Source organism: Streptomyces rubradiris, from assembly GCF_016860525.1.
Lineage (GTDB): Bacteria > Actinomycetota > Actinomycetes > Streptomycetales > Streptomycetaceae > Streptomyces > Streptomyces rubradiris.
In genome coordinates this window covers 2,469,358-2,527,028 of the sequence record NZ_BNEA01000015.1, presented here as the reverse complement: position 1 = coordinate 2,527,028, position 57,671 = coordinate 2,469,358, and the positions used below count along the sequence as shown (strand labels likewise).

The following is a 57,671-nucleotide window of genomic DNA, read 5'->3' as shown; positions in this document are numbered from 1 at the left end:
TGACCAATCAGGAACTGACCACCTGCGCCCTGAACAACATCCCGATCAAGGTCGCCATCATCAACAACGGCGCCCTCGGGATGGTCCGCCAGTGGCAGACCCTCTTCTACAACCAGCGCTACTCCAACACCGTGCTGCACAGCGGCCCGGACGACGTCAACCCGGACGCCCGCGGCACCCGGGTGCCGGACTTCGTGAAGCTGTCCGAGGCGATGGGCTGCGTGGCCCTGCGCTGCGAGCGCCCCGAGGACCTGGACAAGGTCATCGAGGAGGCCAACTCCATCAACGACCGACCGGTGGTGGTCGACTTCATCGTCCACGAGGACGCCATGGTCTGGCCGATGGTCGCCGCCGGCACCTCCAATGACGAGATCATGGCCGCCCGGGACGTCCGCCCCGACTTCGGCGACAACGAAGACGACTGACCGTCAACAGGCAAGGAAGAGCAGAACACCATGTCCAAGCACACGCTCTCCGTCCTGGTGGAGAACACGCCGGGCATCCTCGCCCGGATCGCCGCCCTGTTCTCCCGGCGCGGCTTCAACATCGACTCCCTCGCGGTCGGCGTCACCGAGCACCCCGACATCTCCCGCATCACCATCGTGGTGAACGTCGAGGACCTGCCGCTGGAGCAGGTGACCAAGCAGCTCAACAAGCTCGTCAACGTGCTGAAGATCGTCGAGCTGGAGCCGGGCCAGGCCGTGCAGCGCGAACTCGTCCTGGTGAAGGTCCGCGCCGACAACGAGACCCGCTCCCAGATCGTGGAGATCGTCCAGCTGTTCCGCGCCAAGACCGTGGACGTCTCCCCGGAGGCCGTGACCATCGAGGCCACCGGTTCCGGCGACAAGCTGTCCGCCATGCTCAAGATGCTGGAGCCGTACGGCATCAAGGAGCTGGTCCAGTCCGGCACGATCGCGATCGGCCGCGGCGCCCGTTCGATCACGGACCGCTCACTGCGTGCCCTCGACCGGACGGCATAAGACCCGTCGCGGGCGGCCGGCGATCAACGGCCGCCCGTATCCCGAGACCCCCGAACTTCCTTCCCGCCCGCCGTCATACGGTGGGACGCACCACCCGTACACAAGGAGAGAACCCAAAGTGGCCGAGCTGTTCTACGACGCTGACGCCGACCTGTCCATCATCCAGGGCCGCAAGGTCGCGGTCATCGGCTACGGCAGCCAGGGCCACGCCCACGCGCTGTCGCTGCGCGACTCCGGTGTCGACGTGCGCGTCGGTCTGCACGAGGGCTCGAAGTCCAAGGCCAAGGCCGAGGAGCAGGGCCTGCGCGTGGTGACCCCGGCCGAGGCCGCCGCCGAGGCCGACGTCATCATGATCCTGGTCCCGGACCCGATCCAGGCCCGGGTCTACGAGGAGTCCATCAAGGACAACCTCAAGGACGGCGACGCGCTGTTCTTCGGCCACGGCTTCAACATCCGCTTCGGCTTCATCAAGCCCCCGGCCGGCGTGGACGTCTGCATGGTCGCCCCGAAGGGCCCGGGCCACCTGGTCCGCCGCCAGTACGAGGAGGGCCGCGGCGTTCCGTGCATCGCCGCCGTGGAGCAGGACGCCTCGGGCAACGCCTTCGCGCTCGCCCTGTCGTACGCCAAGGGCATCGGCGGCACCCGCGCCGGCGTCATCAAGACCACCTTCACCGAGGAGACCGAGACCGACCTGTTCGGCGAGCAGGCCGTGCTGTGCGGTGGCACCTCGGCGCTGGTCAAGGCGGGCTTCGAGACCCTGGTCGAGGCCGGCTACCAGCCGGAGATCGCCTACTTCGAGTGCCTGCACGAGCTGAAGCTGATCGTGGACCTCATGTACGAGGGCGGCCTGGAGAAGATGCGCTGGTCCGTCTCCGAGACGGCCGAGTGGGGCGACTACGTCACCGGCCCGCGCATCATCACCGACGCCACCAAGGCGGAGATGAAGAAGGTCCTCGCCGAGATCCAGGACGGCACCTTCGCCCAGAACTGGATGGACGAGTACCACGGCGGCCTGAAGAAGTACGACGAGTACAAGAAGCAGGACTCCGAGCACCTGCTGGAGACCACCGGCAAGCAGCTGCGCAAGCTGATGTCGTGGGTGGACGAGGAGGCCTGACCTCCGCTTCGCGTGGCGGTGTTCCCCGGCCGGGGAACACCGCCACGCGGCTTCCCGCCCGGGCTCCGTACAAAGTGGAGCTTCTCATCCGGGTGATCCTTCCGCGGAGGCGTAATACAGATCGCGCCGCGCCACTACACTTCTGCACAACACGCGTCAGGCCCACAGCGTCGTGCGTCTTCCGCGGCTAGCCCCCCTCCACCGCCTGCGGCCGTCGGGACGGCCGTCCGCATCGCACATGTGAGGACTCACGTGAGCTCGAAACCCGTCGTACTCATCGCTGAAGAGCTGTCGCCCGCCACCGTCGACGCACTCGGTCCGGACTTCGAGATCCGGCACTGCAACGGAGCGGACCGCTCCGAGCTGCTGCCGGCCATCGCCGAGGTGGACGCGATCCTGATCCGCTCGGCCACCAAGGTCGACGCCGAGGCCATCGCCGCCGCGAAGAATCTCAAGGTCGTCGCGCGAGCCGGCGTCGGCCTGGACAACGTCGACGTCTCCGCCGCCACCAAGGCCGGCGTGATGGTCGTCAACGCCCCCACCTCCAACATCGTGACCGCCGCCGAGCTGGCCTGCGGTCTCATCCTCTCCACCGCCCGCAACATCCCGCAGGCCAACGCCGCGCTGAAGAACGGCGAGTGGAAGCGCAGCAAGTACACGGGCGTGGAGCTGGCCGAGAAGACGCTGGGCGTCGTGGGCCTGGGCCGCATCGGTGCCCTCGTCGCGCAGCGCATGTCCGCGTTCGGCATGAAGGTCGTCGCCTACGACCCCTATGTGCAGCCCGCGCGGGCCGCGCAGATGGGTGTCAAGGTGCTGTCCCTGGACGAGCTGCTGGAGGTCTCCGACTTCATCACCGTCCACCTGCCCAAGACTCCCGAGACCCTCGGCCTGATCGGCGAGGAGGCGCTGCGCAAGGTCAAGCCGAGCGTGCGCATCGTCAACGCCGCGCGCGGCGGCATCGTGGACGAGGCGGCGCTGTACGCGGCCCTGAAGGAGGGCCGGGTCGCCGGCGCGGGCCTGGACGTGTACGCGAAGGAGCCGTGCACCGACTCCCCGCTGTTCGAGCTGGACCAGGTCGTCTGCACCCCGCACCTGGGCGCGTCGACCGACGAGGCGCAGGAGAAGGCCGGCATCGCCGTCGCGAAGTCCGTCCGCCTCGCGCTCGCCGGCGAGCTGGTGCCGGACGCGGTCAACGTCCAGGGCGGTGTCATCGCCGAGGACGTCAAGCCGGGCCTGCCGCTGGCCGAGCGCCTGGGCCGGATCTTCACCGCGCTCGCCGGCGAGGTCGCGGTCCGCCTCGACGTCGAGGTCTACGGCGAGATCACCCAGCACGACGTGAAGGTGCTGGAGCTGTCGGCGCTCAAGGGCGTCTTCGAGGACGTCGTGGACGAGACCGTGTCCTACGTCAACGCGCCGCTGTTCGCCCAGGAGCGCGGGGTCGAGGTGCGCCTGACCACCAGCTCGGAGTCGTCCGACCACCGCAATGTGGTGACCGTGCGTGGCACGCTGGGCACCGGCGAGGAGGTGTCGGTCTCCGGCACGCTGGCCGGCCCGAAGCACGTCCAGAAGATCGTCGCGGTCGGCGAGTACGACGTCGACCTCGCGCTCGCCGACCACATGCTGGTGCTGCGCTACGAGGACCGTCCGGGTGTCGTCGGCACCGTCGGCCGCATCCTCGGCGAGGCGGGCATCAACATCGCCGGTATGCAGGTCGCCCGCGCGGCGGTGGGCGGCGAGGCGGTGGCCGTGCTGACCGTCGACGACACGGTGGGCTCGACCGTACTGGCCGAGCTCTCCGCGGAGATCGGGGCCGCGTCGGCCCGGTCGGTCAACCTCGTCTGACCAACACGCGAAACGCCGGACGGACCGAGAACCCCTCGGCCCGCCCGGCGTTTTCCGTATCCGCTCGGTCGCCCCGCCGGCGCCCCCCACCGGGACCTCACCGCACTCACTGGTACGGCACCCGGCCGGGCCAGGCTCACAGCCGGGCCCGCTTCAGCGCCATGTGCAGCAGCAGCCGGTCCTCGCCGTCGTCCAGGTCCAGGCCGGTGAGCTGCTCGACCCGGGACAGCCGGTAGTACAGGGTCTGGCGGTGGATGCCCAGCTCGGTCGCCGTGCGCCCGGCCTGGCCCGCGCAGTCCAGGTAGATCTCCGCCGTGCGGGCGAGTTCCGTGTGGGCGGGGGAGAGCAGCGCGCCGACCACCCGGTCCCGCGCGGTCTCCGGCGGCAGCGCGGTCAGCAGCCGGTACGCCCCGATCCGCGCCCACTGGGCGACCGGCCCGAGCCGTGGCTCGGCCAGCGCGGCGCGCGCCGCGTCGAACGCCTGCTGCCACATCGTGCCCAGTTCCGCGAGGCCCGCGCCGGGCTCCCCGATGCCGGCGGCGTGCCCGGTGGCCCGGGCGGCGAGCCCGGCCGCCCCGCCGGGCCGCGCCGCCACGGCCGCCGCCGTCCGCGCCCCGGCGCCGCGCGCCCGCGCCCCCCGGGACTCCTCGGCCTCCTTCAGCAGCCGGGTGGCGGCGGCCACCGCGGGGGCCGTCGTGTCCGGGGCGCGCAGCCGCACCAGCACCGCGAGGCTCAGGCCGGCCGCCCCCCAGGGCAGGGTGCACAGGGCCGTGGCGTGCGGGACCGTGCGCGGCGCGGGGACGTCGTCCGGGTCGGTGGACGGCCAGGGCGCGACGCAGACCAGCGTGTGCGGGCCGTCGGCGCGGGGGCCGAGCGCGGTGCGCAGGTCGGCCACCGCCATGTCCCGCTGCCAGCCCCGGTCGGCGGTGAGCACCGCCCGCAGCTCCCGGCTCAGCCCCGCCCCGGCCTGCGCCTCGTCGGCGAGCAGCGCGCCGATCCGGTCCGCCACCCGCATGGCGGCGGTCAGCTGGGCCTCGGTCGGGCCCGGGTCGCCGTCCAGCAGCCAGACGTAGCCGAGGACGACGCCCCGGTGGCGTACGGGCAGGCAGATCCGGCCCCGGTAGACACCGGCCTGGGGGCTCGGCGGGATGCGCACCGGCGCGGTCGCCCGGGTGATGCCGAACCCCTCGAACCAGGCCCGGACGGTCGCCGTGGAGCGCCGGGTCAGGATCGAGCGGGTGCGCACCGGGTCCAGCGCGGAGGGGTCCAGCTCGTCCTCGCTGTCGTAGGCCCCGAAGGCGATCAGCTCGAAGTCGCGGTTCTCCAGGGTCGCGGGCACGCCCAGCAACTCGGAGATCTCGTCCACCAGCTCCTGGTAGTCCGCCTTGAACGCCTTGAAATCCGCCGCCACCCGGGCATTCTCCCCCATGTGCCGACCGCCTTCATACATCTGTCTGAGATCCCGGGCACGGATGCGTGACAGCTGTCGATGGCCCAGGATCGGAGAGATCCTTAGGTTTCACGGTGGTTCTCCGTGCCGTACCCGAATCGTCGGGTGTCGGCCTCTTTGGTGCTTGTCTGTGGAGGTGCCCCGTGCTGGGTCCCGTGATTCTCGCCGCGTCGCGCAGCGACCGGATGCGACGCCTGATCTCGGCGGCCCCGGTGACCAAGCAGGTCGTCGACCGCTTCATACCCGGCGAGACCGTCGCCGACATCGTCCCGATCATCGAGGACCTGACGGCCAAGGGCCTGGAGCTGACGATGGACGTCGTCGGCGAGGACATCACCACCCCGGAGCAGGCCACCGCCGCCCGGGACGCCTACCTGGCGCTGATCGACCACCTCAAGGGCCTGGAACTGGGCGAGAAGGTCGAGATGTCGGTCAAGCTCTCCATGTTCGGCCAAGCGCTGGACGGCGGTCACGAGCTGGCCCTCGCCAATGTCCGCCCGGTCGTCGAGGCCGCCGCCGCCATCGGCACGACGGTCACCCTGGACGCCGAGGACCACACCACCCTCGACTCGATGTTCGCCATCCACGAGGAGCTGCGGAAGGACTTCCCGCAGACCGGCTGCGTCATCCAGGCCTACCTGTTCCGCACCGAGGCCGACGCCCGCCGCCTCGCCGAGTCCGGCAGCCGGGTCCGCCTGGTCAAGGGCGCCTACAAGGAGCCCGCCGAGGTCGCCTACCAGCAGAAGCACGAGATCGACAAGGCCTACGTGCGCATCCTGCGCATCCTGATGGAGGGCGCGGGCTACCCGATGATCGGGTCCCACGACCCCCGCCTGATCGCCATCGCCCAGGAGCTGGCCCACAAGGCCGGCCGTAAGCTCGACGAGTACGAGTTCCAGATGCTGTACGGCATCCGGGGCGAGGAGCACCTGCGGCTGGCCGCCGAGGGCCACCGCATGCGCGTCTACACGGCCTACGGCACCGACTGGTACGGCTACTTCATGCGCCGTCTCGCGGAGAAGCCGGCGAACCTCCGGTTCTTCCTCCGTTCCATGGTCAGCAAGGGCTGAGCCCACCACCCGCTCACGTACAAGGAGTTACGGATCTCATGGACGCTGTGACCCAGGTCCCCACCCCCGTCAACGAGCCGGTGCACGGCTACGCCCCCGGCTCGCCCGAGCGCCTCCGGCTGGAGGCCAAGCTCAAGGAGCTGGCCGAGAACCCGATCGAGCTGCCGATGACCATCGGCGGCGAGAAGCGGCTGGGCGGCGGCGAGCCGTTCCAGGTGGTCCAGCCGCACAACCACAAGGCCGTCATCGGCACCGGCCGGCACGCCACCCAGCAGGACGCCCGCGACGCCATCGACGCGGCCCTGGCCGCCGCCCCCGCCTGGCGCGCGATGTCCTTCGACGACCGCGCCGCGATCATCCTGCGCGCCGCCGAGCTGCTGGCCGGCCCGTGGCGCGAGACGATCGCCGCGTCCACCATGCTGGGCCAGTCCAAGACCGCCCAGCAGGCCGAGATCGACTCGCCCTGTGAGCTGGTGGACTTCTGGCGCTTCAACGTCCACTACGCCCGCCAGATCATCGCCGAGCAGCCCCCGGCGAACTCCCCGGGCGTGTGGAACCGTCTGGACCACCGCCCGCTGGAGGGCTTCGTCTACGCGATCACGCCGTTCAACTTCTCGGCGATCGCGGCCAACCTGCCCACCGCCCCCGCCCTGATGGGCAACGTGGTGGTGTGGAAGCCGTCCCCGACGCAGACCCACGCCGCCGTGCTGCTCATGCGGCTGCTGGAGGAGGCGGGCCTGCCCAAGGGCGTCATCAACCTCGTCACCGGCGACGGCATCGCGGTCTCCGAGGTCGCCCTGGAACACCGGGACCTCGCGGGCATCCACTTCACCGGCTCGACCAAGACCTTCCAGTACCTGTGGAAGACGGTCGGCAACAACATCGAGAAGTACCGCTCCTACCCGCGTCTGGTCGGCGAGACCGGCGGCAAGGACTTCCTGGTCGCCCACCCCTCGGCCGACCGCGCGGTGCTGAAGACCGCACTGACCCGCGGTGCCTTCGAGTACCAGGGCCAGAAGTGCAGCGCCACCTCCCGCGCCTACATCCCGGCCTCCATCTGGAACTCGGGCTTCAAGGAGGAGTTCGCGGCCGAGGTCGACTACCTGACCATGGGTGACGTCACCGACCTGTCGAACTTCATGGGCGCCGTCATCGACGACCGCGCGTTCGCCAAGAACAAGGCCGCCATCGACCGCGCCAAGGCCGACCCCGCCTGCACGATCGTCGCGGGCGGCTCCTACGACGACTCGGTGGGCTACTTCGTCCGGCCGACCGTCATCGAGTGCACCGACCCGGAGAACGAGGTCTTCACCACCGAGTACTTCGGCCCGATCCTCGCGGTGTACGTCTACGAGGACGACAAGTACGACGAGATGCTGACCCAGATGGAGTCGGTGTCGGACTACGCCCTCACCGGCTCGGTCATCGCGAACGACCGCGCGGCGGCGGCGTACACGATGGAGAAGCTCCGCTTCGCCGCGGGCAACTTCTACATCAACGACAAGTCGACCGGCGCCGTCGTCGGCCAGCAGCCCTTCGGCGGCGGCCGCGCCTCCGGCACCAACGACAAGGCCGGCGCCCCCCAGAACCTCCTGCGCTGGACCCTGACCCGCGCCATCAAGGAGACCCTGGTCCCGCCGACCGACTACGGCTACCCGCACATGGGCTGACCGCCCCCGCGATCCCGGCCCGGGACGCCCGCTCCCGCAGCGGGCCTCCCGGGCCGTCGCCATGTCCGGCGGGGCATACTGCCGTCATGACTCCTCGGCCCCGACTCGTCCACACCGCCGACCTCGAACCTGCCGAACTCAGGGAGATACGCGCCCTGTTGGACCACGCCTTCGACGGGGACTGCTCCGACGACGACGAGGACCACTGGCTGGGCGGGACGCACGCGCTGATCGAGGACGGCGCGGGGCTCGCCGCGCACGGGGCCCTCGTGATGCGCCGGGTGCGGCACGGGGGGCGGTGGCTGCGCACCGGCTACGTCGAGGGCGTCGCCGTACGGGCCGACGTGCGGCGCACCGGGCTCGGCGGGCGGGTGATGGCCGAGCTGGAGCGGATGATCGACCGCGCCTACGACCTCGGCGCGCTGTCGGCGAGTGACGAGGGCGCCCTGCTGTACGCCGCCCGCGGCTGGCAGTGCTGGCCCGGACCGGTGCACGCCCTGTCCCCGGAGGGCATCGTCCGGCTGCCGGACGAGGAGGGCGGGGTGTACGTGCGGCCCGCTCCCGCCGTTGCGCTGGAGCCGTCCGGCGAACTCGTCTTCGACTGGCGGGACGGCGACGTCGTCTGACGGCGCGTCGCGCGGCTGGATGAAAGCCCAGCTCAGCGGCGTCTTCGTCTCAGATAGTAGGAAGTCCGAGTAATTGTGCAGACAGGCGCGGGCCGCTCCCTTACCGTGAGAGAAGCCGAACGTCTCGCTCCATCCAGCGAATGGCGGTCGTGAGCCGGCCCGCGCAGGCAACCCCTGCGGCCAAGCGCTCCCCGCCCCTTCCGGCGTCTTGCATCCCCCCACTGCCGTGCTCCACGCATGCCGAAGGAGTCGATTGCCATGGCCGAGACCACCGTCCGCCGCCGAGTCCGTCACGTGTCCCGTACGAGCGAGTCCGACCGCAAGAACGCCGCCGCCGCCCTCCAGCGCGCCCTCGACCGCCGGGACAACGGCGGCCGGACCGGCCACTGAGCCGGACCGGCGCGTGCGGAACGAAGCCCCGCTGTCCGCATCGCGGACAGGTCGTGTCATCACCTGGGACGAGGAGTAGGGTGCCGACATGTCTCGCAGCATCAATCTCGCAGTGATCCCCGGTGACGGCATCGGCCAGGAGGTCGTGGCCGAGGGTCTGAAGGTCCTCTCCGCCGTCCTTCCGCAGGATGTGAAGCTGGAGACCAAGGAGTACGACTTCGGCGCCAAGCGCTACCACGCCACCGGTGAGACCCTCACCGACGCCGACCTGGAGCAGCTCAAGGGCCACGACGCCATCCTGCTCGGCGCGATCGGCGACCCGTCCGTGCCGTCCGGCGTCCTGGAGCGCGGCTTCCTGCTGAAGCTCCGCTTCGCCTTCGACCACCACGTCAACCTGCGTCCGTCCAAGCTGCTCCCCGGTGTCGCCACCCCGCTGGCCGGCCAGCCGGAGATCGACTTCGTCGTGGTCCGCGAGGGTACCGAGGGCCCGTACACGGGCAACGGCGGCACCATCCGCAAGGGCACCGCCCACGAGGTCGCCACCGAGGTGTCCGTCAACACGGCCTACGGCGTCGAGCGCGTCGTCCGCGACGCCTTCGAGCGCGCCCAGGCCCGCCCGCGCAAGAAGCTCACGCTGGTCCACAAGAACAACGTGCTGACCTTCGCCGGGCACCTGTGGACGAACATCTTCACCAAGGTGGCCGAGGAGTACCCCGAGGTCACCACCGACTACATCCACGTCGACGCGGCGACGATCTACCTCGTCACCGACCCCGGCCGCTTCGACGTCATCGTCACCGACAACCTCTTCGGCGACATCATCACCGACCTCGCCGCGGCCGTCTCCGGCGGCATCGGCGTGGCCGCCTCCGGCAACATCAACCCCAGCCGCGCGTTCCCGTCCATGTTCGAGCCGGTCCACGGCTCGGCCCCGGACATCGCCGGCCAGGGCAAGGCCGACCCCACTGCCACCGTCCTGTCCGTCGCCCTGCTGCTGCGCCACCTGGGCTACGAGGCGGAGGCCGACCGCATCGACACGGCGGTGGCCGCCGACCTGACCGAGCGCGCCGGGAAGCCGGCCCGCTCCACCTCCGAGATCGGCGACGCGCTCGCCGTACGCGTAGCCGGCTGACCCGCCGAGCTACACCTCAAGCCGCCGGGTCGCGAATCGCACCCGGCGGCTTCTGCCATGCCCCGCCGGGTGTCACCATCAACCCCTGGGCCGTCTCACCCCGATTCCGTCCGCCGTCGCCCGCGCGCGATAATCGAACGCGGAGCCGCGATATGAGGGAATGCTCGGACGTCCGACCATCGACGACCGGCAGTGCAGGCGTGAGCGCGGCCCGTCACTACAACCGGTGAAGGACAACCACTGATGACGACGCCCACGATCGAGCTCAAGCCGTCCGCCAGCCCGCTCGCCGCCGCAGAGCGCGAGGCGATCCTGGCCGACCCCGGCTTCGGCCGCCACTTCACCGACCACATGGTGACGATCAAGTGGACCGAGGGCCGCGGCTGGCACGACGCCCAGCTCGTCCCGTACGGCCCGATCTCCCTGGACCCCTCCACGGCCGTCCTGCACTACGGTCAGGAGATCTTCGAGGGCCTGAAGGCGTACCGCCAGCCGGACGGCTCGGTCGCGCTGTTCCGTCCCGAGGCCAACGCCCGCCGGTTCCGCAGCTCCGCCCGCCGCATGGCCATGGCCGAGCTGCCCGAGGAGCTGTTCATCGCCGCGCTGGACGCGCTGCTCGCCCAGGACGCCGACTGGGTCCCGCCGCACGGCGGCGAGGCCTCCCTCTACCTGCGGCCGTTCATGTTCGCCACGGAGGCCGCGCTCGGCGTCCACCCGGCCAACGAGTACCTGTTCATGCTGATCGCCTCCCCGTCCGGCGCCTACTTCTCCGGTGGCGTGAAGCCGGTCACCATCTGGGTCGCCGAGGACCACGTCCGCGCGGTCCCGGGCGGCACCGGCGACGCCAAGACCGGCGGCAACTACGCCGCGTCCCTGCTGCCGCAGGCCGAGGCCGCCGCGCACGGCTGTGACCAGGTCGTCTACCTCGACGCGGTGACCCGCACCAAGGTCGAGGAGTCCGGCAGCATGAACGTCGCCTTCGTCTACGGCGACCGGATCGTCACCCCCGCGCTCAGCGGCTCCATCCTGGAGGGCATCACCCGCGACTCCCTCCTCCAGGTCGCCCGCGACCTCGGCTACACCGCCGAGGAGGGCACGATCACCCTCCAGCAGTGGCGCGAGGACGCGGCGTCCGGCGCGCTGACCGAGGTCTTCGCGTGCGGCACCGCGGCGGTGGTCACGCCCATCGGCCACGTCAAGACCAAGAGCGACCAGTGGTCCCACGGCGACGGTACGCCCGGACCGGTGACCATGCGGCTGCGGGAGGCGCTGCTCTCCATCCAGCGCGGGCTCTCCGAGGACAAGCACGGGTGGATGCACAAGATCGGTTAGACGACCGTTCCGACGTGCCGCTCAAGGGGCGTCGGGCGACCGCGGGATCGTAGGGATCGCGCGGTCGCCCGGCGCCCCTTTCGCATGTCCTCCGGAACCAGCCGTCGCAGCATTAGAGCGACGTTCAATGAGATGTGACACGGATCGTCGGGTTGGTCTTCGGTTTCACGACTGCTCTGTTTAGAGTGGTGCTCTAATCTGTGGACGTGGTGAAGGACAAGGAGGTGCCGCGTCGTGAGACTGACCCCCACGGAACGTGACCGGCTGCTGCTCTTCGGGGCCGCGGAGCTGGCCCGGGCCCGCCGGGCGCGCGGCCTCAGGCTGAACGTGCCGGAGGCCACCGCGCTGATCGCGGACACCGTCTGCGAGGCGGCCCGGGACGGCAAGCGGCTCGCCGAGGCCATCGAGGCCGCCCGGTCGGTGCTCGGCCCCGAGGACGTGCTGCCGGGTGTCGCCGACGTCGTCACCGAGGTGATGGTCGAGGCCGTCTTCGACGACGGCTCCCGGCTCGCGGTCGTCTCCGACCCGATCGGCGGGGGCCTCGGCGCGGGCGCCCCGGGCGCGCTGCTGCCCGGCCCCGAGCACGCCGACTCCGAACCCGCCGTCCGGCTGCGCGTCACCAACACCGCCGGCGTACCGGTCTCCGTCACCTCCCACTTCCACTTCTTCGAGGCCAACCCGCGCCTCGACTTCGACCGCCGCGCCGCCTACGGCATGCGGCTGGCCGTACCCGCGGGCTCCTCGGTCCGCTTCGGGCCCGGCGAGAGCGCCGAGGTCCCGCTCGTGCCGATCGGCGGCGAGCGGATCGCGATCGGCTTCGCCGGCCTGGTGGACGGGCCGCTGGACGCGCCCGGCGCGAAGGAAGAGGCCCTGCGCAGGGCCGCCGCCTGTGGCTACCTGGGAGTGACCCCGGAAGGAGACGAGGAGCGATGAGCCGCTCGAAGGGACGAGAGGTGAGCCGGTCGATCCACGTCGACCCGCACGCCTACGCGGCCACCCACGGCCCGCGCGCCGGCGACCGGATCCGCCTCGGCGACTCCGGGCTGACGATCCGTGTCGAGTCCGACGCCCAGAAGTACGGCGACGAGTTCCTGGCCGGGTTCGGCAAGACCGCCCGCGACGGACTGCACCTGAAGGCCGCCGCCGTCCGCGACACCTGCGACGTGGTGATCAGCAACGTCGTCGTGATCGACGCCGTGCAGGGCATCCGCAAGGTGTCCATCGGCATCCGCGAGGGACGCATCGCCGCCATCGGGCGGGCCGGCAACCCGGACACCCTGGACGGCGTGGACGTCGTCGTCGGCACCGGCACCTCCATCGTCTCCGGCGAGGGCCTGATCGCCACCGCCGGCGCCGTCGACACCCATGTGCACCTGCTGTCGCCGCGCATCATGGAGGCGTCCCTCGCCTCCGGCGTGACCACGATCATCGGGCAGGAGTTCGGCCCCGTCTGGGGCGTCGGCGTCAACTCGCCCTGGGCGCTGCGCCACGCCTTCAACGCCTTCGACGCCTGGCCGGTCAACATCGGCTTCCTGGGCCGGGGTTCGTCCTCCCACCCGGCGCCGTTGATCGAAGCCCTGGCCGAGGGCGGGGCGAGCGGCTTCAAGGTGCACGAGGACATGGGCGCCCACACCCGCGCGCTCGACACCGCGCTCCGGGTCGCCGAGGAACACGACGTCCAAGTGGCCCTGCACAGCGACGGGTTGAACGAGTGCCTGTCGGTCGAGGACACCCTGAGGGTGCTGGAGGGCCGCACGATCCACGCCTTCCACATCGAGGGCTGCGGCGGCGGACACGTGCCCAACGTGCTGAAGATGGCCGGTGTCCCGAACGTCATCGGCTCCTCCACCAACCCCACCCTGCCCTTCGGCCGGGACGCGGTCGCCGAGCACTACGGCATGATCGTCTCCGTCCACGACCTCAAGCCCGACCTGCCCGGCGACGCCGCCATGGCCCGCGACCGCATCCGGGCCGGCACCATGGGCGCCGAGGACGTGCTGCACGACCTGGGCGCGATCGGCATCACCTCCTCCGACGCCCAGGGCATGGGCCGGGCCGGGGAGACGGTCCGCCGCACCTTCGCCATGGCCGGCAAGATGAAGGCCGAGCTGGGCCCGCTGGAGGGCGACGGCGAGGGCGACGACAACGCCCGCGTACTGCGCTACATGGCCAAGCTGACCATCAACCCGGCCATCGCGCACGGACTTTCGCACGAGGTCGGCTCGATCGAGGCCGGCAAGCTCGCCGACATCGTGCTGTGGCGCCCGGAGTACTTCGGCGCCAAGCCGCAGCTCGTGCTGAAGGCAGGCTTCCCGGCGTACGGCGTGGTCGGCGACCCCAACGCGGCCACCGACACCTGCGAACCCCTCGTCCTCGGGCCGCAGTTCGGCGCGTACGGCGCCACGGCCGCGGACATCTCCGTGGCGTTCGTCGCCCAGGCCGCCGTCGACCAGGGCAACGACACGATGCCCACCCGGCGCCGCCGGGTCGCCGTGCGCGGCACCCGCGGCATCGGCCCCGCCGACCTGAGGCTGAACGCCCGTACCGGCGCGGTGGACGTCGACCAGCGCACCGGCCTGGTCACCCTCGACGGCGAGCCGCTGCGCTCGCAGCCGGCCGACTCCGTCTCCCTCAACCGCCTCTACTTCCTCTAAGGACCTCCTCGCATGAGCACCCCCGCCGCCGACGGCTTCCGCATGCCCGCCGAGTGGGCCCCGCACGAGCGCACCTGGATGGCGTGGCCGGGCCCCAACCCCACCTTCGACGACCCGGCCGACCTGGCCGCCGCCCGCACCGCCTGGGCGTCCGTCGCCCGCGCGATCCGCCGTTTCGAACCGGTGACGGTCGTGTGCGGCCCCGGCCAGTCCGCCGAGGCCCGGCAGCTCCTCGGCCCCGGCATCGACACCGTAGAGCGGGAGCTGGACGACGCCTGGATGCGGGACATCGGCCCCACCTTCCTCACCGACGGCAAGGGCAACCTGGCCGCCGTCGACTGGACCTTCAACGGCTGGGGCGCTCAGCACTGGGCCCGCTGGGAACACGACTCCAAGATCGGCGCGCAGGTCGCCGGCCTCGCGGACGCCAGGACGTACGCCTCGAAGCTGGTCAACGAGGGCGGCGCGATCCACGTCGACGGCGAGGGCACCGTCCTGCTCACCGAGACCGTGCAACTCGGCCCCGAGCGCAACCCGCACTGGTCCAAGGCGGAGGTCGAGGCGGAGATCCACGCCCACCTCGGCACCGAGAAGGCGATCTGGCTGCCGCGCGGCCTGACCGGCGACTACCCCCCGCACGGCTTCGGCACCCTCGGCCACGTCGACATCGTCGCCGCCTTCGCCCGCCCCGGCGTCGTCGTCGCCCACCACCAGCCCGACCCCGCCCACCCCGACCACGAGGTCACCAAGGAGGTCATCGGCCTGCTGAGGTCGGCGACCGACGCCCGGGGCCGCGCCCTGGAGGTGGTCGAGGTGCCCGCCCCGACCGTCCTGGAGGCCGACGGCCACTGGGCCGACTACTCCTACATCAACCACTACATCTGCAACGGTGGCCTGGTCCTGTGCGGCTTCGAAGACCCGCGCGACGAGATCGCCGCCGGGATCTTCCGCCGCCTGTTCCCGGAGCGGACGGTGACCCTGGTGGACGCCCGTACGATCTTCTCCGGTGGCGGTGGCATCCACTGCATCACCCAGCAGCAGCCGAAGGTCTGACACACAGCACACAGGAGCGGGAGCAGCAGATGGCCGGTGCGGGCCGGGCGCGCCGTAACGCGCCGCCGCGCGAGGAGGTCCTCGCCGCCGCCATGGGCATGATCGCCGAGCGCGGTCTGGAGAAGCTCACCATGGCGGGGCTCGGCCGCGAGGTCGGGATGAGCAGCGGCCACCTGCTGTACTACTTCCGCTCCAAGGACGAGCTGCTGCTCCAGACCCTGGAGTGGAGCGAGGGCCGGCTCGGCGCGGAACGCGGCCGGCTGCTCGCCGGGCCGGGGACCGCGCGCGAGCGGCTGGAGGCGTACGTCGACCTGTACGTCCCCGAGGGCCACCGGGACCCGCACTGGACGCTGTGGCTGGAGGTCTGGAACCGCTCGCAGAACGCCGACGACGACGCGCGCGCCCGGCAGGCCGCGATCGAGGGGGCCTGGCACCGGGACCTCGTCGCGCTGATCGCGGAGGGGGTGTCGCGGGGGGAGTTCCGGGGGGTGGACGCGGACCGCTTCGCCACGAGGACGCGTGCGCTGCTCGACGGGTTCTCGATCCATGTGGCCATCGGGTTGCGCGGGACCGATCGTGAGGAAGTCCTTCGGCATGTGCGGGAGTTCTTCGAGGACGCGTTGGTAGTCGTTTAGCTGCGGCGCCGTCGTGGCTGGTCGCGCCCGCGCGGCGGAGCCGCATATCGATACAGCCCCGCGCCCCTTCGGGGCGCTGCACAGGAATCGTTCACTCCCGCTCCGGGCATGTACCGGCCCATGGGACGTCAACACTGGAAGAAGATCTGGGTCGGCTCGGCGGGGAACATGGTCGAGTGGTTCGACTGGTTCGTGTACGCGAGCTTCGCCACCTATTTCGCCGGCGCGTTCTTCCCGAGCGGCAACCCCACCGCGCAACTGATGAACACCGCCGGTATCTTCGCCGTCGGCTTCTTCATGCGCCCCGTGGGCGGCTGGCTGCTGGGCAGGGTCGGCGACCGCAAGGGCCGCAAGGCGGCACTCACCCTGACCGTCACCCTCATGTCGGCCTCGGCGGTCCTCATCGCCGTGGCCCCCACCTACTCCGTCGCCGGCTACGGCGGCGCGCTCGTGCTGCTCGTCGCCCGCCTGCTCCAGGGCCTGTCCGTGGGCGGCGAGTACGCGGCCAGCGCCACCTATCTCACCGAGGCGTCCGACCCGTCCCGGCGCGGCTTCGCCTCCAGTTTCCAGTACGTGTCCATGACGGCCGGACAGATCGCGGGCCTCGGCCTCCAGATCATCCTCCAGCGGACCATGTCCGATGACGCCCTGCACAGCTACGGCTGGCGCATCCCGTTCATCGTGGGCGCGCTCGGCGCGGCCGTCGTCTTCTACCTGCGGCGCACCATGCTGGAGACCGAGGTGTACGCGGAGGACACCTCGCACAGCGCCGAGCGCGGCACCCTGCGCGCCCTGTGGCGGCACAAGCGGGAGGCGTTCCTGGTCATCGCCCTCACCATGGGCGGCACGGTGGCCTACTACACGTACACCACCTACCTGACCAAGTACCTGTCCAACTCGGCGGGCCTGTCCAAGCAGACGGCGACCCTGGTCTCCTTCACCGCGCTGATCGTCTTCGCCTGCCTCCAGCCGCTGGCCGGCGCCCTGTCCGACCGCGTCGGCCGCCGCCCGCTGCTGATCACGTTCGCCATCGGCTCGACCTTCCTCACCGTGCCGATCATGACGCTGCTCAAGCACGTGGACGGCTACTGGCCCGCCCTCGGCCTCGCCCTGCTCGCGCTGGTCGTGGTCACCGGCTACACCTCGATCAACGCCTGTGTGAAGGCCGAGCTGTTCCCGACCGGCATCCGCGCGCTCGGCGTGGCCCTGCCGTACGCCATCGCCAACGCCCTCTTCGGCGGCACCGCCGAGTACGTCGCCCTGTGGTTCAAGAAGGGCGGCATCGAGTCCGGCTTCTACTGGTACGTGGCCGCCTGCGCCGCCGTCTCCCTCGTGGTGTACGTCACCATGCGCGAGACGAAGGACCTGGACCTGGCCCGGGTGAAGGCGGGTGAGGGAACCGGGGCGGGCGACGGGGAGTCCACGCTGACGACCGCATCCTGAGACGGTCGACGAGCCGGGGGCGGGGCTGTGCCAGACTGCCCCCGTGCTCTCGTTCGCCATGATTATTGGCAGCAGGCGCGCCGGTCCGCAGTGACCACCTCGTACGACCAGGTGCGGGTGGCCATCGTCGTCCTCGACCCGCGCGCAGACCTCTCGCACCCGCGAGGGGTTTTTTCGTTTTCCGGCCCACCTTCAGCCGGGGACGGAGCGCGCGGGAGGATTGGGGGGATGGTGGAGCCGGTCATTCCGGTAAGACCGAAGATCCATAACAGGAGCCTTGAGACCATGACCGAGACGGCAACCAGCGAGCTCGACGACTCGTTCCACGTCTTCGACACCACGCTGCGCGACGGAGCGCAGCGCGAGGGCATCAACCTCACCGTCGCGGACAAGCTCGCGATCGCCCGGCACCTGGACGACTTCGGCGTGGGCTTCATCGAGGGCGGCTGGCCCGGCGCCAACCCCCGGGACACCGAGTTCTTCGCCCGCGCCCGTCAGGAGGTCGACTTCCGCCACGCCCAGCTGGTCGCCTTCGGCGCCACCCGCCGCGCCGGCACCACGGCCGCCGAGGACCCGCAGGTCAGGGCGCTGCTGGAGTCCGGTGCCCCGGTGATCACCCTGGTCGCCAAGTCGCACGACCGGCACGTGGAGCTGGCGCTGCGCACCACCCTGGACGAGAACCTGGAGATGGTCCGCGACACCGTGTCGTACCTGAAGGGCCAGGGCCGCCGGGTCTTCGTGGACTGCGAGCACTTCTTCGACGGCTACCGCGCCAACCCCGACTACGCCAAGGCCGTCGTCCGCGCCGCCGCCGAGGCCGGAGCCGATGTCGTCGTCCTGTGCGACACCAACGGCGGCATGCTGCCCGCCCAGGTCCACGCGGTCGTCTCCACCGTCCTCGCCGACACCGGCGCCCGGCTCGGCATCCACGCCCAGGACGACACCGGCTGCGCGGTAGCCAACACCCTGGCCGCCGTGGACGCGGGCGCCACCCACGTGCAGTGCACGGCCAACGGCTACGGCGAGCGCGTCGGCAACGCCAACCTGTTCCCGGTGGTCGCCGCCCTGGAGCTGAAGTACGGCAAGAAGGTGCTGCCCGACGGCAAGCTGCGCGAGACCACCCGCATCTCCCACGCCATCGCCGAGGTCGTCAACCTCACCCCGTCCACCCACCAGCCGTACGTGGGCGTCTCCGCGTTCGCGCACAAGGCCGGGCTGCACGCCTCCGCCATCAAGGTCGACCCGGACCTGTACCAGCACATCGACCCCGAGCTGGTCGGCAACACCATGCGCATGCTGGTCTCCGACATGGCGGGCCGCGCCTCGATCGAGCTGAAGGGCAAGGAGCTCGGTATCGACCTGGGCGGCGACCGGGAGCTGGTCGGGCGCGTGGTCGAGCGCGTGAAGGAACGCGAACTCAAGGGCTACACCTACGAGGCCGCCGACGCCTCCTTCGAACTCCTGCTGCGCGCCGAGGTCGAGGGCAAGCCGCTGAAGTACTTCGACGTGGAGTCCTGGCGGGCCATCGTGGAGGACCGCCCCGACGGCACCCACGCCAACGAGGCCACGGTCAAGCTGTGGGCCAAGGCCGAGCGGATCGTCGCCACCGCCGAGGGCAACGGCCCGGTCAACGCCCTGGACCGGGCGCTGCGGGTGGCGCTGGAGCGGATCTACCCGCAGCTCGCCAAGCTGGAGCTGGTCGACTACAAGGTCCGCATCCTGGAGGGCAAGCACGGCACCTCCTCCACCACCCGCGTCCTGATCTCCACCTCCGACGGCTCCGGCGAGTGGGCCACCGTCGGCGTGGCCGAGAACGTCATCGCCGCGTCCTGGCAGGCCCTGGAGGACGCCTACACCTACGGCCTCCTCCGCGCGGGCGTGGCACCGGCGGAGTAGCCCCGCCGGGCGCTCAGGGCGCCCGCCAGATGTTGTCGAACGCCACGTTCTCGATGCGGCGGCGTTCGCGTACGGCGTCCAGTTCGGTGACCGCGTCGCCGACCGCGATCAGCACGGTGACGACCGCCTCGTCCTCGGGGGCCTCCCGGGCCGGGCGGTCGGCGCCGATGCCGAGGGCGGCCGCGAGCCCGGTGAGGACCGGGTCGCGGGACTCCCAGCGGTCGGTGGCGTGGCGTCGGGCGGCGGTGTCGGCCGGCGCCGTGGCCTTGCCGCGCCGCCGGGGCAGCCAGTGGTGGCGCCGCTCCCCGGCGAGCTGTCCGGCCGCCTCCAGCACGTCGTAGTAGGCCACGGCCAGCCCCTCGCCGCGCCGCCACAGCCAGTCCGCGACCGTCTCGTACGGCTCCTCGCGGCGGAGCCGGGCCCCCGCCTCGTCCAGCATCCGGTCACCGGTGGTCAGCACCGGCCCCGGCACGACGAGCTCGCCGTCCAGGGTGAGCGCCCGCGCGCCGAGCAGGTCGATCAGCTCGGCCCCGGCCAGCGCCAGCGACAGGTCGCCCTGCTCGACGGGGTGCTCACCGGGGACGTCCAGGCTGACGAGGAAAAGATCCTGCGGTGTGGTCATGCCCTCCACCTTGGTCCGCCCCCGCCCGATCCGCAGCCCGGCACACCGGTACGGCGTCAGCACGAGTCTTCGGCGAGCCGCTCGAACTCCCGTCCGCTCATCACCCGGCCGTCCGCCCACACCTGCCCCGGCCTCAGCCGCCCGACCTGCTCGGCGGTGAACTCGACCGTTCCGTTCTGGGAGTCGCCGCCGGTGTACTGCCCGAACCTCAGGAGGTAGTGGTGCCGGGGCAGCAGCCGCTGCGGGCCCCGGTGCCGGGCGTCCCAGCCGGCGGGCGGGGCGAAGAGGGGGAAGCCGGCGTCGCCGTGCAGCCCCTCCTTGTCCACGTCCCAGCCGGTGGTGACGGGCCCGTCCTCGCCACCGCGCGGCCGCCCGTCCAGGGACGGGTTCTGGTAGCCGTGGTCGCCGCACGGACGGAACACCGCGTACGGCGTCCCGTCCGGCGCGGCCCGCACCCCGGCGAGCGGCAGATCGAGGGCCGAGCAGCCGCTCAGCACCAGCATCCCGCCGACGATCCCCGCCGCCACGGCCCCTGTGTGTCGCAATGTCCCGCCCAACGCAGTGTCCACTTCTGGTTGGCGGCCCCGGTGCACGACCAGATCTGGGCCTGGGCGCCATTCGCCGACGATGTGTCGGTGACGTCCGGGCACTTGTCGGCCGCCGTGTTCACCACATCACCGGTGGCCGTGTCGTACGACCACCGTTGGGCACCGATTCCGTTGCGGTCGTACAACTGGACCTTGGCCCCGTCCGCCGTCGAACCCAGGCCCTAGCTGACGGGTCGTCTTGACGGCTGTGTGAGGCCCTAGTTAACTCACGGCGTGAGCTAAGCCCTGAGTGAACCACGAGAGTCCATGAGTGAACCGTGAGAGTCAAGGGAAGGTCCATGCGAAGAACCGCCCTGCTCGCCTCCGCCGCGCTCCTCGCCGGTCTGCTGCCCTGGGCGGCCACCGCCCGCGCCGCCGACGAGCCGCCCCCCACCGCCGTCGACCGCTTCGAGGGCGAGGTGCCCTTCGCGAAGCAGCCCGCCGAGGGCATCTTCACCTGGGGCGGCGACACCGACGACCCGCCGACGCTCCACCTGGCCGACCGCGCCGACGCCCCCGAGGGCGCCAAGGTCCTGGCCGGCACCTACGAGATCAGCGGCTACGGCGGCTTCACCCACGACTACGCCGCCACCGCCCCCGCCCACGACTGGTCCGCCCACCGCGGCATCCGCTTCTGGTGGGACGGCCGGAACGACGGCCGGAAGATCACCGTCGAGATCAAGGACGGAGGCGCCCACGGCGAGGCATCCGAACTCTGGACGGCCTCCTTCACCGACGACTTCACCGGCTGGAAGCAGGTCGAACTCCCCTTCACCGACTTCGCCTACCGCACCGACTACCAGCCCGTCGGCGGCATCGACCACGTCCTCGGCCTGAAGGAGATGTGGGGCTACTCCGTCACCCTCCCGACCGGCGCCAAGGGCGACTTCGCCATGGACGGCGTGGAGCTGTACGGCACGGCGGACCCGGCCCTGCGCGCCTCCGTCACCACCGACGCGCCCGTCCACCCGGTCGAGGAGGGCGGAACGGCGAAGGTGAAGGTGTCGGTCGCCACCACCGGCGCGGCCCCCCTCACCGACCCCGTGACGGTCACCTACACCACGGCCGGCGGCACGGCCGCCTCCGGCACGGACTACACCCCCGTCTCCGGCACCCTCACCTTCCCGGCCGGCACCGCCTCCGGTGCCACCCGGACCATCGAGGTGCCCACCCGCCGCGACCGGAAGGCCGAACCCGCCGAGACCATCCCGCTGAAGCTCACCGTCACCGGCGCCAAGGCCCCCGCGGAGACCCCGCAGGTCGTGATCGACGCGCACGGACTGCCGTACCTGAACGCCAAGCTGCCCATCCGCGAGCGGGTCGCCGACCTGCTCGGCCGGATGTCCCTGGCGGAGAAGGCCGGCCAGATGACCCAGGCCGAGCGCGGCGCCGTCGGCCAGGGCGCCGACATCACCGCCTACGCCCTCGGCTCACTGCTGTCCGGCGGCGGCTCCACACCCACGCCCAACACCCCCGAGGCGTGGGCGAAGATGATCGACGCCTTCCAACTGCGCGCCCAGGCCACCCGTTTCCAGATCCCGCTGATCTACGGCGTCGACGCGGTCCACGGCCACAACAACCTCACCGGCGCCACGATCCTGCCGCACAACATCGGCATCGGCGCCGCCCGTGATCCCCAACTCGCCTACCAGACCGGCGTGGTGACAGCGGCCGAGGTCCGCGCGACCGGCGTCCCCTGGGACTTCGCGCCCTGCCTGTGCGTGAGCCGCGACGAACGCTGGGGCCGTGCCTACGAGTCCTACGGCGAGGACCCGGCCCTCGTGGAGTCCATGGAGACGGTGATCCAGGGCCTCCAGGGCCGCGCGAACGGCAAGGACCTGAGCCGGAACGACAAGGTGCTGGCCACGGCCAAGCACTTCGTCGCCGACGGCGGCACCGCGTACGGCTCCTCCACCACCGGCACGTACACCATCGACCAGGGCGTCACCACGGTCACCCGCAAGCAGCTGGAGGACATCCACCTCGCGCCGTACCAGGAGGCCGTGGACCGGGGCGTCGGCACGGTCATGCCGTCGTACTCCTCCCTGGACCTCGGCGACGGCAAGGGCGCGGTGAAGATGCACGCCCGCGGCGACATGATCAACGGCGTGCTCAAGGGCCGGATGGGCTTCGACGGCTTCGTGATCAGCGACTACAACGCCACCGACCAGCTCCCCGGCGACCGGGCCGCCCAGGTCCGCGCGGCGGTGAACGCGGGCGTGGACATGATGATGGTGCCGTACTCGTACAAGGAGTTCAGCACCACGCTCGCCGACGAGGCGAGGGCGGGCCGGGTCACCCAGAAGCGGATCGACGACGCGGTCACCCGCATCCTCACCGAGAAGATGAAGCTGGGCCTGTTCGAGCACCCCTACGCCGACACCACCCACGCGTCCGCCATCGGCTCCCCGGAGCACCGCAAGGTCGCCCGCCGGGCCGCCGCCGAGTCGCAGGTGCTCCTGAAGAACAAGGGCGGTCTGCTGCCGCTGAAGAAGACCCAGAAGGTGTACGTCGCCGGGTCCAACGCCGACGACATCGGCAACCAGACCGGCGGCTGGACCGTCACCTGGCAGGGCTCCTCCGGGAACATCGTCCCCGGCACCACCATCCTCCAGGGCCTGCGCAAGGCGGGCGGCCAGGTCACCTACTCCAAGGACGCCTCCGCCCCGACCGCCGGCCACGACGTGGGCGTGGTCGTCGTCGGCGAGACCCCGTACGCCGAGGGCGCAGGCGACGTGGGCAACGGCCACGACCTCACCCTGTCCGCCGCCGACCAGGCCGCCGTGGACAAGGTCTGCGCGGCCATGGAGTGCGCGGTGCTGATCGTCTCCGGCCGCCCCCAGCTCATCGGGGACCGCCTGGACAAGATCGACGCCCTGGTGGCCTCCTGGCTGCCCGGCACCGAGGGCGACGGCGTGGCGGACGTGCTGTACGGCAAGCGCCCCTTCACCGGACAGCTCCCGGTGAGCTGGCCGAAGTCCGAGGCGCAGCTCCCGATCAACGTGGGCGACACGGCGTACGACCCGCAGTTCCCGTACGGCTGGGGCCTGACCACCCTCGCCGAGCCGCCACAGGGCGGCGCGTCCACCCTGCGTGCCCTGGCGGACCGGGCCACGGCGGCCGAACGCCACGGGGACGCACGGACCGGCCGCGCCCTGGTCACCCGGGCCCGCCTCCTGGTCCAGCAGAAGGCGGCCGGCCACCTCACCCAGGCGGTGTCCAAGCCCTTCGCCGACGCGGATCACCTGCTGCTGACCGGCCGGTACGGAAAGGCGGTGCAGAAGCTGGCGGAGGCGTACCGAGCCGCCTGATCGGGGAGCAGACGAACGCCCCCTTTGGGGAGGTTTCGGGTAATTTTTAGGTATGAAGGCCGTTCCGCGGACCCGAAGCCTCCCCGCACTGCTGCTGGCCGCCCTGGCCCTGGTGCTGGCGACCCTGTACGCGCCCCCGGCGAGCGCGGAGACCAGCGTCTCCACGATCGCCCAGGCCCTGCGCAAGAGCCCCGTCTACGTCGATCCGGCGGCCCGGGACGAGCTGCCCGCCAACACCGCCGAGGCGCTCGAAGCCCGGATCAAACGCGCGGACAAACCCCTGTTCATCGCGGTCCTCCCGGCCGGCTACCCCACCGCCGACCTCTTCGCCGACCTGCGCGCGGCGACCGGCGTCACCGGCCTGTACGGCATCCGCCTCGGCGACCGCTTCGACGCCCGCGCCGACGCCTCCGTCATGTCGCCCACGGCCCGGCAGAACCTCGTTCGCAGCGTCCAGGGCGAGGACGCCAAGAGCCAGCTGGCCGACTTCACCGACCGCGCCCTGCTCAACATGCGCGGCCACGCCCCCGAGAGCTGGGGCGGCACGGGCGACGGCGTGTCCGGCACGGCCCTGATCACGACGGCGGCGGTCCTGGTGATCGCCGGCGCGGGCGCGTACACCCTCGTCCGGCGCAACCGGCGCCGCCGCGAGGAGGAGCAGCGGCTCGCGCTGGACCGGCTGCGGGTGGTGGTGGACGAGGACATCACCGCGTTCGGCGAGGAACTGGACCGTCTCGACTTCCAGCCCACGGCGCCCGGCGCGGACGACGCCATGCGCGCCGACTACGAGCACGCGCTGGACGCCTACGACACGGCGAAACAGCGCATGGCCATGGCGGAACGCCCGGAGGACGTGCGCGGTGTCACCGAGGCACTGGAGGACGGACGCTTCTCCCTGGCCCGGCTGGCCGCCCGCCGCGAGGGCCGCCCGCTGCCCGAGCGCCGCCCGCCCTGCTTCTTCGACCCCCGCCACGGCCCCTCGGTCTCGGACGCCACCTGGGTGCCGCCCGGCGGGGCCCCGCGCCAGGTCCCGGTCTGCGCGGCGGACGCCACCCGTCTGGCCGACGGCCGGGACCCGGTGATCCGCGAGGTCGACACCGACTACGGCCGCCGCCCCTACTGGGACGCGGGCCCCGCCTACGGCCCCTGGGCAGGCGGCTACTTCGGCGGCGGCCTGCTGCCGGGCCTCCTCGTCGGCACCATGCTGGGCGGCCTCATGGCGACACCCACGTATGCCGCCGACTACGGAGCCGGGTACGGCGACTTCGGTGACCAGGCGGGTTACGGCGGCGGCTACGAGGGCGGAGACGTCTCCGGCACCGACTTCGACCCCGGGGACTTCGGGGGCGGATTCGGTGACGGGGGCGGCTTCGGCGGGGGCGGAGACTTCGGTGGCGGTGGCGGCGGTGGCGGTGGGGACTTCGGCGGGGGCTACTGACCCCGCCGGGTGGCGTAGCGCTCCGTGCCAGTGCCCGTCGTCGCCTCGCCCGCACATCAGGTCGATCCGGATCTCCTCCGGCGCGAACGGCATCCAGTCGATGCCGCGCTCACGCAGTCAACCGAGCAGCACGTGCACGGCGTGCGGCCGGCCGGGCACGTTCGGGTACGAGGCTATGTGGACCCATTCCGCGTCAGCGTGTTCAGCGCGCGATGCCGTCAAGGAACTCGCTCCAGGTGGTGGGGGAGAGGTTAAGGATGGGGCCGGTGGGGATCTTGGAGTCGCGGATGTGGATGGCGGAGGGGTGAGCGGCTACCTCTACGCAGTCGCCGCCCTGGCTGCCGCTGTAGCTGGACTTGTGCCAGGCGTAGGCGAGTTCGACACAGTTGCCGCCTTCGCTGCCGCTGTAGCTGGACTTGAACCATGCCAGTGCTGCGGTGTTCATGACTCTCCTAGCAGTCCTTTCAGCAGGCGCACACTCTTGTCCGGTGAGAGGGCCTGGGACCGCAGCATTCCATACTTGAGGTGGTAATCGCTGACCTCGTCGGGATCATCAACGAGGAAGCTGGCGCGCTGTACCTCCAGGTAGACAAGTCGCTCGTGCTCGGGGGTCTCCAGCAGCACCATGGGGCCGTCCAGACAAGGGTGCGGTGTCTTGTTCATGGGCATGACCTGGAAGCTCATGTGGGCGGGCTCGGTGTACTCCAGGATCTGCCGAAGCTGCGCCCGCATGACCTCGCGACCGCCGACTTCCCGCCGCAGGAGGCTCTCCTCAAGGATGAAGTGGCCGACGGTCGGACGTTCCCGTTGCCAGATCGCCTGCCGTTCCATGCGGGCGTTCACCCATTGCTCGGCCTTCTCGTTTCCGATTGCCGGATAGCGGTAGTCGAACACAGCACGGCAGTAGTCCCTGGTCTGGAGGAGTCCTGGAACGAGCAGACTCTCGTACGAGAGGACGCTCAGCGCCTCCTGCTCGTGATCGACCAGCCCTTGCGCGAATTGAACGATCCGGTCTCGTACCGGCAGCCGTGCGACGACCACCGTCAGCGCGCCCCCCGTGTTCAGCAGCTCATCGAACTGTTCAGCTCGGTCTGGCTGTAGGGCGAGTCGGCCTTGCTCGATGGACCTCACTGTGTCGACGGAGATGTTGGCCATCTCGGCCAACTGTTCTTGGGTCAGGCGGGCTTTCTTGCGGTAGTGGGCGACGAGCGCGCCGACCGCGTACCACGAACCGACCTTCTTGGGCCTTGGTGCCTCGTGCATGGCCGTTCCTTTCCCCCATATGCACGCCGATCTGTCGTAGTGGACTCGTAGTAATGAGAACTACGACTTCACTCACTGCCCAACTGTAGTGACGGACAGTGACAGTGGCCTCGTGAACGCACAAACCCAACACCCCCACACACGCCAGGCGTTCTACCGTCGCGACCGCAGATCGGTACGGCTCGCACGGAAGTTCGCATGGCAGACGTTGACCGACTGGGCGGCGGCCGAGCGTGGAGACGATGTTTTGCTCTGCGTAAGTGAGTTGGCGACCAATGCCCTTCTCCATGGCGTCCCCGCAGGCCGTGGTTTTCTCCTCCGGCTGGTGCTGCATGCGGAGGGCGCGCTACGGGTGGAGGTGCACGACAGTGGTCCGGGTGAGGTCGGCTGCCCGGACCCGGCGCCGGACGCTGACGCGGAACACGGGAGGGGACTGCTTCTCGTTGCTGCCCTTGCTGACAAGTGGGGCGTCGGGGAGCGGAACCCAGGAAAGATCGTGTGGTGTGAGTTCCTTGTGAAGTGACCGTGGGGCCGCCCGCTTCTTGGCTAGTGTCGTGCTTCCACGAGGCGAGTCAAGGGCGCTGCGCGTCGCCTTCGGCGATGGGCCTGCGGCCCACCCTTGACACACCTCGCTCCAGCACGGGGAAGAAGCGAGCGGGCAGCCCGGGGAAAGTGGCCGGCTGAACCTGGTCGGGCCCTGCCGTCGGCTGCGTACGCATCGTGGGTCGGGGATACGCGTCCGCGCCTCGCCAGCACGCCGGGCGGGCTAAGCGGCTTGCGGCCCGGTGGTTGGTGCGCGGCGGCGCCTCGCATGGACGCCGGGCCGGTTCGGCGTCCGGCAGCAGGAATGGTTGGCCGGTCCCCAGGGTGGGTTGTTTTGGAATACCTGTCCATAATTAACCCCCTGACCACCAGGCCCGAGCCCCGCCATGACATCGCCATGCCTCTTGGGAGTGCCCCGTCGCGGTCACGGGGCCGGGGGCCGGTACGCCTGGTGGGTTGTTTTGGACTATGTGTCCATAACTAACCCCCGCCCCCTGGCCCCCGTCCTCCGCCTCCCAACCCCTTGGCCGCTTGAACCCCTGATGTCCTGTCCTGGTCCCTGACTGCCAGCGGCCGCCACGCCATCAGCGCTCACCGCCCACTCGCCCGCAGGCCGCCGACCCACCCGGCGTGCAGGCGAGACGCGACCGCGCACCACCCCACCGGGCCGGTAGCCGCTAAGCCCGCCCGGCGTGCTGGCGAGGCGCGAGCGCGTGACCCAGCCGACAGGGGCTCGTAGGTCACCCATGGGTCCGGTACCGGGCTGGGCCACTGTTCCTTCGGGCCGCTCGCTCGCTTCTTCCCCGGGCTGGAGCGAGGTGTGTCAAGGGTGGCCCGGAGGGCCATCGGCGCAGCCGACGCGGAACGCGCCCTTGACTCGCCTCGTGGAAGCCCGACACTGACCAAGAAGCGAGCGGCCCAACGGCCACTGACGAACACCGGAGCCCACACCCACGGCGGCGCCTTCAACCCCACCCGATAATGGCGACCGTGATCAACAGACACCTGCGCGTGGTACTCGCCGAGGACTCCGTCATCCTGCGCGACGGCATGGTCGAACTGCTCGGCACCCGCGGCTGCGAGGTCGTAGCCACCGCAGGAACGGCACCAGAGCTGCTCGCCGAGGTGGCCGAACACCGGCCCGACGTGGCAGTGGTGGACATCCGCATGCCGCCCACCCACACCGACGAGGGCATCCGCGCCGCGGTCGAGATCCGCGCGACGACGGCCGAGGTAGGCATCCTCGTCTTCTCCCAGCACGTGGAGACGGCCTGGGCCGCCCGGCTGCTGGCGGACGGCGCGGCGGGCATCGGCTACCTGCTGAAGGAACGCGTCGCCCGCACCAGCGAGTTCGTCGACGCCCTGCACCGTGTCGCCGACGGCGGCACCGTGCTCGACCCGGAAGTGGTCACCCATCTGATGCGCGGCGGACAGCGCAGGCGGATGGTGGACACCCTGACGCCACGCGAGCGTGACGTGCTGGAGCTGATGGCACAAGGCCACTCCAACCGCTCCATCGCCGCGCTGCTGGTGGTGTCGGAGCGGGCAGTGGAGAAGCACGTCGCATCCGTCTTCGCCAAGTTCGGCCTGCGGGCGACCGACACCGACAACCGCCGGGTGAAAGCCGTTCTCAACTACCTGTCGGAAACAGGCGGTTGACGATCACCGCAGGCGCGTCGGCAGCTCGGCCACGACCACGGTGGGGCCACCGGGCGGACTGTCCACCCGCAGTACTCCGTCCACCGCCGCGAGCCGCTCGGCCAGCCCCGTCAGACCGGTACCGGTACCGAGCGCCGCACCGCCACGGCCGTCGTCGCGCACACGCAGGCGCACACGGCCGTCAGCCGTGCTCACGGCGAGTTCGGCCGAGCGCGCACCGCTGTGCTTGGCGATGTTGGTGAGAAGCTCGGCCGCGCAGAAGTAGACGACCCGCTCGACCACCGGATGCGGGCGTTCTCCCAGGTCCAGGCGGATGGTGACCGGCACCGGCGACGTGGCGGTGAGGCCCGGCAACGCTTCGCCGAGGCCGCCGTCCAGCGCCACCGGGTGAATCCCCCGGGTCAGCCGCCGCAATTCGGCGATGGCGTCGTCGGTCTGGCCATGGGCCCGGTTCATCAGGGTGCGCAGCCGCCCGAGGTCCGGACCGGCGGGATGCGCGAGCGCGTCCTCGGCCAGCGAGAGGGTGATGGCCAGGGCGACCAGCCGGGCCTGCGTGCCGTCGTGCAGGTCGCGCTCCAGGCGCCGGAGCTGGTCGGTGTTGTCCGCCAGCAGGGTGGCCCGGGCGCTCTCCAGCTCCCGGACCCGCTGCTGGGCACGGGCCGGGCCGAGCAGCAGCCGGGCGAGCCGGCGGTTCACTCCGCTCAGCGCCCGGACCGCGCCGGGCACCGCGCTCAGCACCGCCAGGCCCGTCACGACGGACGCCGCGTCCAGCCAGCCGGCCGGCCGAGTGCCGTCCCCTACACGGATCCACAGTGGGAAGCCGACCAGCCAACCGCAGCCGAGGGGAAGCGCCACGGCCGTGGCGAAGCCGAGCACCCCGAGCGGCAGGCGCAGCACCAGATAGAGCAGCGCCCGCCAGGCGACCGCATCGGTCAGCACGACCCGGCCACGGGCGAACACGCCCACCGGGCGGCGCAGCCCGGCCGGCGCCTCGACGTACTCGCCGAGCAGCCGGCCGGCCAGCCACCGGTGCAGCGCGCCGAGACGACGCGCACCCAGCAGCGCGGCGGCCACGAACGGCAGGCCGACCACGGTGAGCGAGAGCAGCGCTCCCGCGTACAGGACGGCCAGTGCGTAGCCGCCGCCGAGCAGCGCGAACGGCAGCCCGACGACCGCGAACGCCCATTCGCCGCCCCGGACGGACAGGTATCGCCGCCGCTGGACCGCCTCCGCGGCGGGGGCAGTCGGGTGGTCCGTCCCAGTCGGGTGACCACGGCCGGATACGCCCTCGGCAGTCGGCTCGCCCCCGCGTTCAGTCACGGTCACCGCTCACCAGTTCCACCGCCGGACCGCGCACCACCCGCAGACCGGTGCCCAGGACGGTGAGGACGGTCAGTGCCGCGGCGCCCGCGACGATGTACCAGGAGGCGGCCATGGGGACGGACGGTGCCACCGAGCCGGTCGACGCCGTGCTGAACGCCGCCGACGCGGCCCCCGCCACCACCGCGCCGAGCAGCACACCCACCGCCGTGGCCAGCGCCGCCTCCACGGCCAGCATGCGCATCAGCTGCCACGGGTGCGCGCCGGCCAGTCGCAGCAGCGCGAACTCGCGACGCCGTTCGGCGGTCACGGCGACCAGGGTGTTGACGGTGGACACGGCGGCGAAGCAGGTCAGCAGCGCCACCTCGGCCTGACGCAGCCAGACGTCCGTGGCGGAGGTGACACTGGTGGCCGTCGCCCGCGCTGCGTGCTCGGCGGTTTCCGTCATGATCAGCATGGTGCCCGACAGTCCCACGAGCAGCGCGACCGGCACCACCGCGGACGACAGCCGCCGCGCGTACCCGCGCAGGTTGGCGTGGGCCAGCCACCCCGCACCGGGCGCCAGGGCCCGTACCGGCATCCCCAGTACGGCCACCAGGAACCGTACGGCGAGCGGTCCGAGCAGGGCGACCGCGACCAGCAGGACCACCGCGGCGAGCAGTGCCGCCTGCCCCGCCTTGTCCATCTCCTCGGCCGGCCGCGTCGCGGCCAGTCGCAGCAGCAGACCGCCCCCCACCAGGGCGCCGATCCCGGCGAGCAGGCGTGGCGCGCCCGTCCGCCCGTGCTCGGTCGAGCTGGCGGTGAGAGCGGCCGACGGCGCGATCCGCGAGATCCGCCGGGCCGCGACGGCCGAGGCCGCCAGGCCGACGGCGAGCGTGACGGCCAGCGCGACCAGCATCGGCACCGGTGTCCCGGGCACCCGCACGCCCGGCGCCGCCAGCCCCAGTCGCCGCAGCTCGGCGAGGAAGCGACGGGCCGCCGCCCCGCCCACGACCCAGCCGGGCAAGGCCACCAGCAACGCGGTCACGACCACCTGGGCACGTACCAGCCGCCGTGTCTGACGGGGCGTCGCCGCGATGGTGCGCAGCAGGGCCAGCTCGCGGTGCTGCTGGCGGAGCGCGAAACCCAACGCGTTGACCACGACGAAGAACGCCACCAGGACGGCGATCTCACCGAAGGCGCCGGCGATCACCGCCACTCCCGGCCCGGTGGCCGCCCTCCGGGCGGACGCGGGCGCGGTGACATCGGCGGCGAGCAGCGAGCCGAACAGCGTCACGGTGGCGATCGCGAGGAACAGCGCGCACGCCAGTCCGGCGAAGGCGGCCGGACGCCGGCGCATCTGCCCGAGGGCGACCGGGATCATCGCCGTCACCCGCCCAGCCGGCTCAGCCGTTCGCCGACCCGGGCGGCGGTGGGCCGGTCGAGCTCGTCCACCACCAGGCCGTCGGCGAGCAGCAGCACCCGGTCCGCGTACCCGGCGGCGACCGGATCGTGGGTCACCATCACGCAGGTCTGGCCCTCCCGGTCCACACCGGCGCGCAGCAGGGCGAGGATCTCGTGGCCGGTGGCCCGGTCGAGCGCGCCGGTCGGCTCGTCGGCGAAGAGTACCCGAGGGCGGGAGGCCAGCGCCCGCGCGATCGCCACCCGCTGCTGCTGCCCACCGGACAACTGCCCGGGCCGGTGCCGCTCGCGCCCGGCCAGTCCGACCCGGTCGAGCGCGTCCAGAACCCGGCCCCGCTCAGGCCGTTCGCCGGCCAGCCGGCCGGGAAGCTCGACGTTCTGCGCGACCGTCATCCCCGGCATGAGATTGAACGCCTGGAAGACGAACCCGACCTGGCTGCGGCGAAGCTCCGCCAGCCGCCGCTCGGGCACCCGGGAAACCTCCACGCCACCCCACCACACGGCACCCCGAGTGGGCCGGTCCATCCCCGCGAGGCAGTGCAGCAAGGTGGTCTTGCCGGAGCCCGACGGCCCCATCACCGCCGTGAACGTGCCGGACGCGAGGGCCACCGACACCCCGCGCAACGCCCGTACGGCGGCAGCGCCACGTCCGTACTCCCGGTGCAGGCCCTCCGCCCGAACGGCGGTTCCCCCCGCGTCATCCATCGCCTTCTCAGCCATGCCCTCATCCTCGACGGACGAGGCACACCGATCGATCGTGCCCACCCCCGAACCGGAGGTTCGGAAAACCGAACCCCTGGCCGATCCGCCCCGTTGGGATCTCGTCCGTCAACAGTCACCCGTTCGTGCCTCTGGTGCACCCCCCTCTCCCTCGGGCACCATCTGGCCTGCACCACCTGCACAGCCGCCCCGAAACGTCCGGCCCATCGCAGGAAGGCCCCCCCATGAAGATCCGCTCCCTGGTGACCACCCTCGCCCTCGTCGCCGCCCCCGGCCTCGCCCTCGTGGGCGCCGCCCCCGACGCCTCCGCCACCACCGCAGTCACCAAGATCAGCCACGCCACCGCCACCTCGATGTTCCGCCAGTCCGGCATCACCTGGTCGTCCTCCGGCAACTGCTCCGACCGGAACAACCCCACCTGCACGTCCTTCGAGCAGCTCAACCTCGCCACCGCCCAGGGCGCCCAGACCCTCAAGAGCGCCAGCGGCTGCGCGCTGAACATCACCGGCGGCACCGAGACCGGCCACGCCTCCGGCACCTACTCCCACTGGAACGGCTACAAGCTCGACTACGGCAAGAACACGTGCGTGACCTCGTACATCAAGAACACCTTCACGTACATCGGCCTGCGCGGCGACGGCGCCCCGCAGTACAAGTCCGGCTCCGGCAACATCTACGCCGACGAGGGCAACCACTGGGACGTCCTCTACTACAACTGCGGCGGCTGCTGACCGGGCGGCGACGGCGGTGACCGGGCCCCTCCGCATGACCCGACGCGCACTGCTGCTGGCCGCCGCCCTCGCCGCCACCCCCGGGTGGCGCGCAGGGGCGGCCGGCGCCGACCCGTACGAGACGCTGCGCCAGCGCTGGCTCGGCATCGCGCTCGGCTCCGGCTACGACCCGGCCGCCGAACCGTACGCCTCCCGTCTCGCCCAACTCGGACAAAGAGCCAGGGAGTTCCGGGCCGCCATGCTCCCCGGCCCCGCCTCCCTCTGGCCCGGCCACCCCTTCGACCCGCCGTCCGGCATCACCTTCAGCTACAACCGCCTGTGGACCATGACCCAGGCATACGTGCAGACCGGCACCGGCGTCACCGGCGACCCCGGCCTGCTCACGGACGTGTTACGCGGCCTCGACCACCTCGCCGCCACCGTCTACAACCCCGCCACCACCCGCTACGGCAACTGGTGGGAGTGGCAGATCGGCAGCCCCCGCCTGCTGATGGACATCACCGCCGCGCTGTACGCGCACGCGGGCCCGGACCGGATCGCGGCGGCCTGCGCGGCCGTCGACCACTTCATACCGGACACGGCACTCACCGACTACTCCGGTACCAGCACCGGCGCCAACCGCGTCGACCTGTGCCGCTCGGTCGCCCTGCGCGGCATCCTCGGCCGCGACGCTCAGAAGATCGCCCTCGCCCGCGACGCCCTCTCGCCCGTCTTCCCGTACGTCACCAAGGGCGACGGCCTCTACGCCGACGGCTCCTTCGTCCAGCACACCTGGGTCGCCTACTCGGGCACCTACGGCCAGGTCCTCCTCGACGGCCTCGGGCGGCTGTTCGCGCTGCTCGCCGGGTCGCAGTGGGAGATCACCGATCCCGGCCGGCAGCACATCCTGGACAGCGTCGAGCACGCCTACGCCCCGCTGATCCACGACGGACTGGTCATGGACTGCGTCAACGGCCGTGCCATCAGCCGGGGTTATCTGCGCTCCGACGATCAGGGCGTGATGCGCGGCGACCACTACCACGGCCAGGCCCTGATCGCCGCCATCGCCCTCCTCTCCGGCGGCGCGAGCCCGGAGGAGCGGGAGCGGTGGTACGGGCGTATCAAGGGGTGGATCGAACGGGACACCACCGAGCCGATCCTGACGTCCCGTCAGTTCGGTGTCGCTGATCTCGCCCGGCTGCACGCCGTCGCCGCCTCGCCCGTTCCCGCCGCCCCCGAACCCCTCGGGCACCGGCTCTTCCCGGCCATGGACCGGGCGGTCCACCGCACCCCCCGGTTCACCGCCGCCCTCGCCATGGCCAGCGACCGCATCGCCCACTACGAATGCGGCAACGGCGAGAACCCGCGCGGCTGGCACACCGGCTCCGGCCTGCTCTCCTGGTGGCCGCGGGGGAGCGGCGACCAGTACACCGACTGGTACTGGCCCACCGTCGACTGGTACCGGCTGCCCGGCACCACCGTCTCCACCCGGCGGCTCGCCGACCGGGCCGGCGGCGAGTGGGGCGCCCCCAAACCGGCAGTGCGCTGGGTCGGCGGCACCACCGACGGCACCTACGCGGCCGTCGGCCAGCACCTCAAGGGCCTCGGCTCCACCCTCCAGGCCCGCAAGTCCTGGTTCTTCCTCGACGACGCCGTGGTCTGCCTCGGCGCCGGGATCACCTGCACGGACGGCGTGCCCGTCGAGACGGTCCTGGACAACCGCAACCTGGGCGAGAACGGCACCCAGCCCCTCGTACGCGGCCGGAACTGGGCCCACCTGGAGGGACACGGCGGCTGGGTCCTGCCCCACGGCGGCGAGCTGCGCACCCTGCGCGAGGACCGCACCGGCGCCTGGGCCGACATCAACACCACCAGCAGCCCCGAGCGGCGCACCCGGCGCTGGCAGACCCTCTGGCTCGACCACGGCACCGACCCGGCCGACGCTGGCTACGCCTACGTCCTGCTGCCCGGCGCCACCCGCGCCGAGACCGCCGCCCGGGCCGGCGACCGGCACTGGCTGACCGTCCTCGCCAACGACACCACCGCCCAGGCCGTCGCCGTACCCCGGCCGGGGGTGACGGCGTGCACCTTCTGGGGGGCGGGTACGGTGGGGGAGCTGACCGTCTCGGCCGGCGCGAGCGTGCTCGTCGTGCGCCGGGGCCGTACGGCCTCCCTCCGGGTCAGCGAGCCACCGCGCACCGGAGCCCCCCTGGAACTGGTCTGGGACCACCCCGTGCGCGCGGTCACCCGGGCCGGCGACGGGGTCGAGGTGCTGGAGGCAGGCCGCCGTCTGAGGGTCCTTGTCACTCCGGGGATGGCATGTGCCACCCACGAATGTGAGGTGGCTCTCGACTGATCGGTTTGTGCCCTCCCTACAACGAGATGCGGCGCTGAGCAGTCGGAACGGCTGCATCGCGTGGTGGTTCTGTTCACACGTACCAGGAAAACGGGCCGGAGACTGTACAGAGTCGACGGCTCGCTTTTCTTGGTGTCCTTCGTAAGGTCACTACATGACCGTTTTGGAAGAGACGACGGGTGAGCCGACCGGCGAGCCGACGGATGCCCGCGGACGGGTCGCCGAGCTGCACGAGATCCGTGCGCGGGCCGTGGCGGGTCCGAGTGAGAAGGCGACCGAGGCGCAGCACGCCAAGGGCAAGCTGACGGCGCGGGAGCGGATCGATCTGCTCCTCGACCCCGGGTCCTTCCAGGAGGTCGAGCAGCTGCGCCGGCACCGGGCGACCGGTTTCGGCCTGGAGACGAAGAAGCCGTACACCGACGGTGTCATCACCGGCTGGGGCACGGTGGAGGGCCGTACGGTCTTCGTCTACGCCCACGACTTCCGGATCTTCGGCGGCGCGTTGGGCGAGGCCCACGCCACCAAGATCCACAAGATCATGGACATGGCCATCGCGGCCGGAGCGCCGCTGGTCTCCCTGAACGACGGCGCCGGCGCCCGTATCCAGGAGGGCGTCTCCGCCCTCGCCGGCTACGGCGGCATCTTCCAGCGCAACACCAAGGCCAGCGGTGTCATCCCGCAGATCTCGGTGATGCTCGGCCCGTGCGCGGGCGGCGCCGCGTACTCCCCGGCCCTGACGGACTTCGTCTTCATGGTCCGCGAGACCTCGCAGATGTTCATCACCGGCCCGGACGTGGTCAAGGCCGTCACCGGCGAGGAGATCACCCAGAACGGCCTGGGCGGCGCCGACGTGCACGCCGAGACCTCCGGCGTGTGCCACTTCGCCTACGACGACGAGGAGACGTGCATCGCCGAGGTGCGCTACCTCCTGTCGCTGCTCCCGCAGAACAACCGCGAGAACCCCCCGCGCGTCGAGTCCACCGACCCGGTCGACCGCCGCTCGGACGTCCTCCTCGACCTGGTCCCGGCCGACGGCAACCGGCCCTACGACATGGCCAAGGTCATCGAGGAGATCGTCGACGACGGCGAGTACCTGGAAGTCCACGAGCGCTGGGCGCGCAACATCATCTGCGCCCTCGGCCGCCTGGACGGCCAGGTCGTCGGCATCATCGCCAACCAGCCCCAGGTCCTCGCGGGCGTCCTGGACATCGAGGCCAGTGAAAAGGCCGCGCGCTTCGTCCAGATGTGTGACGCCTTCAACATCCCCATCGTCACCCTCCTCGACGTCCCCGGCTTCCTCCCCGGCGTCGACCAGGAACACGGCGGCATCATCCGCCACGGCGCGAAGCTGCTGTACGCCTACTGCAACGCGACCGTGCCGCGGATCTCGCTCATCCTGCGCAAGGCGTACGGAGGTGCCTACATCGTCATGGACTCCCAGTCGATCGGCGCCGACCTCACCTACGCCTGGCCGACCAACGAGATCGCCGTGATGGGCGCGGAGGGCGCGGCCAACGTCATCTTCCGCCGGCAGATCGCCTCCGCGCAGGACCCCGAGGCCATGCGGCAGAAGATGGTCAAGGAGTACAAGGCCGAGCTGATGCACCCGTACTACGCGGCCGAGCGCGGCCTCGTGGACGACGTCATCGACCCCGCCGAGACCCGCGAGGTGCTGATCAAGTCGCTCGCGATGCTGCACACCAAGCACGCCGACCTGCCCTCCCGCAAGCACGGCAACCCGCCGCAGTAACCCTCACGGAGACCGACACCCATGAGTACTCCTGACATCCGCGTCGAAAAGGGTCACGCCGAGCCCGAGGAGGTCGCCGCGCTCACCGCCCTCCTCCTCGCCCGAGCCGCCGCCCAGCCACTCCCGGCCTCGACCCACCGAGTCCGCGCGCGTGCGGGCTGGCGCCGCCTGGAGCGCGAGCCCGGCTTCCGGGCACCGCACAGCTGGCACTGAACGCCGCGCATCGCTTGACCACGGCCCCGCTGCTCCTTTTGGGAGGGCGGGGTTGTGGTGGTTCAGCGGACGGTGACTTCGACGCCTGGGAGCAGGTCGGCGAAGTGCTGCGGGGGCAGGTCCCGGATGTCGAAGTTGTACAGCGCCAGGTGGTGTAGGCGGGGCAGCATGGACAGAGGGGCGAGTTCGGGGATTCGGCCGCCCGGATCACCGACCAGGTACAGATACTCGATGCCGTTGTACGGGGCCAGAAAGTCCAGTCGTGTTTCCGCCGTGACCCCCGAGAAGCCCAGCTGGTGGAGGTTCGGGAGGCCGGGGAGGTCGTCCGGGACCGAGAGCGGCAAGTGCAGGACACGCAGTTCGGGCAGGTCCGCCAGTGCCTCCAGATGCCGAAACGACCCGGAACCAATCAATTGCAGGAGTGTGAGCTTGGGGAAGCGTGTCACCGCAGACAGATCGGCTGTGTTGATCTCGGAGCACGTGAGCCACTCGAGTGATGGAAACTCGGGGATGACAGACAGGTCCTGGAGCGCGTACCTGACCCACAACCTGGTCAGCGACGGGAGCCGCACCGCTGCCCGCAACTGAGCCGAGTGCGTCAGCATCACCGAGTGCTGGTCCAGCACCAGCCCGTTCATCACCCGATCTGCGTAAGTATCCGCATCGAAGTACGCCCACGCCTCGATGAGCGCGGAGACCACCTCCCGCCGCCGGTCCTCCGTGTACCCCTCCAGCAACCCCAACGCCGCCTCGCCGCCGATCATCGCCACGGTCCGCACCGTCTGGGCCGCCGCCTTCGGGGTCAGCTCCTCCAGTGAGCGGGGCATTTTCCGCAACAGACTCGGTCCCACCGCGGCCAGTGCCGGCGGGTCCGTAGGCCGGCGCGGCGGCAGCAACGCCGACACCGCCTCCTCCAACCGGTTCGCCAGCTCCTCGGAGACCTCCGGTACCGTCTCCTGACAGGCCGCCGCCAGCAGCCGTAGCTTCCGGGCGTACCGGGGTTCCGCCTCCGCCCGGTCCAGGATGCCGCCCAGCAACTCCTCCCGCTGCGGCCGGTTCGCGTGGCCCGCTGTCATGATGATCGTCTCGCGCCACAGGTCCAAGTGGGCCCGCTCCACCAGGTTGCCGACGCGGTCCTCCTCCGCCGCCTCCTCCGCGGCCAGGTACTCCTGGAAGGTCCGGTGGACGAAGTCGACGCGGCCCTCGGTGGGGGAGCGGAGGATGCCCGCGCGGTCGCGGAGCTGCTGAAGGACCCGCGCGCCGTCCTGCTCGTCCAGGTGCCGCATGCCCCGCAGTTTCCGGCCGACGTGCACGGCCGCCTGCTCGAGACCGATCTCGCTGCGGTTGTTGTCGGACAGCCGCCACGCCAGGTCCCGCAACAGCACCAGCTTGTCGTTCAGGCTCAGCCGGCCGTCCACCGCGCTCGGCACGTTCCGGTCCGCGTCCCGCTCGTGGACCAGCGTGTGCAGCGCGTCGCGGTACAGTTCCATCCGGTCCCGGGGCAGTCGGCTGCCCCGGTCGAGATGCATCGCGCACAGCATCGCCGCCAGCAGCGGCGTACCGGCGAGCGACTGCAGGTGCGGCCGGTCCTTCAGGCTGGTCAGCAAGGACTGTTCGTAGTGGGGGAGTTCGTCCGCCGCGCAGGGCAGGTCGTCGTCCAGTTCGCGTACCGCCTGGTGCCACTGCCGGACGAAGGCCGCGAGGTCGGGCGGGGTCATGCGGTCCAGGTGGAGCGCGGTGAACCGCTCGCGGCGCAGCCAGTCCGCGCGGGCGGCGGCGGGGCGGGAGGTGACGACGACCCGCACCGACTTGTACGCGGTCAGCAGGCCCCGCAGCCAGTCCCGTACCGCGCGCCGCTCGCCGTCCAGCAGCTCGTCCACGCCGTCGATCAGCAACAGGGCCTTGCCCTCCGCCAACTGCCGTTCCACCCACGCCTTCGGCATGACTCCGGTGATCTGCCCGGCCACCGAGTCCAGCATCGCCTCCGGCTTCGGCAGCTCCCGCCCGCTGTACTCGCGCAGCTTCACGAACACCGGTGTCAGGCCGTTCCAGTCCGCGAGTTCCCCGGTGAACGCGCCCCGCGCGGCCGTGATCGCCAGCCAGCGCAACAGCGTCGTCTTGCCCGAGCCCGCCTCGCCCCGCACCAGCACCCGGGTGGCCCCGCCGAGCGCGGCCTCCACCCGCATGCCGGCGCTCTCGGTGCCGGGCTCCTCCCAGTCGCTCATGTCGGGCCGCAGCATCGGCAGGGAGCGGGCCGGGCGGCGCCGGTTGCCGTCGTCACCCGTGGCCCGCAGGCTCACGTACGCCACCGACAGCCGTACCCGCGCGCCCGCCCGGTCGGACGTGCGCCGGTACAGCTCCATCTCGTCCAGGGTGGTGCTGACCAGCTCCAGGTACCGGCGCCGGAAGTCGCCGTCCCGGTCCGTGCCCTCCGGCGCGAACAGGGAGCGGTCGGGCAGCCGTTCCAGGACCCGGGCGATCTCCGCGCCCAACGACGTCGTACGGCCCAGGAGTTCGGTCAGCGCGCGTTCCTCGAAGACCGGAAGTCCGCGCACGATGCGTACGTAGTATTCGACGCACTCGGTGAACAGCAGCTCGTACAGGCGGCTTTCGGCCTCCGCGAGGCCGACGGGCGGCCGTACCGTCCCGGTGATCCGGCGGACGATCTCCGCCGGGTTCACGTCCGCCGCGAGCACCGCCTCGTCGGAGAGGTCGGCCGCCTCGAACGTGTCGCACACCCCGTCGAGCACGGCCTGCCGGGCGCCGTCGTCCAGGCCGCGGAACTCCCGTTCCAGGTACGGGGCCAGCCGGTCGTACACCGCGTCCGCGATCTCCTCGAACTGCCGGTGCACACCCCGCTGGAAGCGCAACCCGGACACCCGCAGCCGGATCAGCCCGGCCATGTCCAGATGGCGTTCCTGCTCCCGGCGTCTGCCGCCCAGCCACATCTGTGCCGCGGCCTTCGCCACGGTCGTGCCCAGCCGTAACGCCGCCGCCTCAGCGCTCACTTCCCGCCCCCTCGACACACCCGGTCGAGGGCATTGTCACCCGTCGCGCCGGTTCTCGTCCCGCTTTCGCAGCCACGGTTCCAGCGGCAGGGACAGCGTGGCCACGCAGGCCGCCGGCCACAGGGAGGTCAGGCGCAGGCCCGGGGTCCACAGCGGCAGCAGGACGGCGGTCAGGAACGTGGTCAGCCAGCCGAGGAGCAGCGGGCTGCGCAGCCGCGCCCGCAGCGGGAACAGCAGCGCCGAGGACACCAGCGCGCTCGGCACCAGCAGCAGCGCCGCCCACAGCAGCGCGCTCCAGCCGTCGACCTCGATCACATGCATCCCGGACCCACCCGTACGTACCACGACAAAGGCTCCTGTCCTCCTAGAAGAGTGACAGGAGCCCGCGTCGGTTGCCCGCGGGGCGGGTTACCGCAGCCGCGCCATGAGGGCGTGTTCGACGAGGGTGATGAGGGCGCTCTTGGCGTCGGCGCGGTGGCGGGCGTCGGTGGTGATGATGGGGGTGTCGGGGCCGATCTGGAGTGCTTCGCGTACTTCGTCGGGGGTGTAGGGCTGTTGTCCGTCGAAGCCGTTGAGGGCGATGACGAAGGGGAGGCCCGAGTTCTCGAAGTAGTCGACGGCGGGGAAGCAGTCGGCGAGGCGGCGGGTGTCGACGAGGACGATGGCGCCGATGGCGCCGCGGACGAGGTCGTCCCACATGAACCAGAAGCGGTCCTGTCCGGGGGTGCCGAACAGGTAGAGGATGAGGTCCTGGTCCAGGGTGATGCGGCCGAAGTCCATGGCCACCGTGGTGGTGGTCTTGTCCCCGGTGTGGGTGAGGTCGTCGATGCCGGCGGACGCGGACGTCATGACGGCCTCTGTGCGCAGCGGGTTGATCTCCGAGACGGCGCCGACGAACGTGGTCTTGCCCACGCCGAAGCCGCCCGCCACCACGATCTTCGCGGAGGTGGTGGAGCGGGAAGGACCGCCGCTAGAGCTTGCGAAGTCCACTGAGCACCCTTTCGAGCAGTGTCACGTCTGGCTGGCCACCGGCGTTCTCGTCGCCGCCGGGCTGATGGATGGCGACCAGGCCCGCCTCCGCCAAGTCGGCGACGAGGATCCTGGCCACGCCGAGGGGGATCGTCAGCAGGGCCGAGATCTCGGCCACCGACTTGATCTCCCGGCACAGGTTGCAGATCCGCTGATGCTCGGGCAGCTGGCCCTGCATCTGGTGCGGAGCAGCGGTGGTGTGCACCAGTGCCTCGATGGCGAGCTGGTAGCGCGGGCGGGTCCGGCCGCCGGTCATGGCGTACGGACGCACCAGGGGGTTGTTCGACGCCGCGGCCGGGGCCGGCTCGGGACGGCGCTGCGGCTGGACCGGCTGGATGCGCGGCGCCTGCGGCTGGTCGTACGGCGGCTGGTTGTAGGGACCGGGACCCTGCGGGGTGTAGGGCCGGCTGGGGGCGGAGGGGAAGTTGTACGGGTTCGCCGAGCCGTCGTGCTGACCCTGGGCAGGGCCGTACGACCAGTTGCCCGAAGACGAATCGCCTGGGGGTGTTGCCACTTTCTCCTCCTCCGAACTGCGCGGGGCACCCATCCCTGTGGAAGCCGCGTCCCGAAACCTTACGGCCCCGGGACACGTATACGCATCGTCCGATTACTAGTTGAGAAGGCTTCCCTGGAGCTCCGCGCGGAGATCCGGGGTCAGAACCGTGCCCGCGCGGTCCACCAGAAGGGCCATCTCGTACCCGATGAGGCCGATGTCCGCCTCCGGGTGGGCCAGTACCGCGAGGGACGAGCCGTCGGAGATGGACATGATGAAGAGGAATCCTCGCTCCATCTCCACAACCGTCTGGTTCACGTTGCCGCCCTCGAAGATGCGTGAGGCACCGGCGGTCAGCGAGGTCAGACCGGAGGCGACGGCCGCGAGCTGGTCGGCGCGGTCGCGGGGGAAGCCTTCGGACATCGCCAGAAGGAGTCCGTCGGCGGAGACCACCACCGTGTGGGACACCCCCGGGGTGTTGTCCACGAAGTTGGTGATCAACCAGTTCAGGTTCTGTGCCGCCTGGCTCATCGGGCTCACACTAACGCTCCTGGTTGTAGGTGCTGTCAGGACCGAAGCCCTGGCCGTTCGTATCACTGCCTGCGCTGCGCCCGCGCTGGACGCCCCGACGCAGGTTGCTCAGCCTGCCCCGGACGTCCTCCGGGGCGCGGGAGACCTGTGGGCCTCCCTGGGGGGTGGATTCGGCGGAACCCTCGACCAGATTGGCCTTGGGCACCCGCCGCGGCAGACCGGAGGCGGTGACCCCGCCTGCCTTGGGCTTCCTGAGCTGCGCGGCCTGCTGCCACCGCTCGTCGTTCGCCGATCGCCAGCCGCTGTCGCCGCCCGTGCCCTGGGAGTTCCCCGGTGCCGGGGACGCCGCTTCCTGCCGCACGCGCGCCGTGCCGTTCGCGTTCGGGGAGCCGGCGCCAGAACCGCTCGCGGCGGAGCCACGGCGGGGCAGCCCGGCGTCGGTCAGCTCGTGCGCGGCGGGAGAGGCCGTACCCGGACGGTCGAAGCCTACGCCGTTCCGCTCATCCGCGTCAGCGGCCGACGGGGTTTCCGTTTCCGGAGCGTACTGGGCCGGATAGCCGTTCTGGTAACCGTCCTGCTGCGGCCAGTCGTCCTGGTAGGACGGCTGCTGGGCGGGCTCCGCGTACGGCGTCCCGGACTCAGGGTAACCGCCGTCGGCGGAGAAGCCCTCGGGCCGCGGCACCTCACCGGTCGGCGCGTAGTACTGCTCGTCGTACGCCTGCTCGTACGGCCGCTCGTACGACCCGGAGTGCTGCTCCTGGTACGAGCCGGTGTGCTGGTCCTCGTACGCGGAGGCGTGCTGGCCGGTGTGCTGGTCCTCGTACGACGCGGCGTGCTGGCCGGTGTGCTGGTCCTCGTACGCCGGTGCGTCGAACGCCTGCTGGGGCTGCTGCGCGTCGTACGCCTGCCGCTGCTCCTGGTACGCCTGCTGCGGCTGTTCCCGGTAGGCCTGCTGCCCGCCGGTGAACGGGTCCTGGTACCCGGCGGTCTCGTGCTGCGGCTCGGCGTGCTGCTGGCCCTGCCGGCCTTCCAGCGCGGCGCGGCGCTCCTCGCGCATCCGGGTGCGGCCGATGGGGTCCAGGCCGCGGGCGCCGTCGGGGCCCTCGGTGTACTGGCTGTCGTCGAAGCCCAGCTCGGCGGCGGTGCGCAGGGGCTGCTGCTGCCCGCCGGTGTCCGCACCCTGGAACTGCTGCTCCGGGATGATCTGCGAGACGGTGAACTCCTCGCGCTCCAGCGGGGCTTCGCCGCCACCGCCGTGCGTGATCGCGTCCGGCAGCATGACCAGGGACGTCGTACCGGCCTGCTCGCCCGAGGGGCGCAGCTGGACCCGGATGCCGTGCCGGTCGGACAGCCGGCCGACCACGAACAGGCCCATGCGCTGGGAGATCGCGGCGTCCACGGTCGGCGGGTTGGCCAGCTTGTGGTTGATGTCCGCGAAGTCCTCGGCGGTCAGACCGATGCCCTTGTCGTGGATCTCGATCATCACGCGGCCGTCGGGCAGCCGGGTCGCGGTGACGCGGACCTTGGTCTGCGGGGAGGAGAACGTGGTGGCGTTCTCCAGCAGCTCGGCGAGCAGGTGCACGAGGTCGGTGACCGCGCGGCCGTGGATCTCGGCCTCCGGCACGCCGGACAGCTCGATGCGCTCGTACTGCTCCACCTCGGAGGAGGCGGCGCGCAGCACGTCGATCAGCGGCACCGGCTGGTCCCAGCGGCGGCCGGGCTCCTCGCCGGCGAGGACCAGCAGGTTCTCGCCGTTGCGGCGCATACGGGTGGCCAGGTGGTCCAGCTTGAAGAGGTTCTCCAGCTGGTCGGGGTCGGCCTCGTTGTTCTCCAGGTCGGTGATCAGGGTCAACTGGCCCTCGATCAGCGACTGGTTGCGGCGCGAGAGGTTGGTGAAGATCGCGTTGATGTTGCCCCGCAGCAGCGCCTGCTCGGAGGCGAGCCGGACCGCCTCGCGGTGCACCTGGTCGAAGGCGCGGGCGACCTCGCCGATCTCGTCCTTGCTGGTGATCGGGATCGGCTCGACCCGGGTGTCGACCCGGCCGGGGTCGGTGCGGGAGAGCTGGTCGACCAGCATCGGCAGCCGCTGCTCGGCGATCCCGAAGGCGGCGTTGCGCAGCCGGCGCATCGAGCGGCTCATCTGGCGGGCCACCATGCCGGCCAGGATGAACGCGGCCAGCAGACCGATGACGACGACGGCGCCGGTGATCAGCGCGGAGGTCTTGGCGTCGTCGGCGATGCCGGACGCCTCGCTCACCGCCTTGTCGGCCATGTCCGCCTCGATCTGGCGGTAGGCCTTGTACTTCAGCGTGTTGACCGCCCACCAGTTGTCGGTGGTGATGCCCTTGGCGGCCAGCCCCGCACGGGTGAGCGGGCTGGTGTCCTTCATGGTGGCCAGCGCCGTGACCATGTCGGTCGGGTCCGACGGCGGGGCGACGTACTTCGGGTCCTCGGCCTTGGCCTTGCGGGCCAGCGCGGCGGCGTCCGCCTCGATCTTCCCCTTGGCGTCTTCCAGCTTCTGCGCGTCGGCCTCGGTGCCACCGCCCTTGTACTCCTCCAGCGCGATGCGCTCCAGGTAGGCGTACGAGGACAGGGAGATCTGCTGGGAGGCCAGGTTCGGGGCGTCCGGGCCGGGCTTGACCAGCAGGTGCGTGCCGATCGACCGCTCCAGCGACAGTGCCGCCTTGGTCAGCGACATGGCGTAGACGGTACGGCCGTAGGAGGTGATGTTTCCGGTGCCCAGACCGAGTTCGTTGGCGAACTCCATCAGCGGGTGGATGACCTCGACGTAGCCTTCCTCGGTCTTCACGCCGGTCATCCGGGAGGTGAAGGCGGCCTGCCGCAGCCGTGCCAGCTGGGGCTCGGCCTCGTGGAACAGCGTCAGCCGGCGCTTGATGCCCGACGTGTCCGGGGCGCTCTCCGCGGCGTCGTCGAACACCTCGGCGGCCTGGTCGGTGGCCTTGCGGGCGTTGTCGACGGCCGCCTTGCTCTCGGCGTCCTTCTTGTTCAGCAGCAGCGGCTCGGCGCTGATGTCGCGCTCGTTCTCCAGGGCGTCGGCGTAGGAGAGGGCGGCGCGCACCAGACGGGCGGTGTTCTCGGCGTCGCGGGCCTCCTGCCAGGTGTCGATCGAGCTCTTCACCTGGAAGCCGCCCATGACGAGGCCGACCATCACGGGTATGAGCAGGATCGCGTTCAGCCGGGTCGGCACGCGCCAGTTCCGCGGGGAGAGACGGCCGCCGGACGCCGGAGCCGCCGCCGGCTCCGCGCCGGGAACGGGGGCGGGTGCCGCAGCGCGCGGCGGCGGGGTGAAGTTGCCCCGCGCCGACGGCTCGGGACCGTTCTTGCTTCGCCTCACTCGACCAACAACCTCTCGGCGGTCGGCACCTACGTCGTGCCGCAGTCTCTCAGAGCCCGGTTCACCACAGACCACTACGGGGTACGTCTTGGACCATTGGGCAGTTCAGGCATTCCAGCACGTGGACCAGCGCGATTCCAAACAGCGGGACCCTGTGATGGAGCGGTTGTAAACGCCAGATAAAACGGTCATAAAGAGCGAGCCTTGCCAAAAGGCGGGAGGTTCGTGCGCGCAGCGGTACCGTTCGAACGCGTCGCGTGGTGATGCCCGGCGATTCCTCTGCCGAACTGTTATGAACACCGGAGCCGACCGTGTCAAAGGCCACAGCCGGCTCCGAAACCTTTACGACAACTGCCGTATTCCCCGTCGTACTTGGGTGTTACTTCAAGCGGGCCATGAGGGCGTGTTCGACGAGGGTGATGAGGGCGCTCTTGGCGTCGGCGCGGTGGCGGGCGTCGGTGGTGATGATGGGGGTGTCGGGGCCGATCTGGAGTGCTTCGCGTACTTCGTCGGGGGTGTAGGGCTGTTGTCCGTCGAAGCCGTTGAGGGCGATGACGAAGGGGAGGCCCGAGTTCTCGAAGTAGTCGACGGCGGGGAAGCAGTCGGCGAGGCGGCGGGTGTCGACGAGGACGATGGCGCCGATGGCGCCGCGGACGAGGTCGTCCCACATGAACCAGAAGCGGTCCTGTCCGGGGGTGCCGAACAGGTAGAGGATGAGGTCCTGGTCCAGGGTGATGCGGCCGAAGTCCATGGCCACCGTGGTGGTGGTCTTGTCCCCGGTGTGGGTGAGGTCGTCGATGCCGGCGGACGCGGACGTCATGACGGCCTCTGTGCGCAGCGGGTTGATCTCCGAGACGGCGCCGACGAACGTGGTCTTGCCCACGCCGAAGCCGCCCGCCACCACGATCTTCGCGGAAGTGGTGGCCCGGCCCGCGTCAGAGCTTGCGAAGTCCACTGAGCACCCTTTCGAGCAGCGTCACATCCGGAGCGCCGCCGTTGTTCTCGTCGCCACCAGGCTGGTGGATGGCGACCATGCCGGCCTCGGCGAGGTCGGCCACCAGGATGCGGGCCACGCCGAGCGGCATGTTCAGCAGCGCCGACACCTCCGCGACCGACTTGACCTCGCGGCACAGGTGGCAGATGCGCTGGTGCTCCGGGAGCAGCCCCATGATCACGGCCGGGTCGGCCGTGGTGCTGATCAGCGCCTCGATGGCGAGCTGGTAGCGGGGCCGGGTCCGGCCGCCGGTCATGGCGTAGGGCCTCACCAGCGGCTGGTCGCCCTCGTCCCCGTACGGCTCCGCGTACGGATCATGATGGGCGGTGGGCGGGGTCATGAATCCTCCGGGCGGGACAGCAAGTCGGTCAGTCAAGCCGTCTGACGGGGCCGGTGGGGGGATTGTGGCGGCCGGACGGTGTTTTCGTGAGGTGGGTGGTGCCGGGGCAGGTCAGTGGAGCAGACTGCCCTGGAGTTCGGCGCGCAGGTCCGGGGTGAGTACCGCACCCGCGCGGTCCACGAGCAGCGCCATCTCGTAGCCGACGAGGCCGATGTCCGCCTCGGGGTGGGCCAGCACCGCGAGGGACGACCCGTCCGAGATGGACATCAGGAAGAGGAACCCGCGCTCCATCTCGACGACCGTCTGTGCCACGGTGCCGCCCTCGAAGATCCGGGACGCCCCGGCCGTCAGCGAGGTCAGCCCGGAGGCGACGGCCGCGAGCTGGTCGGCGCGGTCTCTCGGGAAGCCTTCGGACATCGCCAGCAGAAGGCCGTCGGCGGAGACCACCACCGTGTGGGACACCCCGGGGGTGTTGTCCACGAAGTTGGTGATCAACCAGTTCAGGTTCTGTGCCGCCTGGCTCATCGGACTCAACTAACGCTCCTGCTGGTGAGTGGGGCTCGGGAAGCTGCCGGTCTGGCCGCTGCCGGCCTGACGGCCCTGAGCGATGCCCCGACGGAGATTGGTCAGCCGGCCGCGTACGTCATCGGGCGCACGCGAGACCTGCGGACCGCTTTGGTGCTGTTGCTGCTGGGCGGTGCCGGGCACGAGGTTCGCCCGGGGCACGCGGCGCGGCAGGCCGGAGGTGGTGACCCCGCCCGCGGCGGGCTGCCGTACGCGCTCGGCCTGCCGGACGAGTTCGTCGTTCGGCGAGGTGCGCCAGGAGCCGGTGTTCGACCCGGACCGCTGCGGAGCGGACGCGGGCGACTGCGACTGCGGCTGCGTCTGCTGCGGCGCCGGCTCGTTCTCCTGCTGCTGGAACCAGTTGGTCTCCAGCGTGTCGAACAGCGGGGTACGACCGTCTCCCGGACCACTGGCCGGCGGCAGGGCCTCCGGCTCCTGGCGGGCCGGACGCTGCTGCGGGGCCTCCGGGCGCGGCGCGCCGAAGTCGTCGTGGCCGGCCGGCCGCGGACGCTCGAACTGCCCGGTGTGGCCGGAGTCCGGCCGGCCGGGGAGGGCGTGCTGTCCGGTGGAGCCGGCGTCGTAACCGCCGTCGTACGCCTGCGGGGCCTGCGGCGCCGGGAACTGGCCCGGGTGCCGGCCGCCGTTGTCCGGCCGGCCGGAGCCCGGCGCGCCGAACACGTCGGAGCGGGCGAACGAACCGGTGTCCTGCCGGGCACCGGGAGCGTCGAAGGGGGCGGGCTGCCGGGCGTTGTCGAGCTGCGGGAAGCCGCCGGTCTGCTGGACGTCGTCCAACTGCGGGAAGCCGCCGGTCTGCCGGCCGTTGTCGAGCTGCGGGAACTGGCCCGTCTGCTGCGTGTTGTCGAGCTGCGGGAACTGGCCCGTCTGCTGGGCGTTGTCCGGCTGCGGGAAGCCGCCGGTCTGCCGGCCGTCGCCAGGCTGCGCGAACGGGTCCGCCTGCTGGAGGCCGTCCGGGCGGGCGTACTGGCCCGTGTGCTGGGCGGAGTCGCCCGCGTCGGGCAGCTCCGGGCGCTGGAACCCGCCCGTCGCGGCCGGACCCCGGTCGTCGACGCGGGGCATCTCCGCGGTGGAGCCCGGACCCTGCCGGTCGTCCACGCGCGGCATGTGCGCGGTCCGCGCCGGGTCCTGCTCGTCGTGGCCGCGCGGGGTGTCCAGCGCGGCACGGGACAGCGGGCCCTGGTCGGCCCAGCCCGGGGTGCGGGACTGCGGCTCGCCGCCGGGCAGTTCGGCCCGCGGGCCGCCGCGCGGCGGCAGCTGGGGCCGGCGCCCCTGGTCCGCCGGGCCGTCGGACCGCTTGCGGCCACGGCCGCCACGGCTTCCACTGCCGCCACCGCTGCCCTTGCCGCCACCGCCGAACAGGTCCTGCTGCGGACCGTTCGGGTGGGCGGTCTGCAGGCCCTGCGGCGCACCGGGCGCCTGACCGCCGCGGCCACCCGCGCCGGAACCGGCCGGCACCCGGCCGCCCTGCTGCGGTGCGGCACCGGGACCGCCCTGCGGTCCGCGCGCTCCGCCCGGCGCACCGGGACGGCCGCCCTGGGCCGGGTCGGGCAGTGCGGCCCGGGGGCCCTGGCCGGGTCCGGCCTGGCCGCGCGGGCCGGGACCGCCGCCGAGCAGACCGCCACCGGCCGGGCCGGCACCGGCGTTCCCGGTCTGCCGCCTGGCCGCGGCCGCACCGGCGGCGGCCTGCGCGGCGGCGGGGCCACCGGAGGACACGGGCGCGCCGGGCTTGCCCGGGACCGGCTTCCTGTCGCCCTGGGCGACGTCCACCGGCAGCATGACCAGCGCGGTCGTACCACCGGAGTCGGACGGGCGCAGCTGGATGCGGATGCCGTGCCGCTGCGAGAGCCGGCCGACCACGAACAGACCCATGCGGCGGGACACCGACACGTCCACGGTGGGCGGCGAGGCGAGCCGCTCGTTGATCGCCGCGAGGTCCTCGGGGGACAGGCCGATACCGGTGTCGTGGATCTCGATCAGGACGCGGCCGTCGGGCAGCGCGTGACCGGTGACCTTGACCTTGGTCTGCGGCGAGGAGAACGAGGTCGCGTTCTCCAGCAGCTCGGCGAGCAGGTGCACGAGGTCGTTGACGACCCGGCCGGCGACCTGGGTGGTGGGGACGGCGGCCAGCTCGATGCGCTCGTACTGCTCCACCTCGGACGCGGCGGCACGCAGCACGTCGACCAGCGGGACCGGGCGGGTCCAGCGACGGCCCGGCTCCTCACCGGCGAGCACGAGGAGGTTCTCGCCGTTACGGCGCATACGGGTGGCGAGGTGGTCCAGCTTGAACAGCGAGGACAGCTGGTCCGGGTCGGCCTCGCGGGACTCCAGCTCGGAGATCAGCGACAGCTGGCGCTGGATCAGACCCTGGGAGCGGCGCGAGAGGTTGGTGAACATCGCGTTGACGTTGCCCCGCAGCAGGGCCTGCTCGGCGGCGAGGCGGACCGCCTCGCGGTGCACGTCGTCGAAGGCCGCGGCCACCTGGCCGATCTCGTCCCGGGAGTGCACACCGACCGACTCCACGGAGGTGTCCACGTCCTGCGGGTCGGACTCGGAGAGCTGCTTGACCAGCTCGGGCAGGCGGTCCTGGGCGACCTTGGTCGCGGTCTCCTGGAGCCGGCGCAGCGAGCGGATCATGGAGCGGGCCACGACGAACGCGCCCACCAGCGAGACGCCGAGCACGAGCAGGATCAGCACACCGGAGAAGATGGCGTCGCGCTCGGTGGCGCTCTTCAGCTCGCGGGCCTTCTGCTCCATCTCCTCCAGGAGCGTGTGCTCGATCTTCTTCATCTGCTCGATCTTGGTCGAGCTGTCGTCCACCCAGTCCTTGTAGGAGCGCGCCGGCAGCTGCTGGAGGCCGTCGGGGGACTCGAAGGAGCGCTTGGCGTAGGTGTCGGCCGCCTCGATCGTCGGGTTGCCCTCGTCGATCGGCTTCAGCAGCTCCTCGGCGTTCTGGTCGGCGTAGATCTTCCGGAAGATCGCCAGCTCGGAGTTCTCGCTCTCGTACGCCGACTGGCCGTAGAGGCGGTCGTTCTCGGAGAGGTCGCCCTTGGTCGCGGGGGTCGCCGGCAGCGCGGCGGCGATCATGGCCCGCTGCACGGAGGCGTACTCCTTGGCGGTGGAGAAGGCCGCCAGGGCACGGGTACGGGAGATCATCTCCGGGTTGCTGGACGCCTCGGCCATGTCCTGGGACAGGCCGATCAGCTGGGTGATGAGCCGGTGGTAGGACTCGATCGTCTGGGAGGCGTTCTGCTTCGACCCGTACGCCTTCTGGCGGATCTTGGCCAGGTCGTCCAGCTGGTTGGCGAGGCCGACGAGCGCGTCACGCACGCCCTGGAGCTTGCCGTCCTTGCTCGCCGCGTCGATCTTCTCGGAGTCGTCCAGGAAGTCGTCGCGGGCCCGGTCGGTCTTCTGCTGGTAGGCCTTGATCTGGTAGTCGCTCGAGGTCAGACCGCCGTGCGCCAGCGGGCCGGCGGACTGGTCGCGTTCCTCCTGGAGCGCCGCGGCCAGCTCGGTGGCCTGCTTGGTCATCTCCGTCAGCAGCTTCATGTTGTCGAGCTGCTGGATGTCGTTCAGGCTCTCGTTGATTCGCAGGGCGCCCAGCGAGGTGGCCGCCACCACGGGGAGCGCGAGCAGCGACACCAGGCGGGTGGAGATGCGCCAGTTGCGCAGGGCCAGCCGGGAACCGGGGCCGGCGGGACCGCCCGGGGCGGGCTTCACCGTCGGCGTGGGGGAGCCGGAGGGAGCCGTCTTCGCGGGGGCCGACAGGGCGGGGGCGCCGGGCCGTCCGCCGCCGTCCTTGGCCGGGGCCGGGCCCGGACCCTGGGCGTGCTGGGGCGTCGAACCGCGGTCGGTCCCGCCGTGCGGCTCCGGCTCCGCCGAAGCGCTGCCATCCCTCTTGAAACGTCCCTGCACTAGCGTCGCAACCTCTGGACCAGGCGCCCCTCCGGATGAACGGAGGGACACGGTGTCGGCGTTGTGGGGAGCGCCCTGAATACGCCCCCCGGGTGGTCTTGAGTGACCGGCGCTGGCTTCCCCCTGTCTCGCCGCCACTCGGCGCTGTGTCGCGCCCCCTGTGCGCCGGCTCGATCCCGCGGCGGTCCGTGGAATTCCAGCACAGTGCAGGATCTCCAACAAGGGCGGCGGGCCGAGCTGTGACCTCTGTGACAACCTGTGAGGGGTGGGTTACCAGCCGTTGAGTCATATTCGGTCGAAAACGGGCATACATCGGCGAGTTGCCGGTGGGTGTCAGGTGTCCCAGTCGCCATGATCAGGAGCGGAATGGTGGCTTCAGGGGCCCAATGTCCGTTTCGTTAGGACCGGTTGACGGCCGGAATTGACCGGTTTGCCCATGAGTTGGTGAGCAAACTCACACACTTCTCGGTGACACTTGGCGACTTCGTCGGGGAATCGGATGTTTAGCCTGACGCTTTACAAGACGGGCGACTCTGCCAACCCACTCCACCAGAGGGCACAGGACGACAACGGTGAAGACGACGATGATGTTCCGCAAGATAGCCAATCCGCGACGCACGACCCTGGCGCACCTGAAGGACGCCGGCGAGCTGCACACGCCCGAGCTGCCGGAGCACCCCGTCGACCTCCCCGCCCAGACCGCCAACCCCCGGCGCACCGTCCTCATGGAGGTCCCGGTGGGCTCGGGCGCCCCGGCGGGCGAGTGACCGACGGCATCATCACCGGGCGCGGCCGGAGGGATCACCCGACGATCCCTCCGGCCGCGCCCGTATGTACGCGTACGCGTCCAGCGGGCGCGTGTACATATCCGGCACGGCGCCGACCGAGCCGTCCAGAATCCCGGTGACCCGCCTCTGACCTGCGCCGACACCCCCAGCAGCGGTGAGCGTCCTATAGCTCCGATAACCTGGGGCGTCAATACGCCGGTTCTCAGTGAGGGGCGCGAGCATCCCGTGCGCATCGCCAGGTTCTCCATCGACGGGAACGTAGCCTTCGGCGCGGTCGAGGGCGACAAGCAGGACGAACTCGTCCTCGACATCATCAAGGGCATCCCGTTCGCGGACTTCGAGCTGTCCGGGACGAAGGTGCCGCTCAGCAAGGTCAGGCTGCTGCCGCCGGTGCTCCCCAACAAAGTCGTGGCATTCGGCCGCAACTACTCCGAGCACGCCCGCGAGCTGGGCAACGAGGTGCCCGACGCACCGTTCGCCTTCTTCAAGCCGTCCACCTCGGTGATCGGCCCCGGCGACGAGATCCAGTACCCGTCGTTCTCCCGGGAGCTGCACCACGAGGCCGAGCTGGCCGTCGTCATCGGCCGGATGTGCCGCGAGGTCCCGCGCGACCGCGTGAAGGACGTCATCCTCGGCTACACCTGCGCCATCGACGTCACCGCCCGTGATGTGCAGCGGCGTGAGAAGCAGTGGGCCCGTGCCAAGGGCTTCGACAGTTCCTGCCCGCTCGGCCCCTGGGTGGAGACGGACCTGGACCTCGCCCGCGCGAACGACCTGACCATCCAGCTCACCGTCAACGGCGAACAGCGTCAGCTGGGCCGCACGAGCGAGATGATCCACCCGATCGAGGACCTGGTCGTCAACATCTCGGAGGCCATGACGCTGCTCCCCGGCGACGTCATCCTCACCGGAACCCCCGCGGGGGTCGGCCCCCTGCACGTCGGCGACGAGGTCGCCGTCACCATCGAAGGCATCGGCACTCTCACCAACAAGGTTGTCAAGCGTGGCTAGCGCACCTGTACGCGTCCGTTTCTGCCCCTCGCCCACCGGTAACCCGCACGTGGGCCTGGTGCGCACCGCCCTGTTCAACTGGGCCTTCGCCCGGCACCACCAGGGCACCCTGGTCTTCCGCATCGAGGACACCGACGCGGCCCGCGACTCCGAGGAGTCCTACAACCAGCTCCTCGACGCGATGCGCTGGCTCGGCTTCGACTGGGACGAGGGCCCCGAGGTCGGCGGCCCGCACGCGCCGTACCGCCAGTCGCAGCGGATGGACATCTACCAGGACGTCGCCCGCAAGCTCCTGGACGGCGGCTACGCCTACCACTGCTACTGCTCCCAGGAGGAGCTGGACACCCGCCGCGAGGCCGCCCGGGCCGCGGGCCGGCCCTCCGGCTACGACGGCCACTGCCGGGACCTGAGCGCCGAGCAGGTCGAGCAGTACAAGGCGCAGGGCCGCGAGCCCATCGTGCGCTTCCGGATGCCGGACGAGACGATCACGTTCACCGACCTGGTCCGCGGCGAGCTGACCTTCACCCCGGAGAACGTGCCCGACTACGGCATCGTCCGCGCGAACGGCGCCCCGCTGTACACGCTGGTCAACCCGGTCGACGACGCGCTGATGGAGATCACCCACGTCCTGCGCGGTGAGGACCTGCTCTCCTCCACCCCGCGCCAGATCGCGCTGTACAAGGCGCTGATCGAACTGGGCGTCGCCAAGCGGGTCCCGGAGTTCGGCCACCTGCCGTACGTGATGGGCGAGGGCAACAAGAAGCTGTCCAAGCGCGACCCGCAGTCGTCGCTGAACCTCTACCGCGAGCAGGGTTTCCTGCCCGAGGGCCTGCTCAACTACCTGTCCCTGCTGGGCTGGTCGCTCTCCGCGGACCAGGACATCTTCACGATCGAGGAGATGGTCCGGGCCTTCGACATCTCCGACGTGAACCCCAACCCGGCCCGCTTCGACCTGAAGAAGTGCGAGGCGATCAACGGCGACCACATCCGCATGCTGGATGTGAAGGAGTTCACCGAGCGCTGCCGGCCGTGGCTGAGGGCCCCGTTCGCGCCGTGGGCGCCGGAGGACTTCGACGAGGCCAAGTGGCAGGCGATCGCCCCGCACGCCCAGACCCGCCTGAAGGTCCTGTCGGAGATCACCGCCAACGTCGACTTCCTGTTCCTGCCGGAGCCGGTCGAGGACGAGGCCTCCTGGACGAAGGCGATGAAGGAGGGCAGCGACGCCCTGCTGCGCACCGCGCGCGAGAAGCTGGAGGCGGCGGACTGGACCTCGGCGGAGTCCCTGAAGGAGGCCGTCCTGGCCGCCGGCGAGGCGCACGGCCTCAAGCTCGGCAAGGCCCAGGCACCGGTCCGCGTGGCCGTCACCGGCCGCACCGTCGGCCTGCCCCTCTTCGAGTCCCTGGAAGTCCTGGGCAAGGAGAAGACGCTGGCCAGGATCGACGCGGCCCTGGCCAAGCTCACCGCGTGACCGACGCCACACACGCCTGAGGGGCGGCACCCGGACTCCGGGCGCCGCCCCTCAGGCGTTCGTCACCCGATGTGAGCGCCTGGTGTCCCATCGGATCGCGCGCTTTCTCCGCGCGGGTCCGGGCCCCGGCGGTACCGTCGGCCGTATGACGATCCGAGCCGTCGTCTGGGACGTGGACGACACCCTCTTCGACTACACGAGCGCGGACCGGGAGGGCATGCGGGCCCATCTGCTGGCCGAGGGGCTGTTCGCCGCGTACGGGGGCGTCGAGCGGGCCCTGCTGCGCTGGCGGGAGATCACCGATGCCCAGTGGGCCCGGTTCTCCGCCGGCGAGGTGGACTTCGTCACGCAGCGTCGCGACCGCACCCGCGTCTTTCTGGGCCGGGACCTGACCGACGACGAGGCCGACGCCTGGTTCGAGCGCTATTTCGCCCACTACGAGGCCGCCTGGAGCCTGTTCCCGGACGTCCTGCCCGCCCTGGACGCCCTCGCGGCCGACTACCGGCACGCGGTGCTCTCCAACTCCAGCCTCCTGGTCCAGGAGCACAAGCTGCGCACCCTCGGCCTCCTCGACCGCTTCGAATCGGTTCTGTGCGCGGCCGACCTGGGCGTCTCCAAGCCGGAGGCCGGCGCCTTCCACGCGGCCTGCGAGGCGCTGGGGCTGCCCCCGCACGAGGTGGCCTACGTCGGCGACCACCCGGAGATCGACGGTCGGGGCGCCGCCGAGGCCGGGCTGCTGTCCGTGTGGATCGACCGCGGGACCGCCCTCGTGCGGCCCGCCGGACAGCCCGTCGCGCACCGGATCTCGACCCTCTCCGAACTCCCCGCGCTCGTCCGCGCCGATACCCGTTTTGGAGCCCCGTCCACCTTCGGGTAATGTTCTTTCTGCGCCGAGGGGAGCGGGCCGAAAGGCCGGAGCCCCGAGGAGCAAGCTAGAACGAGATCCCCGCAGGGGCTTGAGTTCCAGTGGCCTATGGTGTAATTGGCAGCACGACTGATTCTGGTTCAGTTAGTCTTGGTTCGAGTCCAGGTAGGCCAGCTCGCAGAGCTTATCTGCAAAGCCCCCGTTGTGTAGCGGCCTAGCACGCTGCCCTCTCAAGGCAGTAGCGCCGGTTCGAATCCGGTCGGGGGTACTGATCTCGATCTTGTCGGGATCGCTAGGGCCCCCGTTGTGTAGCGGCCTAGCACGCCGCCCTCTCAAGGCGGTAGCGCCGGTTCGAATCCGGTCGGGGGTACTGACTGGTCTAAACCATCATTGGTCTATGGTGTAATTGGCAGCACGACTGATTCTGGTTCAGTTAGTCTTGGTTCGAGTCCAGGTAGACCAGCTCGGATCTGCGGAAACGTAAGATCCACGCCCCCGTTGTGTAGCGGCCTAGCACGCCGCCCTCTCAAGGCGGTAGCGCCGGTTCGAATCCGGTCGGGGGTACGCACAGGGAAGGCCCTCCACCTCGGTGGAGGGCCTTCGCCGTTTCTCCCCCGCCGGCTCACTCGAAGCCGTACCGCCGTGCCGTCTCCTCTTCCTGGGCCAGTCGGTGCAGGGCCCGAAGCAGCGGCTCGTTGAGGACCGCCCCGAGGACCGCGGTCTCGATCCGCTCCGCCTCCGACGGCTGGGCCTCCAGGTTGTCCAGGTCCAGGACGGCCGTGCGGTGCATCAACTCGGCGTACGGCGCGAGCCGTTCCGCCCCCCAGTCGTAGCCGAGCCGCCGGAGCGCGGCCACCGCCACCACCAGCGAGCGGTAGGCGGGGGAGATGGTCGCGAGCAGCTTGGCGTTCTGCCAGCCCAGCCGGTCCAGGAGCGCGGCGACCTCCTGGCGCGCGGCCCGGACGTACTCGTCGTCCTCGTCCGGCTCCGGCACCTGCGGCAGCGCCCACAGGGCGGCGCCCAGCCGGATGGAGCGGCCCAGGGAGTCGTCGTCCACGTGCCCCAGCACCTCGCGCACGGTCGACACCGGCAGCCGGCCCACCTGGATCATCGCCCGCACCAGGCGCAGCCGGCGCAGGTGCTCCTCGCCGTACTCGGCCGTCGTGGCGTTGATCTGGCGGCCGGGCGGCAACAGCCCTTCGCGCAGGTAGTACTTGATCGTCGCGGTGGACACACCGCTGTGTCTGCTCAGCTCGGCAAGCCGCATCCCTTGCGCCCCTTCTTGGATAGGAGCACTATCTAAACAGGTAGTCGTTGGATAGCGCCGCTCACCAATGAGGGAGAAGTCATGGTGTCCCGTACCACCGCCGACGCGCGGGGCGAGGTCGTCGTCCTGCTGATCGGCATGCGCGTCAACCGTTTCCCGGCCGTGCGGCTGTGGCTGCCCGTGCTGCTGGGCATGTTCCGCATGCTGCGCGAACTGGAGAAGGACCCCGCGCGGGGCCTGCTGGCCAAGGTCCTGCTGACGGCGTCGCCACGGACGTACTACGTCGTGCAGTACTGGGAGTCCAAGGAGAAGCTGTACGCCTACGCGACGGCCCCGGACGCGTTCCACCACAAGGCGTGGGCGCGGCTCAACCGCCTGGAGCGGGCCGGGAAGCTGCGCGGGCAGGTGGGGATATGGCACGAGACGTACGTCGTGCCGGAGGGGTCCTACGAGGCGGTCTACGGCGACATGCCGGCGTTCGGACTGGCCGCCGCGCACGGTCAGGTTCCGCTGGAGAAGCGGGGCCGTTATGCCAGGGACCGGTTCGCTTACCGGTCGGGGAAGGGGGCGGGCGTCTAGTCGCCCGGGGGCGGAGGGGTGCCCCTTCGAGGTGAAGAGTTCGCCCCCGCCCCGGGGAGGGCCTGCCGCGGCGTTGAGGCGGCCTTCCCGGGGCGGGGGCTTGTCGTGCTGCCGGGTGCTGTCAGCCCGAGCGGCGCAGGGCCTCCGAGAGGCGGGCCGCCGCGTCGATGACCGCCTGGGCGTGCATGCGGCCCGGGTGCCGGGTCAGGCGCTCGATGGGGCCGGAGACGGACACGGCGGCCACCACGCGGTTGGAGGGCCCGCGC

The 57,671-nt window shown here is 71.1% G+C and carries 49 protein-coding genes, 5 tRNA genes and 1 pseudogene (2 of these 55 only partly in view); 34 read left to right on the top strand and 21 right to left on the bottom strand.

What is annotated here, in order from left to right; all coding sequences use genetic code 11:
* From Srubr_RS24260 to serA, 4 genes are all read left to right on the top strand, one after another.
* A protein-coding gene (locus Srubr_RS24260; RefSeq protein WP_189998352.1) for an acetolactate synthase large subunit crosses the window boundary here: on the top strand, positions 1 to 425 show its 3' end. The gene continues 1,426 nt to the left of window position 1, outside the view; the window shows 425 of its 1,851 coding nt (coding positions 1,427-1,851); the start codon falls outside the window, past its left edge; the stop codon is at positions 423 to 425.
* Positions 426 to 455: 30 nt separating this feature from the next.
* Complete coding sequence (gene ilvN / locus Srubr_RS24255) at positions 456 to 980, top strand: acetolactate synthase small subunit (protein WP_116146898.1); 525 nt, start codon at positions 456 to 458, stop codon at positions 978 to 980.
* Positions 981 to 1,098: 118 nt separating this feature from the next.
* Positions 1,099 to 2,097, top strand: coding sequence for a ketol-acid reductoisomerase (gene ilvC, locus Srubr_RS24250; RefSeq protein ID WP_189998350.1), 999 nt, complete (start codon positions 1,099 to 1,101; stop codon positions 2,095 to 2,097).
* 252 nt (positions 2,098 to 2,349) lie between these two features.
* Complete coding sequence (gene serA, locus Srubr_RS24245; RefSeq protein ID WP_189998348.1) at positions 2,350 to 3,939, top strand: phosphoglycerate dehydrogenase; 1,590 nt, start codon at positions 2,350 to 2,352, stop codon at positions 3,937 to 3,939.
* A gap of 136 nt (positions 3,940 to 4,075) precedes the next feature.
* On the opposite strand, the gene Srubr_RS24240 is transcribed toward serA, so the two are convergent.
* Entirely contained in the window at positions 4,076 to 5,368 is a 1,293-nt protein-coding gene (locus tag Srubr_RS24240; RefSeq protein ID WP_229926935.1) for a PucR family transcriptional regulator, read from the bottom strand.
* Between the two features lie 164 nt (positions 5,369 to 5,532).
* Between Srubr_RS24240 and Srubr_RS24235 the strand changes: the two genes are divergently transcribed.
* The 12 genes from Srubr_RS24235 (at position 5,533) to cimA (ending at position 19,290) form a co-directional block, all read left to right on the top strand.
* Entirely contained in the window at positions 5,533 to 6,459 is a 927-nt protein-coding gene (locus Srubr_RS24235) for a proline dehydrogenase family protein (protein WP_189998345.1), read from the top strand.
* Positions 6,460 to 6,497: 38 nt separating this feature from the next.
* Positions 6,498 to 8,129: an L-glutamate gamma-semialdehyde dehydrogenase gene (pruA, locus tag Srubr_RS24230; RefSeq protein ID WP_189998344.1), complete on the top strand. Its 1,632-nt coding sequence runs from the start codon at positions 6,498 to 6,500 to the stop codon at positions 8,127 to 8,129.
* An 86-nt stretch (positions 8,130 to 8,215) separates the two neighbouring features.
* Positions 8,216 to 8,755: a GNAT family N-acetyltransferase gene (locus Srubr_RS24225; RefSeq protein WP_189998343.1), complete on the top strand. Its 540-nt coding sequence runs from the start codon at positions 8,216 to 8,218 to the stop codon at positions 8,753 to 8,755.
* Between the two features lie 258 nt (positions 8,756 to 9,013).
* Entirely contained in the window at positions 9,014 to 9,145 is a 132-nt protein-coding gene (locus Srubr_RS41465) for a hypothetical protein (RefSeq protein WP_268257603.1), read from the top strand.
* Positions 9,146 to 9,233: 88 nt separating this feature from the next.
* The gene (locus Srubr_RS24220) at positions 9,234 to 10,277 is read left to right on the top strand and encodes a 3-isopropylmalate dehydrogenase (RefSeq protein ID WP_189998342.1); all 1,044 of its coding nucleotides are present in this window, start codon (positions 9,234 to 9,236) and stop codon (positions 10,275 to 10,277) included.
* Positions 10,278 to 10,520: 243 nt separating this feature from the next.
* Positions 10,521 to 11,609: a branched-chain amino acid aminotransferase gene (locus tag Srubr_RS24215; protein WP_189998341.1), complete on the top strand. Its 1,089-nt coding sequence runs from the start codon at positions 10,521 to 10,523 to the stop codon at positions 11,607 to 11,609.
* 234 nt (positions 11,610 to 11,843) lie between these two features.
* Complete coding sequence (gene ureA, locus Srubr_RS24210; RefSeq protein ID WP_189998340.1) at positions 11,844 to 12,542, top strand: urease subunit gamma; 699 nt, start codon at positions 11,844 to 11,846, stop codon at positions 12,540 to 12,542.
* Positions 12,539 to 14,263, top strand: a complete 1,725-nt coding sequence (locus Srubr_RS24205; RefSeq protein WP_189998339.1) for an urease subunit alpha — start codon at positions 12,539 to 12,541, stop codon at positions 14,261 to 14,263. The genes ureA and Srubr_RS24205 overlap by 4 nt, the downstream gene beginning before the upstream one ends.
* 12 nt (positions 14,264 to 14,275) lie before the next feature.
* On the top strand, positions 14,276 to 15,316 hold the full coding sequence (locus Srubr_RS24200) for an agmatine deiminase family protein (RefSeq protein WP_189998338.1): 1,041 nt from the start codon (positions 14,276 to 14,278) through the stop codon (positions 15,314 to 15,316).
* Between the two features lie 29 nt (positions 15,317 to 15,345).
* Positions 15,346 to 15,951 carry a TetR/AcrR family transcriptional regulator gene (locus tag Srubr_RS24195; protein ID WP_189998337.1) on the top strand — a complete coding sequence of 202 codons (606 nt, stop codon included), beginning with the start codon at positions 15,346 to 15,348 and terminating at the stop codon, positions 15,949 to 15,951.
* Positions 15,952 to 16,071: 120 nt separating this feature from the next.
* Positions 16,072 to 17,394: an MFS transporter gene (locus tag Srubr_RS24190; protein ID WP_189998336.1), complete on the top strand. Its 1,323-nt coding sequence runs from the start codon at positions 16,072 to 16,074 to the stop codon at positions 17,392 to 17,394.
* Positions 17,395 to 17,679: 285 nt separating this feature from the next.
* Positions 17,680 to 19,290 (top strand): citramalate synthase, encoded by a 1,611-nt coding sequence (gene cimA, locus Srubr_RS24185; protein WP_189998335.1) that lies wholly within the window; start codon positions 17,680 to 17,682, stop codon positions 19,288 to 19,290.
* Between the two features lie 13 nt (positions 19,291 to 19,303).
* Here cimA and Srubr_RS24180 read toward each other — a convergent pair whose 3' ends face one another.
* From Srubr_RS24180 to Srubr_RS24170, 3 genes and pseudogenes are all read right to left on the bottom strand, one after another.
* A complete protein-coding gene (locus tag Srubr_RS24180) occupies positions 19,304 to 19,912 on the bottom strand; it encodes a GOLPH3/VPS74 family protein (protein WP_189998334.1) in 609 nt (202 codons plus the stop codon).
* Between the two features lie 56 nt (positions 19,913 to 19,968).
* The gene (locus tag Srubr_RS24175) at positions 19,969 to 20,439 is read right to left on the bottom strand and encodes a hypothetical protein (RefSeq protein WP_229926934.1); all 471 of its coding nucleotides are present in this window, start codon (positions 20,437 to 20,439) and stop codon (positions 19,969 to 19,971) included.
* A gap of 29 nt (positions 20,440 to 20,468) precedes the next feature.
* Positions 20,469 to 20,675: pseudogene (locus Srubr_RS24170) on the bottom strand (ricin-type beta-trefoil lectin domain protein); the annotation flags it as partial.
* A gap of 123 nt (positions 20,676 to 20,798) precedes the next feature.
* Between Srubr_RS24170 and Srubr_RS24165 the strand changes: the two are divergent.
* Together Srubr_RS24165 and Srubr_RS24160 are read left to right on the top strand one after the other, a co-directional pair.
* Positions 20,799 to 23,810, top strand: coding sequence for a glycoside hydrolase family 3 protein (locus Srubr_RS24165; RefSeq protein ID WP_189998333.1), 3,012 nt, complete (start codon positions 20,799 to 20,801; stop codon positions 23,808 to 23,810).
* Between the two features lie 52 nt (positions 23,811 to 23,862).
* On the top strand, positions 23,863 to 25,248 hold the full coding sequence (locus Srubr_RS24160) for a hypothetical protein (protein WP_189998332.1): 1,386 nt from the start codon (positions 23,863 to 23,865) through the stop codon (positions 25,246 to 25,248).
* Between the two features lie 202 nt (positions 25,249 to 25,450).
* Here Srubr_RS24160 and Srubr_RS24155 read toward each other — a convergent pair whose 3' ends face one another.
* Positions 25,451 to 25,693 (bottom strand): DUF397 domain-containing protein, encoded by a 243-nt coding sequence (locus tag Srubr_RS24155; protein WP_189998331.1) that lies wholly within the window; start codon positions 25,691 to 25,693, stop codon positions 25,451 to 25,453.
* Entirely contained in the window at positions 25,690 to 26,511 is an 822-nt protein-coding gene (locus tag Srubr_RS24150; protein ID WP_189998330.1) for a helix-turn-helix domain-containing protein, read from the bottom strand. The genes Srubr_RS24155 and Srubr_RS24150 overlap by 4 nt, the downstream gene beginning before the upstream one ends.
* A 112-nt stretch (positions 26,512 to 26,623) precedes the next feature.
* On the opposite strand from Srubr_RS24150, the gene Srubr_RS24145 reads away from it, so the two are divergent.
* Positions 26,624 to 27,034: an ATP-binding protein gene (locus Srubr_RS24145; protein WP_189998329.1), complete on the top strand. Its 411-nt coding sequence runs from the start codon at positions 26,624 to 26,626 to the stop codon at positions 27,032 to 27,034.
* Positions 27,035 to 28,044: 1,010 nt separating this feature from the next.
* Entirely contained in the window at positions 28,045 to 28,713 is a 669-nt protein-coding gene (locus Srubr_RS24140; RefSeq protein ID WP_229926933.1) for a response regulator transcription factor, read from the top strand.
* Between the two features lie 3 nt (positions 28,714 to 28,716).
* On the opposite strand, the gene Srubr_RS24135 is transcribed toward Srubr_RS24140, so the two are convergent.
* Genes Srubr_RS24135 through Srubr_RS24125 form a run of 3 tightly spaced genes read right to left on the bottom strand, consistent with a single transcriptional unit; the run spans position 28,717 to position 32,154 of the window.
* Positions 28,717 to 30,033, bottom strand: a complete 1,317-nt coding sequence (locus Srubr_RS24135; RefSeq protein WP_229926932.1) for a sensor histidine kinase — start codon at positions 30,031 to 30,033, stop codon at positions 28,717 to 28,719.
* Positions 30,026 to 31,396, bottom strand: a complete 1,371-nt coding sequence (locus tag Srubr_RS24130) for an FtsX-like permease family protein (RefSeq protein ID WP_189998327.1) — start codon at positions 31,394 to 31,396, stop codon at positions 30,026 to 30,028. Before Srubr_RS24130 ends, Srubr_RS24135 begins: the two co-directional genes overlap by 8 nt.
* A 5-nt stretch (positions 31,397 to 31,401) precedes the next feature.
* Positions 31,402 to 32,154 carry an ABC transporter ATP-binding protein gene (locus Srubr_RS24125; RefSeq protein ID WP_189998326.1) on the bottom strand — a complete coding sequence of 251 codons (753 nt, stop codon included), beginning with the start codon at positions 32,152 to 32,154 and terminating at the stop codon, positions 31,402 to 31,404.
* Between the two features lie 224 nt (positions 32,155 to 32,378).
* On the opposite strand from Srubr_RS24125, the gene Srubr_RS24120 reads away from it, so the two are divergent.
* From Srubr_RS24120 to Srubr_RS24105, 4 genes are all read left to right on the top strand, one after another.
* Positions 32,379 to 32,885 (top strand): hypothetical protein, encoded by a 507-nt coding sequence (locus tag Srubr_RS24120; protein WP_189998325.1) that lies wholly within the window; start codon positions 32,379 to 32,381, stop codon positions 32,883 to 32,885.
* A 34-nt stretch (positions 32,886 to 32,919) separates the two neighbouring features.
* Complete coding sequence (locus Srubr_RS24115) at positions 32,920 to 35,220, top strand: polysaccharide lyase 8 family protein (RefSeq protein WP_189998324.1); 2,301 nt, start codon at positions 32,920 to 32,922, stop codon at positions 35,218 to 35,220.
* Positions 35,221 to 35,374: 154 nt separating this feature from the next.
* A complete protein-coding gene (locus Srubr_RS24110; protein WP_189998323.1) occupies positions 35,375 to 36,970 on the top strand; it encodes an acyl-CoA carboxylase subunit beta in 1,596 nt (531 codons plus the stop codon).
* Between the two features lie 21 nt (positions 36,971 to 36,991).
* Positions 36,992 to 37,183, top strand: coding sequence for an acyl-CoA carboxylase epsilon subunit (locus Srubr_RS24105; RefSeq protein ID WP_189998322.1), 192 nt, complete (start codon positions 36,992 to 36,994; stop codon positions 37,181 to 37,183).
* A gap of 62 nt (positions 37,184 to 37,245) precedes the next feature.
* On the opposite strand, the gene Srubr_RS24100 is transcribed toward Srubr_RS24105, so the two are convergent.
* The 10 genes from Srubr_RS24100 to Srubr_RS24055 all read right to left on the bottom strand — a co-directional run bounded on the left by Srubr_RS24100 (position 37,246) and on the right by Srubr_RS24055 (position 51,427).
* Entirely contained in the window at positions 37,246 to 40,191 is a 2,946-nt protein-coding gene (locus Srubr_RS24100) for an NACHT domain-containing protein (protein ID WP_229926931.1), read from the bottom strand.
* A gap of 36 nt (positions 40,192 to 40,227) precedes the next feature.
* On the bottom strand, positions 40,228 to 40,512 hold the full coding sequence (locus Srubr_RS24095; protein ID WP_189998321.1) for a hypothetical protein: 285 nt from the start codon (positions 40,510 to 40,512) through the stop codon (positions 40,228 to 40,230).
* A gap of 87 nt (positions 40,513 to 40,599) precedes the next feature.
* Complete coding sequence (locus Srubr_RS24090; protein ID WP_014675207.1) at positions 40,600 to 41,181, bottom strand: GTP-binding protein; 582 nt, start codon at positions 41,179 to 41,181, stop codon at positions 40,600 to 40,602.
* Entirely contained in the window at positions 41,162 to 41,734 is a 573-nt protein-coding gene (locus Srubr_RS24085) for a DUF742 domain-containing protein (protein ID WP_189999979.1), read from the bottom strand. Before Srubr_RS24085 ends, Srubr_RS24090 begins: the two co-directional genes overlap by 20 nt.
* Before the next feature lie 96 nt (positions 41,735 to 41,830).
* Entirely contained in the window at positions 41,831 to 42,244 is a 414-nt protein-coding gene (locus Srubr_RS24080; RefSeq protein WP_029385896.1) for a roadblock/LC7 domain-containing protein, read from the bottom strand.
* A 10-nt stretch (positions 42,245 to 42,254) separates the two neighbouring features.
* Positions 42,255 to 45,599, bottom strand: coding sequence for a nitrate- and nitrite sensing domain-containing protein (locus Srubr_RS24075; protein WP_189999978.1), 3,345 nt, complete (start codon positions 45,597 to 45,599; stop codon positions 42,255 to 42,257).
* Between the two features lie 379 nt (positions 45,600 to 45,978).
* Positions 45,979 to 46,554 (bottom strand): GTP-binding protein, encoded by a 576-nt coding sequence (locus Srubr_RS24070; protein ID WP_167513040.1) that lies wholly within the window; start codon positions 46,552 to 46,554, stop codon positions 45,979 to 45,981.
* Positions 46,535 to 46,933, bottom strand: a complete 399-nt coding sequence (locus Srubr_RS24065) for a DUF742 domain-containing protein (protein ID WP_189997650.1) — start codon at positions 46,931 to 46,933, stop codon at positions 46,535 to 46,537. The genes Srubr_RS24070 and Srubr_RS24065 overlap by 20 nt, the downstream gene beginning before the upstream one ends.
* Before the next feature lie 111 nt (positions 46,934 to 47,044).
* Positions 47,045 to 47,458 carry a roadblock/LC7 domain-containing protein gene (locus Srubr_RS24060; protein ID WP_014675212.1) on the bottom strand — a complete coding sequence of 138 codons (414 nt, stop codon included), beginning with the start codon at positions 47,456 to 47,458 and terminating at the stop codon, positions 47,045 to 47,047.
* 9 nt (positions 47,459 to 47,467) lie between these two features.
* Positions 47,468 to 51,427, bottom strand: coding sequence for a nitrate- and nitrite sensing domain-containing protein (locus Srubr_RS24055; protein ID WP_189997649.1), 3,960 nt, complete (start codon positions 51,425 to 51,427; stop codon positions 47,468 to 47,470).
* Positions 51,428 to 51,999: 572 nt separating this feature from the next.
* Here Srubr_RS24055 and Srubr_RS24050 point away from each other — a divergent pair.
* From Srubr_RS24050 to Srubr_RS24010, 9 genes are all read left to right on the top strand, one after another.
* Entirely contained in the window at positions 52,000 to 52,194 is a 195-nt protein-coding gene (locus tag Srubr_RS24050; protein WP_189997648.1) for a hypothetical protein, read from the top strand.
* 246 nt (positions 52,195 to 52,440) lie between these two features.
* Positions 52,441 to 53,226, top strand: a complete 786-nt coding sequence (locus Srubr_RS24045; protein WP_189997647.1) for a fumarylacetoacetate hydrolase family protein — start codon at positions 52,441 to 52,443, stop codon at positions 53,224 to 53,226.
* Positions 53,219 to 54,694, top strand: coding sequence for a glutamate--tRNA ligase (gene gltX, locus Srubr_RS24040; RefSeq protein ID WP_373313594.1), 1,476 nt, complete (start codon positions 53,219 to 53,221; stop codon positions 54,692 to 54,694). Before Srubr_RS24045 ends, gltX begins: the two co-directional genes overlap by 8 nt.
* Positions 54,695 to 54,839: 145 nt before the next feature.
* Positions 54,840 to 55,571 carry an HAD family hydrolase gene (locus Srubr_RS24035; RefSeq protein ID WP_189997645.1) on the top strand — a complete coding sequence of 244 codons (732 nt, stop codon included), beginning with the start codon at positions 54,840 to 54,842 and terminating at the stop codon, positions 55,569 to 55,571.
* 90 nt (positions 55,572 to 55,661) lie between these two features.
* Positions 55,662 to 55,733 (top strand) — tRNA-Gln (locus tag Srubr_RS24030).
* A gap of 21 nt (positions 55,734 to 55,754) precedes the next feature.
* Positions 55,755 to 55,827 (top strand) — tRNA-Glu (locus Srubr_RS24025).
* Positions 55,828 to 55,856: 29 nt separating this feature from the next.
* Positions 55,857 to 55,929 (top strand) — tRNA-Glu (locus tag Srubr_RS24020).
* A gap of 21 nt (positions 55,930 to 55,950) precedes the next feature.
* Positions 55,951 to 56,022 (top strand) — tRNA-Gln (locus tag Srubr_RS24015).
* A 28-nt stretch (positions 56,023 to 56,050) separates the two neighbouring features.
* Positions 56,051 to 56,123: transfer RNA gene (locus tag Srubr_RS24010), tRNA-Glu, on the top strand.
* A 58-nt stretch (positions 56,124 to 56,181) separates the two neighbouring features.
* Here the strand turns inward: Srubr_RS24010 and Srubr_RS24005 are convergent.
* On the bottom strand, positions 56,182 to 56,826 hold the full coding sequence (locus tag Srubr_RS24005; protein ID WP_189997644.1) for a MerR family transcriptional regulator: 645 nt from the start codon (positions 56,824 to 56,826) through the stop codon (positions 56,182 to 56,184).
* An 81-nt stretch (positions 56,827 to 56,907) separates the two neighbouring features.
* On the opposite strand from Srubr_RS24005, the gene Srubr_RS24000 reads away from it, so the two are divergent.
* Positions 56,908 to 57,405, top strand: a complete 498-nt coding sequence (locus Srubr_RS24000; RefSeq protein WP_189997643.1) for a DUF4188 domain-containing protein — start codon at positions 56,908 to 56,910, stop codon at positions 57,403 to 57,405.
* 121 nt (positions 57,406 to 57,526) lie between these two features.
* On the opposite strand, the gene ndgR is transcribed toward Srubr_RS24000, so the two are convergent.
* Positions 57,527 to 57,671: the final stretch of an IclR family transcriptional regulator NdgR gene (gene ndgR, locus Srubr_RS23995; protein WP_189997642.1), read on the bottom strand. 572 nt of this gene lie beyond the right edge of the window; the window shows 145 of its 717 coding nt (coding positions 573-717); the start codon falls outside the window, past its right edge; it ends in the stop codon at positions 57,527 to 57,529.

Coding starts and splice junctions, on each gene's coding strand:
- ilvN (WP_116146898.1), top strand. CDS start 456: ATGTCCAAGCACACGCTCTCCGTCCTGGTGGAGAACACGCCGGGCATC.
- Srubr_RS24240 (WP_229926935.1), bottom strand. CDS start 5,368: ATGGGGGAGAATGCCCGGGTGGCGGCGGATTTCAAGGCGTTCAAGGCG.
- pruA (WP_189998344.1), top strand. CDS start 6,498: ATGGACGCTGTGACCCAGGTCCCCACCCCCGTCAACGAGCCGGTGCAC.
- Srubr_RS24225 (WP_189998343.1), top strand. CDS start 8,216: ATGACTCCTCGGCCCCGACTCGTCCACACCGCCGACCTCGAACCTGCC.
- Srubr_RS41465 (WP_268257603.1), top strand. CDS start 9,014: ATGGCCGAGACCACCGTCCGCCGCCGAGTCCGTCACGTGTCCCGTACG.
- Srubr_RS24220 (WP_189998342.1), top strand. CDS start 9,234: ATGTCTCGCAGCATCAATCTCGCAGTGATCCCCGGTGACGGCATCGGC.
- Srubr_RS24215 (WP_189998341.1), top strand. CDS start 10,521: ATGACGACGCCCACGATCGAGCTCAAGCCGTCCGCCAGCCCGCTCGCC.
- Srubr_RS24205 (WP_189998339.1), top strand. CDS start 12,539: ATGAGCCGCTCGAAGGGACGAGAGGTGAGCCGGTCGATCCACGTCGAC.
- Srubr_RS24200 (WP_189998338.1), top strand. CDS start 14,276: ATGAGCACCCCCGCCGCCGACGGCTTCCGCATGCCCGCCGAGTGGGCC.
- Srubr_RS24195 (WP_189998337.1), top strand. CDS start 15,346: ATGGCCGGTGCGGGCCGGGCGCGCCGTAACGCGCCGCCGCGCGAGGAG.
- Srubr_RS24190 (WP_189998336.1), top strand. CDS start 16,072: ATGGGACGTCAACACTGGAAGAAGATCTGGGTCGGCTCGGCGGGGAAC.
- cimA (WP_189998335.1), top strand. CDS start 17,680: ATGACCGAGACGGCAACCAGCGAGCTCGACGACTCGTTCCACGTCTTC.
- Srubr_RS24180 (WP_189998334.1), bottom strand. CDS start 19,912: ATGACCACACCGCAGGATCTTTTCCTCGTCAGCCTGGACGTCCCCGGT.
- Srubr_RS24165 (WP_189998333.1), top strand. CDS start 20,799: ATGCGAAGAACCGCCCTGCTCGCCTCCGCCGCGCTCCTCGCCGGTCTG.
- Srubr_RS24160 (WP_189998332.1), top strand. CDS start 23,863: ATGAAGGCCGTTCCGCGGACCCGAAGCCTCCCCGCACTGCTGCTGGCC.
- Srubr_RS24155 (WP_189998331.1), bottom strand. CDS start 25,693: ATGAACACCGCAGCACTGGCATGGTTCAAGTCCAGCTACAGCGGCAGC.
- Srubr_RS24150 (WP_189998330.1), bottom strand. CDS start 26,511: ATGCACGAGGCACCAAGGCCCAAGAAGGTCGGTTCGTGGTACGCGGTC.
- Srubr_RS24130 (WP_189998327.1), bottom strand. CDS start 31,396: ATGATCCCGGTCGCCCTCGGGCAGATGCGCCGGCGTCCGGCCGCCTTC.
- Srubr_RS24125 (WP_189998326.1), bottom strand. CDS start 32,154: ATGGCTGAGAAGGCGATGGATGACGCGGGGGGAACCGCCGTTCGGGCG.
- Srubr_RS24120 (WP_189998325.1), top strand. CDS start 32,379: ATGAAGATCCGCTCCCTGGTGACCACCCTCGCCCTCGTCGCCGCCCCC.
- Srubr_RS24115 (WP_189998324.1), top strand. CDS start 32,920: ATGACCCGACGCGCACTGCTGCTGGCCGCCGCCCTCGCCGCCACCCCC.
- Srubr_RS24110 (WP_189998323.1), top strand. CDS start 35,375: ATGACCGTTTTGGAAGAGACGACGGGTGAGCCGACCGGCGAGCCGACG.
- Srubr_RS24105 (WP_189998322.1), top strand. CDS start 36,992: ATGAGTACTCCTGACATCCGCGTCGAAAAGGGTCACGCCGAGCCCGAG.
- Srubr_RS24095 (WP_189998321.1), bottom strand. CDS start 40,512: ATGCATGTGATCGAGGTCGACGGCTGGAGCGCGCTGCTGTGGGCGGCG.
- Srubr_RS24080 (WP_029385896.1), bottom strand. CDS start 42,244: ATGAGCCAGGCGGCACAGAACCTGAACTGGTTGATCACCAACTTCGTG.
- Srubr_RS24065 (WP_189997650.1), bottom strand. CDS start 46,933: ATGACCCCGCCCACCGCCCATCATGATCCGTACGCGGAGCCGTACGGG.
- Srubr_RS24060 (WP_014675212.1), bottom strand. CDS start 47,458: ATGAGCCAGGCGGCACAGAACCTGAACTGGTTGATCACCAACTTCGTG.
- Srubr_RS24035 (WP_189997645.1), top strand. CDS start 54,840: ATGACGATCCGAGCCGTCGTCTGGGACGTGGACGACACCCTCTTCGAC.
- Srubr_RS24005 (WP_189997644.1), bottom strand. CDS start 56,826: ATGCGGCTTGCCGAGCTGAGCAGACACAGCGGTGTGTCCACCGCGACG.
- Srubr_RS24000 (WP_189997643.1), top strand. CDS start 56,908: ATGGTGTCCCGTACCACCGCCGACGCGCGGGGCGAGGTCGTCGTCCTG.